Consider the following 46,472-nt stretch of genomic DNA (forward strand, 5'->3'; position numbering starts at 1 on the left):
ACCCACTGCCGGCGCTGGCCCTCGCCGCGGCGCTGCGGGCCGGCGTCCCGGCCGCGCTGCACGTGCCGGTACGGGCCGACACGATCACGTTTCCCGCGCTCGGCAGCCTGGTGCTGCCCGGTCTGGGGGAGAGCGCCGAGGTGACCGTCCGACCCGGCGAGTTCCGGGTCCGGGGTGGGTCGGTCGAGCAGACGGTGCTCCTCGATCCGCTCGCGCCGCCGTCGACCGGATGGTTCCCGACCCGGGACGTGGCGGTGCCCGGTGGCCGGCTGCTCATCGAGGACGGTGATCCGTACCGCGACTGTTACGGCCAGCCGGTCCAGTCCCGCCTGGACGGTCCGGCGGCGCGGGCGTTGGGCCGTACCCTGGCCGAAGCCTGGCGGGTCGTGCACCGGGACGTGCCGGCGCACGCGGCGGCGCTCGACGGCGGCCTACGTTCCGTCGTGCCATTGGCGCCCGACCCGGCGCGACCCCTGCGAAGCGCCACCGCCCGGCACGCGTTCGGTGCGGTCGCCGTCACACCCCACCCCGACCCGGAGACGATGGCGGTGCTGCTCGTGCACGAGTGGCAGCACGCGAAGCTGGGTGCGGCGCTCGACCTGTACGACCTGGTCGAACCTGGCCAGGGCGCCCAGATCCGGGTGCCGTGGCGCCCCGACCCGCGGCCACCGGAGGGCGTCCTCCAGGGCGTCTACGCCCACCTCGCCGTCACCCAGGTCTGGCAGTCCCGGGCGGGCTCCGACGGCGGCGACGCGTCGGCGCACGCTGCCCACTTCCGGGCGTGGACCCGGGACGGTGCGGACGCGCTGCTGGCCAGCCGGTCGCTCACCGCGGCGGGTGAGCGGTTCGTCGGCCGGCTGCGCCACACCCTGGAGGAAACCCGTGCCGGGGCCGGCTGAGCGTCTGCCGTCCACACTGGGCCGTCTCCGCCTCGCCGACGACCTGCGGGCGCTGGGCGTCAACCCAGGTACCTGCCTGCTGGTGCACTGCGGCCTCCGTCGGGTGGGTCCGCTGGAGCAGGGCCCGGCGACCCTCGCCGGCGCGCTGCGCGACGTCCTCGGCCCGGCCGGCACGCTGCTGGTGCCCACCCACACCGATGGCAACTCGACCACCTCCCGGGCCCACCTGGCGGCCGTCGCCGGGATGGACCGCGCGCAACGCGAACGGTACGAGGCGGCGCTACCGGGCTGGGACCGCCGCACCACTCCGTCGCAGCGGATGGGGGCGCTCGCCGAGTACATCCGGCGTGCCCCCGGTGCCGTGCGCAGCGACCATCCGCAGACCTCATTCGCCGCGCTCGGCCCGCAGGCCCGGCAGCTCACCGACGGCCACGACCTCACCTGCCACCTCGGGGAGCGCTCACCCATGGGCGAGCTCTACGCAACCGACGGGCAGATCCTGCTGCTCGGCCTCGGCTACGAGGCGTGCAGCGCACTGCACCTGGCCGAGTACCGGCTGCCGGTGCCGCCGCCCGAGCGTGACTACCACTGCTTCCGGCTTGTCGGCGGGCGGCGGGTCCGCCTCGACTTCCGGGCTCTCGACCTGGACGACCGGGACTTCCCAGCGGTTGGTGCCGCGCTCGACGGGACGCCGCTGGTGCGGCATGGTCGGATCGGCCGGGCAGACGCACGCCTGCTGTCAGTGCGCGCCGCTGTGGACTTCGCGATCAACTGGTTCAACGTGCACCGTCTGGCGGTGGGCCGGTAAACCGCCAATTGGTCGGATGTACGACACCGGCGGTCTCGTCTGATTCCTCGGGCTTTGCAAAGACCCGTGCGGCGCGCTGCCGATACCCGCCACAGTGGCCTTCGTCGTAGAGTGACGAGGCGGCAACCGGGTCTGCCCTCGGCATTGACGAACGCCTTAGGCTGAAACTCCGGTCGCTTTCCGGACGGCGGAGGAACGACGGTGAGCGAAGCGGTAGCAGTCGCTGATACGCGAACCCCGCTGTTCTTCGTGAGCTATTCACGTCCGCAGATCCGGCGCGCCGGTAACACCCCCCAGGAATATCTCTCGCGGTTCTTCGACGACCTCTCCACCCACGTCAGCGAGCTGGTCGGTCTGCCGACCGGGGTCGACCCCGGATTCATGGACAGCTCACTGGGCGGCGGTGAGCGGTGGACCCCCGAGTTGTTGCGCGCAGCCGGAACCTGCCAGGTGTTCATTCCGCTGGTGTCCAGCTCGTTCATCAGCAGCACGTGGTGCGCCATGGAATGGCACGCCTTCGCACGGCGTCAGATCGAACCACGCGTCCCGGGCAGCTCCGCGCACGAGACGGCGATCGTGCCCGTCAACTGGTCACCGACCACCGAGTCGTCGCTGCCGCCGAGCATTCGTGCCATCCAACGGTTCTCGCCGACCGCGTTACCCGATGACAACACCGTCGCGCGCCAGTACGAGCAGGAAGGGGTCTACGGCTTGCTGACCATGCAACGGGAGCAGGCGTACCGCGCGGTGGTGTGGCGTCTCGCCCAGCGGGTGGTGGCGATCCATCGGGCCTATCACGTCCACCCGCTGGTGCCCGCGGGCATCGATGAGCTGCGCACGCTCTTCACCGAGGAGGCAGCCGCATGACGCCGCTCACCGCCGAGGGACGGGCGCCGACTCGCCAGACCTACTTCTTCCTGAGTTACGCGCATTCCGCGCCGCTGCTGGGTGCCCGCACCGACACCGACGTCTGGGTCGACCGGTTCTTCGCGGATCTGTCGGGTGAGGTGGGTCGGCTGGTGTCCCCCCGACCGGGCGTGGAGATCGGTTTCATCGACCAGTCCATCCCACCGGGCGCCGACGTGAAGGCGGCCCTGGCAGACGCTCTCGGCGCGGCCCAGGTGTTCGTGCCGCTCTACTCGCCGGGCTACTTCAGCCGATCATGGGCGCTGGGCGAGCAGGAGTCCTTCCTCACCCGGCTGCTCCGCGCGGCCGGCGAGCCGGCGTCCCAGATCGTGCCGGCCGACCACGTGGCGCCGGTCCTCTGGATTCCGGTTCCCAGCTGGGAGGAGCATCCTCAACTCGACGCGGCACTGGATCTGGGTCGGGACGTGCCCGAGTACGCCGAGAACGGCATGCGTGCGCTCTGCATGCTCGGCGCGTACCAGCAGCCGTACCAGATCCTGCTCGGGCGGCTGGCCCGGCGGATCGTGGAGCCCACCCAACGCATCTGGCTGCGCCCATCCCGGGCGCCCACTCTCGATGTGTCGCGGCGGATCGCGGCCAACCCGGACTTCGTGGTGACGGTGCTGGCACCCACCCAAGACCGGCCGCCCGAGGGGCGGGAGGCGTCCTGGTACGCGGAGCGCAGCCGGCTCTGGCGTCCCTTCGGGGCGCGGCAGGAGCTTCCGGTGGCCGAGTACGCCGCGAGCATCGCCGAGCGGCTCGGACTGTCGGTGCACACGAGTGACTTCGCCGACGCCGGGGACCTGCTCGAGATCCGCCCCGGCGCGCTTCTGATCGACCCGTGGTTCACCGAGCTTCCCGGCGGCGTACCCGCTCTGCGGGCCGCCGCGCGGGCGCTGCCGCCATGGGTGGTCCCGCTCGTGGTGACCGACGCCGACGACCCGCGCGACGCGCACCGCGGCGCCGACCTGGCGCGGCTGGTCCTGGGTGTGTTGCAGGACGCGGGCGCGACGCGAGCGCGGTGGGTCGGGCGGACGGACGAGTTCGCCGGTCTGATGCCGACAGTGGTGACCGAGGCCCGGCGGCTCTACCTGAAGCACGGCGCGGTGTTCCCGGCACCGGGGCCTGTTACCCGGCCGCCCAGCCTTCGCAACCCGGCCCCGTCATCGTTCGAAGCCCCGGAGATGCCCGATGAGCACTGAGCGCGACGGTCAGATAGTCACCTTCTACTCGTTCAAGGGCGGAACGGGCCGGACGATGGCGCTGGCCAACGTCGCGTGGATTCTCGCTGCCAACGGCAAACGGGTGCTGGTCACCGACTGGGACCTGGAATCGCCCGGGCTGCACCGCTTCTTCCACCCCTTCCTGGACGTGTCGACGATCGGCGGCACGGCCGGGGTCGTCGACCTGATCCGGGACTACGAGTCGGAGACCATCCGCGAGGCGGTACGGCCGGAGGGCTGGGTGGAGCAGTTCGCCAGGGTCAACCGGTACGCCTTCTCGCTGGCCTGGGAGTTTCCCGGCGGCGGCGGGTTGAACTTCCTCTCCGCCGGCCGGCAGAACAGCGATTACGCCGTTTCGGTGAACGGGCTGGACTGGGACACCTTCTACCACCGGTTGGGCGGTTCGCAGTTCTTCGAGGCCCTCCGCGAGGACATGAAGCGCGAGTACGACTACACCTTGATCGACAGCCGGACGGGGCTCAGCGACGTCGCCGACATCTGCACCCTGCACCTGCCGGACACCCTGGTCGACTGCTTCACCCTCAGCGACCAGGGCATCGAGGGTGCCGCTCAGGTCGCCAGAACCGTCGCCGTGCACCCCTCGCGCCGCGGCATTCGGATCCTGCCCGTGCCGATGCGGGTCGACCAGGCGGAGAAGGAGAAAGCCGACGCCGGGCGTGCGCTCGCGATGCACCGCTTCGCCGGTCTGCCCACCGGAATGACGGAGGAGGATCGGCGCCGTTACTGGGCGGCGGTGGAGGTGCCGTACCGGCCCTTCTACGCGTACGAGGAGACGTTGGCGACCTTCGGCGACACGCCGGGCTCGCCCACGTCGCTGCTGGCGGCGTTCGAGACGCTGACCGCGCAGTTGACCAACGGCGAGGTGCACGCGATGCCGCCGATGGACGAGTCGGTGCGCGAGCGGGAGAAGGCCCGCTTCCGGCGTCGCCACAAGCTCCCCGGCGACGACCTCATGCTCCGCTACGCACCGGAGGACGCGGTCTGGGCGGAGTGGATCGAGCGGGTGCTCAGCTCGGCGCAGATTCGCGTCGTCGACGGAACCCAGCCGATCGAAAGCGGCGCCCGCCTGCCGGCCCGCACACTGACCATTCTCTCCCCGGCCTACGTGGCCCTGCCTCCCGCCGCGTTGCCTCCGCGGGACCCGACCGTCGACACCACTCCGCTCGCGGTCTACGTGAGCGATCTACGGCCACTCGCGGAGTTCGCGGTGGCCTCCTCCACCCAGCTGGCCAACATCACCGCGGCGACCGCCGCCGAGCGGCTACTGCGGCTGGTGGGGGGCCCGTTGCCGCTCCGCCTCGAGGGCCAGGCGGACGGCGGCCTGCGTTTCCCGGCCGCCGAGCCGGCCGTCTTCGAGGCCCCGAACCGCAACGCGCGGTTCACCGGACGGGAAAATGAGCTGGCCCTCCTGCGCCGACACCTGACCGGACCGGTTGCCGTGCCGGTCGCGTTGCAGGGGATGGGCGGGGTCGGCAAGACCGAGCTCGCCCTGGAATACGCGCATCGGTTCAAGTCCGCCTACGACGCGGTGCTGTGGATTTCCGCTGGCGCGACGGAGTCGATCGGCGCCGACGTGGAGAAGTCGCTGGCGGCCTTCGCCGACCGGCTCGGCGTCGGTGGCAACCCGGGCCAGGCGGACAACGCACGCGCGGTGCTGGAGGCGTTGGGGCGGGGGGAGCCCGGGCGGTGGCTGTTGGTGATCGACAACGCCGAGGAGGTCGACCCGTTCAAGCGATTCCTGCCGCGCGGCGGGCACGTGTTGCTCACCTCGCGCAACCAGGGTTGGGGGGAGCGGGCCACGCTGATCCAGGTCGACGTCTTCGCCCGTAAGGAAAGCGTCGCCCACCTGCAACGTCGGGTGCCGACCCTCATCGAGCAGGAGGCGGACCGGATCGCCGACGCGCTCGGGGACCTCGCGGTCGCGGTGGCCACCGCCGGCGCCTACCTGGCCGACACCGGTACCTCGGTCGACGCGTACCTGGAGCAGATCGAGCGGCAAGGTCCCAGCGCCCTCTCCGTGGAAGCCACCTGGGATCTTTCGTTGGCGCGGCTGCGCGCCCAGTTCCCGGCGGCCTACCGGCTGTTGCAGCTCTGCTCGGTGCTGGCCCCCGAGATAGACCTGGGTCTGCTCTACAACGACGAGATGGTGAAGACGTTGGCGCCGTTCGATCCCGCGGTGTCGGAGCCCATGATGATCGGGCGGCTGGTCCAGCGGATCAACCGGTCGGCGCTCCTCACGATGAACATGTCCGAGCAACGGATCCTGGTGCACCGATTGCTCCAGGCGGTGGTACGGGGCGGAATGACCCCGGACGAGATCGCCGACACCCGACACCGGGCGCACCTGGTGCTGGGCAAGGCGTGGCCCGGCGGTGACGCCGACGATCCGCGTACCTGGGACAGGTTCCGCAGGCTCTGGCCGCACATTGAGGCCTCCGGCGCGATGGGCAGCAAGGACGAGTCGGTCCGGGAGCTGATGATCGACCGGGTGCGGTATCTCTGGCGTCAGGGCGAACTCGACGCGGCGAACGCGTTCGCCAAGGAGGTCGACGCGGTCTGGTCAAAGCGGCGGGACCGCCTCTACGGCACCGAGGAACTCGCCACGCTGCGTCGGCAGCTGCTGCACCTGCGCTTCAACCGTGCGAACGTGCTGCGGGCGCTTGCCCACTACGTTGAGGCCTACGACCTGGACCAGGAGACTCACGAAGCGCAACGGGCGCTGCTGGGTGACAGGCATTCGCACACTCTGATGACCGCCGGCAGCCTGGGTGCGGATCTGCGGGCCCTCGGCCGCTACACCGACGCGATCGAGCGTGATCAGGAGACCTACGACGCGTGGAGTGAGGAGTTCGGCGAATACCATCCGCGCACGCTCTTCGCGGCCAACAACCTCGCACACTCCTACCGCCTGGTGGGCGACTTCCGCTCGGCACGCAGTCGGGACGAGGCGGTGTTCCAGCTCCGCCGGCAGGTGCTCGGCCCGGAACATCCGTACACAGTGCACTCGGCCGCTCAGCTGGCACGCGACCTGCGGGAGGCCGGTGAGTACGCCAACTCGGCCAAGATGCTGCGCACTGTGCACGATCAACTCGCCAGCCTGAAGGAGATCGGCAGCGAGGCGGGGGACACGCTGAACGCTCAGGTAAGTCTCGCGGTGTCGCTGCGGAGCGCGGGCCAGTTGGCGGAGGCGGCCGGACTGCTCGACGCGGCGTACCCGGTGCTTGAGGAGAAGTTCGGGCGGGACAATCCCGAGACACTGATCTGTCAGGCGGCGCTGGTCGCGAATCTGTTGGCACTCGGCGATACCGAACGCGCGGTGGCCGAGGCGACGCAGGTGGCAAGGATCTACGAGCAGCGGCTCGGGGCCACCCATCCGCACACCCTTGGCGCCCTCAGCAACCTCGCCGTGGCGCAGCGGGCCGTGGGCCGGGTTGCCGAGGCCCGCGCGACGGCCGAACGGGCGGCCGGTGCCCTGCGCGAGGCGCTCGGTCCGGACCACCCGCACACCCTCGCCGCTGAGGAGAACCTCGGCATCTGCCTCGCCGAGGAGGGGGACCGGGACGCCGCACTCGACCACCTCCGCGCAACCGCCGAGCGTTGGCTGGCCGCGTCCGGGTCGCGCCATCCGGACGCCCTGCGTTGCCAGGCGAACCTGGCACTCGTCGTGCGGGAGAACGTGGGCGACGGGCCGCCGACGGCCGCCCCGGTCGTCTCGTTGGGCGAGGTCGTCGGGGCCGACCACCCGGGCGTGCGGGCGCTGCGGGACGGGCGCCTGGTCGCCCGAATCATCGACCCTCACCCGTTCTGAGTTCGTACGACACCAGGCCGGGCCCACCGCGTCCCCACGGAGCATGCCGATGAAGAACGATCGCGAAGGCCAGATCGTCACCTTCTACTCGTTCAAGGGTGGAACGGGTCGGACGATGGCGCTGGCCAACGTGGCCTGGATCCTGGCGGCCAGCGGCCGGCGGGTGCTCGTCGCGGACTGGGACCTCGAGTCGCCCGGTCTGCACCGCTTCTTCCACCCGTTTCTCGACGCCGAGGCGATCCAGGGCACCAGCGGTGTGATCGACATGATCCGTGACTACGAGTGGGAGACCACCCGGGTCGACGACCGACCGGACCGCTGGATGGAGCAGTACGCCCGGGTCGGGCGGCACGCGTTCTCGCTGCGTTGGAACTTTCCCGACGGCGGTGGTCTCGACTTCCTTTCCGCCGGCCGGCAGAACAGCGACTACGCCGTCTCGGTGAGCGGGCTGGACTGGGACAACTTCTACAACCGGCTGGGTGGGGCGCAGTTCTTCGAGGCGCTGCGGGCGGACATGAAGCGCCAGTACGACTTCACCCTGATCGACAGCCGGACGGGGCTCAGCGACGTCGCCGACATCTGCACCCTGCACCTACCGGACACCCTCGTCGACTGCTTCAGCCTGAGCGACCAGGGCATCGACGGCGCGGCCCGGGTGGCGCACTCGGTCCGGGACCGGTACCGGCGGCGCGACATCCGGGTCCTGCCGGTGCCGATGCGGGTCGACCAGGCCGAAAAGGAGCGGGCCGAGGCGGGTCGCCTGCTGGCCATGCGGCGGTTCGCCGGGTTGCCGGCCGGCATGACCGAAGCGGAACGGCGGCGTTACTGGGCCGCGGTGGAGGTGCCGTACCGACCGTTCTACGCGTACGAGGAGACACTTGCGACGTTCGGTGACCCGCCGGGCTCTCCGACGTCACTGCTGGCCGCGTACGAGACGTTGACCGGGATCCTCACCGACGGCGCGGTGACCGCGCTGCCGGTGATGGACGAGTCGGTGCGGGAGCGGGGCAAGGCCCGCTTCCGCCGCCGCACCGAGGCGATCGACGACCAGATTGTGCTCCGGTGCGCACCGGAGGACGCCATCTGGGCCGAGTGGCTGGAGCGCGTGCTCAGCTCGGCCGGGCTGCGGGTGGTGGAGCCCACGGCCGTCGCCAGCGTCCCCGCCCCGCGCACGCTGACAGTGGTCTCGCCGGCGTACGTGGCGACGCCGTCCGGCGGTCTGCCCGACCGGGACCTGAGCACCGGCTCCACGGCCCTCGCCGTGTACGTCGCCGACCTGCGTCCGCTTGCGGAGTTCCCGTCGCAGAGTTCGACCAACCTCGTGAACGTGAGCGCCGCGACCGCCGTGGAACGGGTGTTGCGGCTGGTCGGCCGGCCGGTGCCGTCGTCAGCGGACGGCCCGGCGGGCGGGAGTGCCCGCTTCCCCGGCACCGAGCCGTTGGTCTTCAACGCCCCCAACCGGAACGCTCGGTTCACCGGCCGGGAGGACGACCTGGCGGGGCTGCGCGCGCAGTTGCAGAGCGGGGGTAGCGCAGTGGTGCTGCCGGTCGCTCTCCAGGGCATGGGCGGCGTCGGCAAGACGCAGGTGGCTTTGGAATACGTCCACCGGTTCAAGGCCGCGTACGACGTGGTCTGGTGGATCGTGGCGGACCCGCCGCAGTTCGTCGACACCGCCCTCGCTGACCTCGCCGGCCGTCTCGGCATCCTCGCCGGCCCCACCCTGCCCGACACGGTCCGGTCGGTGCTCCAGGTGCTTGGGCGCGGCGAGCCGTACGAGCGGTGGCTCGTCGTGTTCGACAATGCCGAAGAGCTCGACCAGATTGAGCCCTTCCTGCCGCAGGGCCCCGGGCACGTCCTGCTGACCTCCCGTAACCGGGCCTGGGGTGACCGGGCGAACCCGATCCAGGTGGACGTCTTCGACCGCACCGAGAGCGTGGCGCACCTCGCCCAGCGGGTGCCCACTATCAGTGCCGACGAGGCCGACCGGGTCGCCGAGGCGCTCGGCGACCTGCCGATCGCGGTGGCCGCGGCGGGCGCCTGGCTCGCCGACACCGGCACGTCCGTCGCCGACTACCTGCGGCAGATCGAGCGTCACGGCCCCAGCGCGCTCTCCGTGGAAGCGACCTGGGACCTGTCGCTGAACCGGCTGCTCGAGCAGGCGCCGGCCGCGTACCGGCTGTTGCAGCTCTGCTCGGTGCTGGCCCCGGAGATCGCCCTCGAACTCATCTACAGCGACGAGATGGCGGCTGCTCTCGTGCCGTTCGACCCGTCCGTTTCCGAGCGGCTCGTGCGCGGCGCCCTGGTCCAGCAGATCAACCGCCTGGCACTGCTGAAACTGGACGCTCAGGGCGGTCGGGTCCAGGTGCACCGGCTGTTGCAGGCGGTGGTCCGCGACCGGATGACCGACGACGAGATCGACGCCGCCCGACACCAGGTGCACCTGGTGCTCGCCGCGTCCCGGCCCTTCGGCGACGTGGACGACCCGAGCACCTGGGCCCGGCTGCGCATGCTCTGGCCGCACCTGGAGGTCTCCGAGGCGCTGACCTGTCCGGACGAGTCGGTGTGCCAGCTGTTGATCGACCGGGTCCGCTATCTGTGGCAGCGCGGCGGTCTGGACCAGGCCGACGTGTTCAGCCAGGAGGTGGACGACACCTGGAGCGCCAGGCTCGGCGACACGCACGACGAGGTCGAGGCGTCTGCGCTGGGCCGCCAACTGTTGCACCTGCGGTTCAACCGGGCGAATATCCTGCGCAGCCTGGGCCGGTTCAACGAGGCCCGAGACCTGGACGAGGCGGTGCTGGCCGAGCAACGCCGGCTGCTGGGCCCGCTGCACCCGCACAGTCTGATGACCGCCGGCAGCCTCGGCGCTGACCTGCGGGCGCTCGGCCGCTACGCCGAGGCTCTGGAACGGGACCGGTCCACCTACGCCTCCTGGCTCCAGGTGTTCGGCGAGGACCACCCTCGGACGTTGAGCGCGGCAAGCGACCTCGCCGTCTCGTACCGGCTGGTCGGCGACTACCGGTCGGCCCGTCGCTGGGACGACGAGGTGCACCGGCGGCGGCGGCTGGTGCTCGGCCCCAACCACCCCCACACCCTCGTCTCCGCCATGCGCCTCGGCATGGACCTTCGGGATGCGGGCGAGTACGAGAGGTCGTACACCCTGCTACGCACGGTGTACGACACGTACTGCGAGGTGCTCGGGCCGGATGACGGCCAGACTCTCGTCGCCCAGATCAACCTGGCGGTGTCCCTGCGCAGCTCCGGGCGGGGCAGCGAGGCCGCGCCGATGTTCGAGACGGCCTACCGCGAACTCGATGAACGCTTCGGGCCGGACAACCCGAACACGGTGGCGTGCCGGGCGAGCAGGGCGGCGAACCTGTTGGCGGTCGGCGACGCGGCACAGGCGCTGACCGAGATGAACGCAGTGCGCCAGGCGTTCGAGGAGCAGCTCCAGCTCGGCCCGGAGCACCCGCACGTCCTGGCGACGGTGAGCAACATCTCGGCGGCAGAGCGGGCCCTCGGACGCAGATCGGACGCGCTCGCGTCGGCGGCCCGGGCGGTCGGTGACTTGCGCAAGGTACTCGGCCCCGACCACCCGCACACGCTCGCGGCTGAGGTCAACCAGGCGGTGTGCCTCGCCGAGGAGGGTGACTGGGAGTTGGCGCGGGACCGGCTACGGGAGACCGCCCGCCGGCTGGCCACGGTGATCGGTGCGGACCATCCCGACACGCTGCGCTGCCTCGGCGATCTCGCCCTGGTGGCCAAGCGGGCCGGCGACGGCAGCGCCGAGGACGTCGGCGTCGTGGCGGACCGACTGGCGGAGGTGATCAGCCCGGAGTACCCCAGCGTGCAGACCCTGCGCGAACGGCGGTTCGTGGTCCGGGTGATCGACCCGCACCTGTTCTGATCGGAGGCGTCAGCCCGGGGGCGGGTCCTCGCCGGCCTGGGCCGTAAACCCTCACCATGGGCCGCCGGGTCAACGCCGCAGGACCGGACAAAGCCGGTCGGAGGTCCCTCCGGAGCGGGCCGCTACCCTGGTATCCCGAGGGGAAGGGGCACCAACAGGGTGGCTAGGACCTACAACGTCGTCACGTACGGCTGCCAGATGAACGTGCACGACTCCGAACGCATCTCCGGCCTGCTCGAGCAGGCGGGATACGAGCGTGCACCCGCTGGCGACGACACCCCGGACATCGTGGTCTTCAACACCTGCGCGGTGCGGGAGAACGCGGACAACCGGCTCTACGGCAACCTCGGTCGCCTGCGCCCGGTGAAGGACAAGCACCCCGGGATGCAGATCGCCGTCGGCGGCTGCCTCGCCCAGAAGGATCGGGGCGACATCGTCCGCAAGGCCCCCTGGGTGGACGTCGTCTTCGGCACCCACAACATCGGCGCGCTGCCGGTGCTGTTGGAGCGGGCCCGGCACAACGCCGCCGCCGAGGTGGAAATCCTGGAGTCCCTCGACGTCTTCCCGTCCACGCTGCCCACCCGCCGCGAGTCCACGTACGCCGGCTGGGTGTCGATCTCGGTGGGGTGCAACAACACCTGCACGTTCTGCATCGTGCCGGCGCTGCGCGGCAAGGAGAAGGACCGGCGCCCCGGCGACATCCTCTCCGAGGTGCGCGCCCTTGTCGACGAGGGCGTGCTGGAGGTGACCCTGCTCGGGCAGAACGTCAACTCGTACGGCGTGGAGTTCGGCGACCGGTACGCGTTCGGCAAGCTGCTGCGGGCCTGCGGCGACATCGACGGGTTGGAGCGGGTGCGGTTCACCAGCCCGCACCCGAAGGATTTCACCGACGACGTGATCGCCGCGATGGCCGAGACGCCGAACGTCTGCCACTCGCTGCACATGCCGTTGCAGTCCGGCTCCGACGACGTGCTCCGGGCGATGCGCCGGTCCTACCGCTCCGAGCGCTACCTGGGGATCATCGAGAAGGTCCGCGCGGCGATGCCGGACGCGGCGATCACCACCGACATCATCGTCGGCTTCCCCGGTGAGACCGAGGCCGACTTCCAGCGCACCCTGGACGTGGTCCGGGAGGCCCGGTTCTCCTCGGCCTTCACCTTCCAGTACTCGAAGCGGCCCGGCACGCCCGCCGCGACGATGGACGACCAGCTACCCAAGCAGGTGGTGCAGGAACGCTACGAGCGGTTGATCGCATGCGTCGAGGAAATCACCTGGGCGGAGAACAAGCGCCTTGTCGGTGAGACCGTCGAGGTGCTGGTCGCGGTCGGCGAGGGCCGCAAGGACGAGCGGACTGGCCGGATGTCCGGTCGGGCCCGCGACGGTCGACTTGTGCACTTCGCGACCGAGACCGCCGACGGGAAGTCCCTCGCCGGTCAGATCCGGCCGGGCGACATCGTGCACACCACTGTCACGTACGCCGCGCCGCACCACCTGAACGCCGACGCCGCGCCGGTGGCACACCGTCGCACCCGGGCCGGTGACGCGGCCGAGGCGGGGCGCTCCCCGCGTACCCCTGGGGTGTTGCTCGGTCTGCCGACGATCGGCGCACCGCCGGTCGCGGTTGCCCCCGCCGCTGGCTGCGCCACCCACTGACCGCCCGGAAGGGGCCCCTCGTCGAGGGGCCCCTTCGTGGTCAGACGGTGATCTTGCCGGCGCCGGCGCCCGCCGTCACGATGGACTTGACGTTGCTCGCGGTGTCCAGCTGGTACGAGTACGGGATGCCAGCCACGCTGCCGCCGGTCTGGCCGGTGGGCGAGTTGACGAAGTGGTTGTTGCGGGCGACCAGGCTGCCGGGCCCCGAGTCCCCCTCGCCGAGGTGGTACGGGTCGTCGACGTTCTCGAAGTAGTTGCCCTCGACGAGCACGCCGGCGTTTTCGGTCGACGCCACGCCGTAGCCGCCGTTGGCCCGGTAGTAGTTGTTGTAGACGTGCACCGGGTTGCCGAAGCGCACCCGGGGATTGCGCTGGTTGCTGCCGTCGAACCAGTTGTGGTGGTAGCTCACCCGCAGGTGACCGACGTCCTGGCTGGCGTTGTCGTCGCTGTGACCGAGCAGCATGGTCTTGTCGTGGCTGAAGACCCGGTTCCACGAGACGGTGACGAAGTCCGAGCCGCGCTTGATGTCGACGGCGCCGTCGTACCCGTTGCTGAAGCTGTTGTGGTCGATCCAGATGTTGGTGGCCGACTCCTGCACGTTTATCGCGTCGTCGTTCCAGTTGCGGAAGGTCAGGTTGCGAATGATCACGTTGCGGTCACCGTTGATGTTGAGCCCGCAACCGACGATCGTCGCCCCGTAGTTGCCGATGATGGTCTTGTTGGACCGGACCCGCAGCATCCCCGAGCAGGTGATCGTCCCGGTTACCCGGATGACAGCGGCGCCTGTGGCGTTCAGCGCGCTGGTCAGGCCCGAGGCGTTGCTGACGGTGGTCGTGGCGGCGTTGCCGCCACCCGTGGTGCCGCCGTTCTGGGTGGCCCAGCCGGCCAGCGCCGACGGCTGCTGGCCGGGCGGGGGAGTGCTCGACGGTGGCGGGGTGGTCGGCGGTGGGGTGGTCGGTGTGGTGCTGCCGGTGCAGGCGACGTTGTTCAGGCTGAAGCTGCTCGGAGCCGGGTTGCTGGAGTTGTTCCAACTCGCGTTGAAGCCGAACGAGGCGCTGGCGTTCGTCGCCAGGTTGCCGTTGTAGTCGACGTTCGTCGCGGAGACCTGGCTGCCGCTCTGCGTGACTGTGGCGCCCCACGCCTGGCTGGTCTGCTGACCGGCCCCGTACGACCAGCGCAGCGTCCACCCGGAGACCGGGTCGCCGAGGTTGGTGACTGTGACGTTGCCGGTGAATCCGCCCGGCCACTGGCTGGCGACCGAGTAGGCCACCTGGCAGCCGGCGGCCGCCTGGGCCGACACGGAGGTCAAGAGCCCGGCGGTGACCAGGGTGGCGGTGGCTGCGGCAGTGGTGGCGATCAGCGTCATTCGACGCCGTCCTGTGCGCATGCTGCTTCCTTTCGGTGAGGCGGACGGAGGTGTCGCGACGCCCATGCCCGTGGGCGGCGAATCTCGGCCGGGACCAGTGGTCCTCGGGCCCGCCGGTGCAGGTTCGTGAAGGAGAGCGGCTCCCGCGCTCGCACCCACCAACGAAGAGGCAAGCGCTTTCCCGATAAGAACATAGAAGAATCTGAATGTAAATGGCCGGGACGGCCGATGCGCTGCGCACCGGCCGTCCCGGCAGCAATGCACCGGCCGCCCCGGCAAGCAGCACACCGGCCGTCCCGGCAGTGGCGCACCGGCCGTCCTGGTGGATCAGCAGGCGGTGCCGTTGAGTTTCACAGTGCCCGGCGCGCTCGCCGTGCCGTTGGCGGTGAAGCCCACCGTGATCGACCCGCCCGCCGGCAGGGACGGAGCGTGGCTCGGAGCCGCCGCGGTCACCGTCGTACCGGACTGCGTGACAGTGGCGTTCCAACCACTGCCCAACGTCACCCCGGACGGCCAACTCCAGGTGACCGACCACGGGTTCACCGCGCCCGAGCCGGTGTTCTTCACCGTCAACTCGCCCTGGAAGCCGCCCTGCCAGGCGTTGACCTGCCGGTAGGTGGCCGTGCAGGCGCCGGTCGGCGGGTCCGTCGGCCCGCCGGTCGGCGGCCCGCCGGTCGGCGGCCCGCTGGTGCCGCCACCGGACGGCGCGATCAGGTACGGCTGGAGGATCGCCTGCTTGACGGTGTTGACATTGGTCCAGTCGTCCAACGCGATGCCGCCGGTGTCACCCGAGTTGGGGTTCCACGACCAGTAGGTGAAGGACATCCCGGTCACCCCGGTCCCGGTGTACGCCATCAACTTCTCCAGCCACACCTTGTCCTTCGGGTCGACCAGGGTGCTGCCGAACTCGCCCATCATGATCGGGGCGATGTTCTGCTTGTAGAGGTAACCGAAGTACTTGTCCCAGATGGCCGGCATGTTCGCCGGGTAGTCCGGGGCGTCGAACCAGGTCTGCCGGTACACCGAGGTGGCGTACTCGTGCGGCGAGTAGACCAACCGGTTCGCCACACTCAGCCGGACCGGGAACTGACCCGCCTTCGACAGGTTGCCACCCCACCAACCGCAGTCCTCGTCGTTGCTGGTGTCGCCGTCCCAGACGTTGGAGAGGCCACCACTCGGGCAGCTCACACCCTCCACGAAGATCAACCAGTTGGGCTGGACACCGAGGACGGCGTTCCCGGCCCGCTCGGCGGCGAGCCGCCAGTCCCGGGTCGTATCGCCACAGCCCCAGCACGCGCCGGTGGCCGCCGGGTTGGTGCCCTCCGCGTGCGGCTCGTTGTGCAGGTCGGCGCCGATCACCGTCGGGTTGCCCGCGTACCGCTGAGCGAGCATCTTCCAGTCGTTGATCCAGGTCGCCTCGGAAACAGTCGACGTGTACCAGAGCGGCGACTGCCCGGCCGCCGTCGGCCGGTGCCGGTCCAGGATGATCCGCATGCCCTTGCTGCCGGCGTAGTCGATCACCTTGTCCAGGATCTGCAACGGCGACAGCCCGATCAGGTCCGGGTTGACGAAGTCGTTGATCCCACTGGCGGTCGCACCCGGCTTCAGCGCGTCGTTCGAGTACGGCACCCGCAACGTGTTGTAACCCAACCGGGCCATCGTGTCGAGCTGCCCCCGCCACGGGTTGTTCGACCACAGCCCGTGGAAGGTCTTGTTGTCGGTCTCCATGCCGAACCAGTTAATGCCGGTCAACCGGACCGTCGCACCTGTGCTGTCCACGATCTGGTTGCCACTGGTATGCAGATAGCCCGTACCGGTGCCGGCGGCGACGGCCGGGCTGGTGCTGACAGCGGTGGCGAGGAAGACGCCAGCCGCGACGGTGACGAGCGCGGTGAGCGCGCCGCCGAGAGCCTTCGGACGGAACAATTCAAGCTCCACTTCGGAGATCCGACGCCGTCCAGAAACGACGCCGGCGGGCGGCCGTCCGCACGTCACGCTCCCTCAGGGGTACGCGGACAGCACGCGACGGACCATGTCACGCGGACGTGGTCACTCGCGGAAGCTCACCGGCGACCCTCGACGGCGGATGCTCCGCCTTCGTCGCCCTCGTGCCGGTGGCCCTACCTGGCTCCGTCGCTCATTCTGATCAGCCCGCGTCAATGCGTCAACCTGCCCGTCGGCACCGGCCTGCCCCGCCCGTCCCGCCGCGCCGCGCCCCCCGCCCGCGCCCCGGAGGCGTGGCGTGGCACTGCCCGCGCCGAGCGTCCGCCACAACGCACTCCCCAGCGCATGATCGTGCTCCAACAGGGATGTAGTGGTCTCCCGGCGCTAGGTGGCCACTACATCCTGGATCGAGCATGACCGTGACGGGCGCGGATGCCCCAAACCCCGCTCCCGGTCTCCCAGGACCCTGTTGGTCGTCAAGATCCGCGCAACATCAGGGATGCTGCTGTCTCCGGCCTGTCCGAGGCAGCAACATCCGGGAAACTGCGCGGATCTTGACGCGGTAGCGGCGACGCGGGCCCGGGTGTTCGGAGCGCGGAGCGCGGGGCGCGGGGGATGCGGGCCCGTGTGGGCGCGGATGCCGGAGGCCGGACACGCGGGAGCCCCCGGTCCCGTTAAGGGCCGAGGGCTCCGGACGTCGTCAGCTCAGCCGGCCTGCTCGGCGAGTTGGAGGAACTGCCGCTTGGAGGCGAGGGCCTGCTCGGCCTCCTTGATCCGGCGTGCGTCCCCGGCGCTCTGCGCCCGGGCCAGCCGGTCCTCGGCCTCCGCAACCTGCGCCCGCATCTGGGCGAGCAGCGGGTTGTCCTCCTTGGTGGTGCGGCGCCACGCCGAGTCCATCACGTCACGGACCTTGTCGTCGATGACGCGCAGTCGACGCTCCAGCCCGGCGGCCGCCTCGCGGGGCACCCGGCCGGCCTCGTGCCACTGGGCCTGGATCTCCCGCAGCTTGGCCTGGGCGCCCTTCGGGTCGGCGTCGATGTCCAACGCCTCGGCCTCGGCGAGCAGGGCCTGCTTGCGCTCCAGGTTGCCGCGCTGCTCGTTGTCCCGGGCGGAGAAGACCTCGCTACGCCGGCTGAAGAAGGCGTCCTGCGCACCCCGGAACCGTTCCCAGAGCTTCTGCTCGGCCTCCTTGGAGGCGCGCGGGGCGGCCTTCCACTGGGTCATCAGATCCTTGAGCTGGTTGGCGGTGGCGGCCCAGTCGGTGGAGTCCGCGAGCTTCTCCGCTTCGGCGACCAACTCTTCCTTGGCGGTCTGGGCCTGCTTGCGCTGCGAGTCGAGGGAGGCGAAGTGGGCGCCCCGGCGGCGGGTGAAGCCGTCCCGAGCGGCGGCGAACCGCTTCCACAGCTCGCCGTCGGCCTTCTTGTCGACCCCGCGGATGGTCTTCCACTCGTCGAGGATCTCCTTGAGCCGGTCGCCGGCGGTCTTCCACCCGGTGGATTCGGCGGCCAGCTTTTCGGCTTCCTCGACCAGCGCGGTCTTGCGGGCCAGGGCTTCACCTCGAGCGGCGTCCCGGGCGGCGCGCGCTTCGCCGGCCTTCTCCTCGGCGAGGGTCGCCAGCTTGTCCAGGCGGGTGGCCAATGCGTCGATGTCGCCGACCACGTTTGCCTCGGGCAGCGTGGTCCGGATCCGCCGGATCGTGCTCAGCGAGTGCCCGGCGTCCGCCGCACCCGACTTGAGTCGCGCCTCGGTCAGGTCCACCTCGGTCACCAGGTCGGCGAAGCGTCGTGCGAAGTGTGCCAGGCCCTCCTCCGGTGCTCCCGCCTGCCAGGATCCGACCACCCGCTCTCCCTCGGTGGTCTTGACGTACACGGTGCCGTCCGCGTCCACCCGTCCGAAGGCAGTCCAGTCGCTCATGTGCCCATCCTCGTTCTCCCGGCGTCGAGGGATCGATCCCCCGTCGCCGCCACGGCGCAGCCAAGTTGCTTCCGGCATTGTCACAGGTCCGACCCGGTCCGCGTCGAGCGCCTATCGCCGACCGTGACCATACGGTGTCCTAGGGGCCGAATGACCGGATCGGCGCGGAGACGCACCGGGGATTCCCGCTACGGTGGACGGGTGCCACTGGTCGCCGCCGCCGTCTGCCCGCATCCGCCCCTGCTCGTGCCCGAGGTGGCCGGCTCCGCAGCCAGGGAGTTGGACGATCTGCGGGCGGCCTGTGACACCGCCGTACGCCGGCTGTTGACCACCGATCCGGACATTGTGGTCCTGGTGGGCACCGGCCCGGTGACCGGCCCGATCCGCACCCCGGCGACCGGTTCCCTTCAGCCGTGGGGTGTCGACCTGGACGTGCCGTTGGTGCCGGGCCAACCGGACCGGGGCGCGGTGCTGCCGTTGAGCCTGACCATCGGCGCGTGGTTGCTGGCCCGGCACGAAACCCGACCGCCGGTGACGGCCGTGCAGGTGGCCGCCGACGCCGGCCCGGCCGAGCTGGCCGTGCTCGCCGACGAGGTCGGTGCCGCCGGTGACCGGGTGGCGTCGCTGGTGCTCGGGGACGGGTCGGCCTGCCGCGGGGAGAAAGCACCCGGGTACGACGACGCGCGTGCCCTCCCGTACGACCAGAGGGTTGCCGAAGCGCTGGCCGACGCGGACCTGGACGCCCTGCTCGACCTCGACCCGGTGGTGTCGACGGAGCTGAAGGCCGCCGGTCGCGCCCCCTGGCAGGTGCTCGCGGGCGCGGCCCGCGCTGCCGGTGGTGGGTGGCGCGGCGAGTTGCTGCACGACTCCGCTCCCTACGGGGTTGCGTACTTCGTGGCGTCCTGGGAGCGGGCGTGACAGGCATGGTGGTCGCTGTGGTCGGCCCGACCGCGGCCGGCAAGTCCGCGCTGAGCATCGCGTTGGCGCATGCCCTGGACGGGGAGGTGGTCAACGCCGACTCGATGCAGCTCTACCGGGGCATGGACATCGGCACGGCGAAGCTGACCCTCGCCGAGCGGGACGGGGTGCCGCATCACCTGCTGGATGTCTGGGAGGTCACCGAGGCGGCGAGCGTCGCGGAGTACCAGCGGTTGGCCCGCGCGGCGGTGGACGACATCCTGTCGCGGGGGCGGGTGCCGCTGCTGGTCGGTGGCTCCGGGCTGTACGTGCGGGCGGTGCTGGAGCGCTTCGAGTTCCCCGGCACGGACGCGGCGCTGCGGGAGCGGCTGGAACGGGAGTTGGCCGAGGTCGGCCCGGCCCCTCTGTACGCGCGGCTGCGCGCCGCCGACCCGGTCGCCGCCGAGAGCATCCTGCCGGCCAACGGCCGGCGGATCGTCCGGGCCCTGGAGGTGATCGAGCTGACCGGCGCGCCGTTCGCCGCCTCGTTGCCACAGCCCACGCCGTACTACCCGTCGGTGCAGCTCGGCGTCGACCTGGACACCGGTCTGCTGGACGAGCGGATCGCGCTGCGGGTGGACCGGATGTGGGCCGACGGCCTGGTGCCGGAGACCCGTGAGCTGGTCGGGCGCGGGCTGCCCGAGGGGCGGACGGCGAGTCGGGCGCTCGGCTACCAGCAGGTGCTGCGCCTGCTCGCCGGTGAGCTGACCGAGGCGCAGGCGCACGACGAGACGGTCCGGGCGACCCGGCGGTTCGTCCGTCGGCAGCGGTCCTGGTTCCGCCGCGACCCGCGGATCCACTGGCTGGACTCGGCGACCCCGGACCTGATCGGGGCCGCCCTGCGTCTGGTGCCGGCCGCTGCGCGATGATGGGGGCGTGGAGTTCACCAAGGGCCACGGCACCGGCAACGACTTCGTCCTCCTTCCCGACCCGGACGGTCAGCTCGACCTGACCCCGGAGCTGGTCGCGGCGCTCTGCGACAGGCGTCGGGGCATCGGCGCGGACGGCGTCCTGCGGGTGGTCCGCGCGGCCAAGCATCCGGACGGCGCGGGTCTGGCCGGCGAGGCCGAGTGGTTCATGGACTACTGGAACGCTGACGGCTCGTTCGCCGAGATGTGCGGCAACGGCGCTCGGGTCTTCGTGCGCTACCTGCTCGACAGCGGGTTGGCCACGCCCGCCGGCGCGGCGTTGCCGGTGGCAACCCGGGCCGGCGTCGTGCGCGCGCTGGTCGAGGGCGACGCCGTGTCCGTCGAGATGCGCCGACCCCAGGTGTACGACAGTTCTGCCGCCACACTCGGCGGGCTGACCCTGACCGGTGCGGTGGTGGACGTCGGCAACCCGCACCTGGTCTGCGTCCTGCCGGCCGGCGTGGAGCTGTCGGCGCTGGACCTGACCGTCGCGCCCGGGTTCGACCCGGCGGTCTTCCCGAGCGGGGTGAACGTCGAGTTCATCGTGGCGGGCGACCCGGTCGACGGCACCGACGAGCACAGCCTGATGCGGGTGTACGAGCGCGGCAGCGCCGAGACCCTGTCCTGCGGCACCGGCGCCTGCGCGGTGGGCGCGGTGGCACTGCGCGACGCCGGCCGCGACACCGGAGTGGTCGCCGTCGACGTGCCCGGCGGTCGCCTGACGGTGACCGTCACCGAGACCTCCTGCTGGCTCTCCGGCCCCGCCGTCCTGGTGGCGAGCGGCGAGGTAACCCTCCCCGCCTGACCACCCCCGGGTTCGCCCCTCGGGGTCGCCCCGTCGATCATGAAGTTATTGCCACGCTGCTCGGCGTGTCGAAGCAATAACTTCATGATCAACGGACGGTTCGGGGCTGGGCGCGGGCAGGGCCGGGCGGGGTTGGGGTTACGGCGTGGCGCTGGCGGTGGCGGCGATCTCGGGGAGGTCGGCGGGGCCGGGGTCGGCGGCCGGGAGCGGGCTGGGGTTGTGCGCGGCGGCGCGGACGGCGGCGGCGACCGCCGGGGCGACCCGGGAGTCGAACACGCTCGGCACGATCACCGTCGGGTTGATCTTGTCTTCGCCGACCACGTCCGCGATGGCCCGGGCGGCCGCGATGGCCATCTCCTCGGTGAACTCCTCGGCGTGCGCGTCCAGCATGCCGCGGAACACCCCGGGGAACGCGAGCACGTTGTTGATCTGGTTCGGCTGGTCCGAACGGCCGGTGGCGACCACCGCGGCGTGCTTACGCGCCTCCCGCGGGTCGACCTCCGGGTCGGGGTTGGCCAGCGCGAAGACGATCGAGTTCTTCGCCATCTGCGCGATGTCGTCGCCGGTGAGCAGGTTCGGCGCGCTGACCCCGATGAACACGTCGGCGCCCCGGATCGCTCCGGGCAGGTCGCCGGAGTAGTTCTCCTTGTTGGTGTTCTCCGCCAGCCACTGCCACGCCGAGTTGAGCCCGGTCAGCCCGCGGTGCAGGGCGCCCTCCCGGTCGTACGCGATGATGTCGCCGACGCCCTGGCGCAGTAGCAGCTTCATGATCGCGGTGCCGGCCGCGCCGGCTCCGGAGACGACCACCCGGACGTCCGCGAGCTGCTTGCCCACCACCCGCAGCGCGTTGGTGAGCGCGGCCAGCACGCAGATCGCGGTGCCGTGCTGATCGTCGTGGAAGACCGGAATGTCCAGCGCCTCGCGCAGCCGGGCCTCGATCTCGAAGCAGCGCGGCGCGGCGATGTCCTCCAGGTTGATGCCGCCGTAGGCCGGAGCGATCGCCTTGACGATCTGCACGATCTCGTCGGTGTCCTGGGTGTCCAGCACCACCGGCCAGGCGTCCACCCCGCCGAAGCGCTTGAACAGCGCGGCCTTGCCCTCCATCACCGGCAGCGACGCGGCCGGGCCGAGGTTGCCGAGCCCGAGCACCGCCGAGCCGTCGCTGACCACAGCGACGGTGTTGCGCTTGATGGTCAGTCGCCGGGCGTCGGCCGGGTTCTCGGCGATCGCCATGCAGACCCGGGCAACCCCGGGGGTGTACGCGCGGGACAGCTCGTCGCGGTTGCGCAGCGCGACCTTCGAGGTCACCTCGATCTTGCCGCCCAGGTGCAGCAGGAACGTCCGGTCCGACACCTTGCGCACGTCCACGCCGTCCAGCGCGGTCAGCGCGTCGACCACCTGGTCGGCGTGGCCGGCGTCGGCGGTGTCGCAGGTCAGGTCGACGATCACGTTGGTCGGGTCCGAGTCCACCACGTCCAGCGCCGTGACGATCGCCCCGGCCTCGCCGACGGAGGTGGTGAGCCGGCCGATCGAGGAGGCGTCCGCGGTCACGGCGATCCGGATGGTGATCGAAAATCCGGCGCTGGGCAGTCGGGTGATGGCCACGGGATCCCTCCGTAACGGCTGTGCGGCCGTTCGGCCGCCGCCCGCATTTCTACCGGGTTGTCGCGGCCGACCAGCATTCGCCCCCACTTTTGGCGACCTTCACCATGGGCATATAGCAGGTGCGTTCGGCGTTGTGTCATGTCAGGATTACGTTCTACTTATCAAAACGGACAGGAGAACCGCTTGCGAGACCAGGAGAGCTTTGTCCCCGTCGAGGACGAGCTCGACGACGTCACCACCGGCGAGATGGATCTGTCGGAGCGGCAGTCCCTCCGACGCGTCCCGGGCCTGTCAACCGAGCTCACCGACGTCACCGAGGTGGAATACCGCCAGCTGCGGCTGGAGCGGGTCGTCCTGGTGGGCGTCTGGACCGAAGGCACTGTCACCGACGCGGAAAACTCGCTGACCGAGCTCGCCGCGCTGGCCGAAACCGCCGGTTCGCAGGTGCTCGAAGGGCTCATCCAACGTCGTACCCGACCTGACCCGGCCACGTACATCGGCCGTGGCAAGGTCGACGATCTTGGCGCGGTGGTGCTCTCCACCGGCGCCGACACGGTCATCTGTGACGGTGAGCTGTCCCCGTCGCAGCTGCGCAACCTGGAGCAGCGCACCAAGGTAAAGGTCGTCGACCGCACCGCGCTGATCCTCGACATCTTCGCCCAGCACGCCAAGAGCAAGGAAGGTAAGGCGCAGGTCGAGCTGGCCCAGCTCGAATACCTGCTGCCCCGACTGCGCGGTTGGGGTGAGACGCTCTCCCGGCAGACCGGTGGTTCCGGCCGGGGTGGCGGCGCCGGCGGCGGTGTGGGTGTCCGTGGTCCCGGTGAGACCAAGCTGGAGACCGACCGGCGGCGCATCCGCCACCGCATCTCCCGGCTGCGTCGCGAGATCAAGAGCATGAAGACGGTACGCGTGACGAAGCGTTCCCGCCGTTCCCGCAACTCCGTCCCCGCGGTGGCCATCGCCGGCTACACCAACGCCGGCAAGTCCAGCCTGCTCAACCGCCTGACCGGCGCGGGCGTGCTGGTGGAGAACGCGCTGTTCGCCACGCTGGACCCGACGACCCGCAAGGCCACCACCTCGGACGGGCGGCTCTACACCCTCTCCGACACCGTCGGCTTCGTCCGACACCTCCCGCACCAGATCGTCGAGGCGTTCCGCTCGACGCTGGAGGAGGTCGCGCAGGCGGATCTGGTGGTGCACGTCGTGGACGGCACCCACCCGGATCCGGAGGAGCAGGTCCGGGCGGTCCACACGGTGCTTGCCGAGGTCAGCGCGGACCGGCTCCCCGAGCTGTTGGTGGTCAACAAGACCGACGCCGCTGACGAGGACACTCTGCTGCGGCTCAAGCGGCTCTGGCCAGACGCGATCTTCGTGTCCGCGCACTCCGGGCGGGGCATGGACGAGCTGCGCGCGGCGATCGAGGAGCGGCTGCCGAGTCCGGCCGTCGAGGTCCGGGCCGTGCTGCCGTACGACCGGGGCGACCTGGTGGCTCGGGCGCACCGTACGGGTGAGGTGCTCAGCACGTCGCACCTGCCGGAGGGCACTCTGCTGCACGTCCGGGTCGGCGCGGAGCTGGCGGCGGAGCTGACGGCCTTCGACGTGGAACGGCAGGGGCAGGCGGCCGGCAGCCGATCCTGAGCGGCCACGGCGTCATCCCCCGGAAACGCGCGGCATGCGACACTGGCCGAATGCGCCGCGTTGTTTCCTCGGTCACGGTTGCCCTCGGCCTGCTCGGGGCAACCGTGGCGCTCGCCGGATCCGCCGCGGCGGCTCCCGCCCCTGGGGCGTCCGGGCCGCCCGCCGCGAACCCTGGCCAGAAGCGATGCACGATCACCGACGAGCGCCTACGGGAGCTGTCCGGGCTGGTTGCCACCAAGAGTGGCTACATCGTCATCAACGACGGCACCGACGTCGCCGAGCGCAAGCGGGTCTTCTTCCTCGACAGCAAGTGCAAGATCTCGAAGGAGCCGGTCCGCTACTCGGGGCAGGGTCCGTTCGACACCGAGGATCTCGCCCTGTCCAAGGACGGCCGCACCCTCTGGATCGCCGACACCGGTGACAACCCCGACTCGAAGGAGCGCCGCAGCCGCGTCGCGCTCTGGTCGATGCCGGTCACCGGCGCCAAGCAGCCGACGCTGCACCGGCTCTCCTACCCCGAGGCCAAACCGCACGACGCTGAGGCGTTGCTCATCGGCGACGACGGAAAACCGCTCATCATCACCAAGGTGACCAGCGGCAAGGCCGAGATCTACACGCCGTCGGCGGCCCTCAAGAGCGGCGACACCGAGCCGGTGCCGATGCGTAAGGCCGGCGAGCTCACGCTGCCGAAGACCCAGACGGAGAACACCCTCAACACGTTCGGCCGGATCGCCATCACCGGCGCGTCCCGGGCACCGGACGGCTCCCGGGTGGTTCTGCGCACGTACGCGGACGCCTTCGAGTTCGACGTGACCGGTGGCGACATCGTGGGTGCGCTCACCACCGGCAAGCCGCGGGTCACGCCGCTGGCCGACCCGTTCGGCGAGGCCATCAGCTACACCCCGGACGGAAAGTCGTTCCTCACCGTCTCCGACGCGGGCCGGTTCAGCGAGGACGAGCCGATCGACATCCTCGGCTACACCCCGTCCACGTCGACGGCCGCGCCACTGGCCGCCGAGGACGGTGCCAAACCGGCCGCCTCGAAGTCCTGGACCGACGGGCTGAGCCTCGACGACATCACGTACCTGGTGGGGGCCGTCGGGCTGATCGGCCTGCTGTTGGTCGCCGCCGGAATCTTCGGCATCGTTCGCGCTCGCCGTCGGCCGCCGACAGCTGACGCGTCCGACCCGTCGGAGCCGGACGATGAGCCGTTCGGCCCGCGTGCCGGCCGTGCCGTTGACGGGTTCCCTGCCGACGATGACCGCAGGGGTGGTGTGTACGGGGGCGGCGCACCGGCCGGCGGCGCTGTCTACGGCGGTGGTGCGGGTCGCGGCGGCCCGGCCCCGGCGGGTGGCGCGGGTCGCGGTGGCCCGGCCCCGGCGGGCGGTGGGGTGTACGGCGGTGGCGGCCGGCCGGCCTCGGCTGACGGCGGCTACGGTGCGCCGCGACCCGACGGCGGCGGTGCCGGCGTTTACGGCGGTGGTGGTCGTCCCCCCGCTGGTGGCGGTGGTCGTCCCCCGGTCGGGGGTGGTGGTCGTCCCCCCGCCAGCGGCGGTGGCCGTCCCCAGGGTGGCGGTGGTCGTCCGCAGGGCGGCGGTGGCCGTCCTGGCGGTGGCGTGTACGGCGGTGGTGACGGCGGTCAGCCCGGTCGCGCGGAGCCGCCCCGGCGCGGTGGGCAGGAGCCCGACTACCGGGGTCAGCGGCCCAGCCGGCGACGTGACGAGGACGCGCCCGTCGATCCGTACGGGCAGTATCCCGGGGGCGGTCGCGGCCCACGGGGCGACCGTTACTGATCGGACGCTGTAGCGCTCACCCGATCTGACGAGCGGTGCGGGTGAGCGCTGGTGGCACCCACCCGCCGATCGGTCAGATCCGGCGTAGCACCGCCACGACCCGGCCCATGATGGTGGCGTCGTCGCCGGGGATCGGGTCGAAGGCCGGGTTCTGTGGCATCAGCCAGACGTGCCCGTCGCGCCGCCGGTAGGTCTTCACCGTCGCCTCGCCGTCGAGCATGGCGGCCACGATCTCGCCGGAGTCGGCGGTCGGCTGCTGCCGGACGACCACCCAGTCGCCGTCGCAGATCGCCGCGTCGAGCATCGAGTCGCCCTTGACCTGGAGCATGAAGACCTCGCCCTCACCCACCAGCTCGCGGGGGAGCGGGAAGATGTCCTCCACGGCCTGCTCGGCGAGGATCGGCCCACCGGCGGCGATCCGACCGAGCATCGGCACGTACGCCGGGGTGGGCCGCTGTGCCCTCGACAACTCGTCGTCGATCGCCTCGCTGGGGGCGCGGACGTCCACCGCGCGCGGCCGGTTCGGGTCGCGGCGCAGGAAGCCCTTCTTCTCCAGCTCCTTGAGCTGGTAGGCGACGCTGGACGGCGACACCAGGCCGACCGCCTCGCCGATCTCGCGGACGCTCGGCGGGTAGCCGTGCCGTTCCACCCAGGTGCGGATGAACTCCAGGATGCGCCGTTGGCGGGCGGTCAGGTCGACCGTCGCCGGGTCGGGGAAGGCGCTGACCACCGGGGTGACCGGACGCACGGCGGGCTGACCCGTCCGGCTGCGCGCGGCGCTGCGGCGTCGGGTGGCCGGGGGGCCCGCCTCGGTGATCTGCTGCGGGCTCTTCGGCCGGCTGGCCCGGTCCTCGGTCACGTCCGTCCTCCCTGGTCGGCGCTGGGTGCCTCGTCGGCTCGTGGTGCGTGCGGTGGTGCCACGTTGTTCATGACCGTATAGGTGAGATCAGTCATTTTCAAACATCTGTACGACCTCTCACCGGCGTGTCGGGGTGAAAAAGCGCTCCGCTCGTACGGATGTTCTGATAAATGGTACGTCAGGTAGCACTGGTGTTCGATCCTGCATCATTTTCCGGCTGGGTCCGGCCCGCTGGCCGGTAACCCGGGCGGCATCGTGACGTTGGGTCTTCGGGCGTTGTGCGGTGCGTTGATGACCGGATGGTCCGTGACGCGCCGGACACGCCGACCAACTTGACCCGGCTTCCGCAGCGACATACCGTCGACCCCTAGATGTAGTAGTGACACGGGCGTAAGTTGCCTACAGGTTGGGTCTGACTACCGACCGCACTCCCGTAAGGTTCACCACGGCGGGCGCTGTGAGCGCATCACATCGCCGTGGTGAGTCGTGCCCGGGTGTGCCCGGTACGACGCGGTTGATCACGATTAGGAGGTAGGCGATGCGGTGTCCGTACTGCCGGCACGCTGACTCCCGGGTGGTCGACTCGCGGGAGGCCGACGACGGCCAGCTCATCCGACGGCGGCGATCCTGCCCGGAGTGCGGCAAGCGGTTCACCACCGTCGAGGAGGCGGTCCTCGCTGTCGTCAAGCGCAGCGGGGTGACCGAGCCGTTCAGTCGCACGAAGATCATCGGCGGGGTGCGTAAGGCGTGCCAGGGCCGGCCCGTGGACGACGACTCCCTCGCGCTGCTCGCGCAGCGGGTGGAGGAGTCGGTCCGGGCCAAGGGGGCCGCCGAGATCCCCAGCCACGACGTGGGCCTGGCGATCCTGGGTCCGCTACGCGACCTGGACGAGATCGCCTACCTGCGGTTCGCCAGCGTCTACCGCTCGTTCGACTCGCTCGCCGACTTCGAGCGCGAGATCGAGACGTTGCGGGCCGCGGCGCGAGCCCGGGAGCAGGGCCGGGCCGATGCGGTGGAAACCGCCGGCCGTACCAGCTGAGTCTTCACGGTTTTTCAAAGAGATTGGGACGCGCGGTGGGGCACCGCGCAGACGAGGGGGGCGACGGCGTGACAACTAGCCGTTCACGAAACAAGGCAGGCGCGGGGCTGAAGATCGAGCGGGTGTGGACGACCGAGGGGGTCCACCCGTACGACGAGCTCTCCTGGGAGCGCCGTGACGTCGTGATGACGAACTGGCGGGACGGCTCGATCAACTTCGAGCAGCGTGGGGTGGAGTTCCCGGAGTCGTGGAGCGTCAACGCCGCGAACATCGTCACCACCAAGTACTTCCGGGGAGCGGTGGGGACCCCGGAGCGCGAGTGGTCGCTCCGGCAGCTGATCGACCGGGTGGTCACCACCTACCGCACCGCTGGTGAGGAGTACGGCTACTTCGCGAGCCCGGCCGACGCCGAGGTCTTCGCGCACGAGCTGACCTGGATGCTGCTGAACCAGGTGTTCAGCTTCAACTCGCCGGTCTGGTTCAACGTCGGCACGCCGTCGCCGCAGCAGGTCAGCGCCTGCTTCATCCTGGCCGTCGACGACTCGATGGACTCGATCCTCGACTGGTACAAGGAGGAGGGGCTGATCTTCAAGGGCGGCTCCGGCTCCGGGGTCAACCTGTCGCGCATCCGTTCGTCCCGTGAGCTGCTCTCCTCCGGCGGCAACGCCTCCGGCCCGGTCAGCTTCATGCGCGGCGCGGACGCCTCCGCCGGCACCATCAAGTCCGGCGGCGCGACCCGCCGGGCGGCCAAGATGGTCATCATCGACGTGGACCACCCGGACATCCAGGAGTTCGTGGTCACGAAGGCGCGCGAGGAGGACAAGATCCGCGCGCTGCGTGACGCCGGGTTCGACATGGACCTCGGTGGCTCCGACATCGTCAGCGTGCAGTACCAGAACGCCAACAACTCGGTCCGGGTCTCCGACGAGTTCATGTCGGCGGTCGAGAACGGCAAGGGCTTCGACCTGCGCGGCCGGCTGGACGGCTCGGTGATCGAGACCGTCGACGCCAAGAACCTGTTCCGCTCCATCTCCCAGGCAGCCTGGGAGTGCGCCGACCCCGGTCTGCAGTACGACGACACGATCAACGACTGGCACACCTGCCCGGAGACCGGGCGGATCACCGCGTCGAACCCGTGCTCGGAGTACCTGCACCTGGACAACTCGTCGTGCAACCTGGCGTCGCTCAACCTGATGAAGTTCCTCCGCGCCGACGGTGGCTTCGAGGTGGAGAAGTTCGTCAAGTCCGTCGAGTTCGTCATCACCGCGATGGACATCTCGATCTGCTTCGCGGACTTCCCGACCGAGAAGATCGGCGAGACGTCCCGCGCCTACCGGCAGCTGGGCATCGGCTACGCCAACCTGGGCGCCCTGCTGATGGCCTCCGGCCTGCCGTACGACTCGGAGCAGGGCCGCTCGGTCGCCGCGTCGATCACGTCGCTGATGACCGGCACCGCCTACCGCCGTTCCGCCGAGCTGGCCGGCGTCGTCGGCCCGTACGACGGCTACGCCCGCAACGCTGAGCCGCACAAGCGGGTCATGCGCAAGCACGCCGCGGCGAACGACGAGATCAAGCCGACCAGCCCGGTGGCCACCGCGATCGTCCGTGAGGCGACCAAGCAGTGGACCCAGGGCAACAAGATCGGCGACAAGAACGGGTGGCGTAACGCGCAGGCCAGCGTGCTCGCCCCGACCGGCACCATCGGCTTCATGATGGACTGCGACACGACCGGCGTGGAGCCGGACCTGGCGCTCGTCAAGTTCAAGAAGCTCGTCGGCGGCGGCTCGATGCAGATCGTCAACCAGACGGTGCCGCGCGCCCTGCGCAGCCTCGGCTACCCCGAGGAGCAGGTCGAGGCGATCGTCGAGCACATCGCCGACCACGGCCACGTGGTGGACGCCCCCGGCCTCAAGCCGGAGCACTACCCGGTCTTCGACTGCGCCATGGGGGAGCGGACGATCGCCCCGATGGGTCACGTGCGGATGATGGCGGCCATCCAGCCGTTCGTCTCCGGCGCGATCTCCAAGACGGTCAACATGCCGGAGGCGGCCACCGTCGAGGACGTCGAGAAGATCTACTTCGAGGGCTGGAAGCTCGGCCTCAAGGCGCTGGCGATCTACCGGGACAACTGCAAGGTCGGCCAGCCGCTGTCGGTGGCCAAGTCCAACAAGACCACCGAGCCGGCCGCCGTCGAGACCGCAACGGCCGCGCCGGCCGCGGTCGAGAAGGTCATCGAGTACCGGCCGGTGCGTAAGCGCCTGCCGAAGAAGCGCCCGTCCGAGACGGTCAGCTTCTCCGTCGGTGGCGCCGAGGGCTACCTGACCGCGTCGTCCTACCCGGACGACGGCCTCGGTGAGGTCTTCCTGAAGATGTCCAAGCAGGGCTCGACCCTGGCCGGCGTGATGGACGCCTTCTCGGTGGCCATCAGCATCGGCCTCCAGTACGGCGTGCCCCTGGAGACGTTCGTCAGCAAGTTCACCAACATGCGCTTCGAGCCGGCCGGCATGACCGACGACCCGGACGTGCGGATGGCAGCCTCGGTGATGGACTACATCTTCCGTCGCCTGGCACTGGACTTCCTGCCCTACGAGCGTCGCGCCGAGCTGGGCATCTTCACCGCGTCGGAGCGGGCCGCGCAGCTGCGGGCCGAGGCCGACGCGGAGGCCGCCGCCGTCACCGGTGCCGACCTCACCGCGATGGCGTCGTCCGCGCCGGTGGAGACCCCGGCCAAGCCGGAGGCTGTCGCCCAGCCGGCCCAGGAGATGGCCGACGTGGCCGCCGCCAAGCCGGCTCCGAGCGTGGGCTCCAGCACCGAACTGCTGGAGGCCGTGATCGGCAAGGCCGCCGACGCGCCGCTCTGCTTCACCTGCGGTACGAAGATGCGCCCCGCCGGTAGCTGCTACGTCTGCGAGGGCTGCGGCTCCACCAGCGGCTGCAGCTGACACAAGCAACGAGCCCCGGGCGTTGGCGCGCCTGGGGCTCGTGAGCCGGGATGGAGCCCGACTGGTGTGCACCACGGATCCTCGCTCCTCCCGGCTCGATCGTGCAAGTCGATCGAGTGCGGAGAGGGGGTGTTTTGCATCATGGCGAAGAAGGCCGCTGGCACGTATCGCAGTGCCGTGACTGGTCGTTTCGTGACGGCTAAGTACGGCAAGTCGCATCCGGCTACGACCGTCAAGGAGAGCCGGAAGTAGTAAGCATCCAGGTGGGCGCCGAAGTTGATTGCCGCCCGTCTGGTTACATGCGAACACCCAGCCCGCCGTGACTCTGAGTCGCAGGCGGACCAACCCGCTGCCCCTGCTTCCCAATCTTGGGAATGGGAAGCAGGGGCAGTTGAGGTTGGAGTCTCAGACTTCACTCGAGGAGCCATGATGGCGATTAGCCCTAGCGAGTTCAGGCGCCGTATGCGCGCAGCTCAAAGGCAGGTAGAGCAGCAGTTCAAGCAGGTCGAAACGCAGCTTAAGCGGGACGTCGCCGCTCACAACCGAAAGATTGAAGCTCAAAATCGTAAGGCGTTGGCCGAGCGCAGCCGCCTTGTCGACCAGCACAACAGGCGAGCCCAGGCGCATAACAAGAAGTTGATCGATGACATAAATCATCGGCTTGCTGCAGCGGGCCGGTCCAGCACCGCCTACAGTCAAGACGAACGGGTGTTGGTAGAGCGTGTCCAGCATGCTATACCCCAAGATTCGCGTGAGTACGACATCTTCCTGAGCTACGCAAGGATCGATGGAAGTCGTGTCGCGAATGAGCTCTGCAGCAGCCTTGTTGACTTGGGGCTCAGCGTCTGGTTTGACGAGCTGATCATCCGCCCAGGTAAGAGCCTCTCCCTACAGATGGATCAAGGCCTGCGGAAGGCTCGGGCTGGAGTGGTAGTGCTTACCCCTGCTTATCTAACTGGGCGGTTTTGGACCGAACGTGAACTCGGTGCTCTGCTGCACAAGGAGACGTTGATACCTGTGTTGAGCGGCGTCACTTTCGAGGACGTCAAGCAATACAGCGGGATACTTCCAGATTTGGCTGGATTCACGACCGAGATCGATAGCGTTCCTGACATTGCGGCTAAGATTGCCGGAGCATTTACCGTCGATGCTTAGTTGCACTTCTAGATGCGTGGACGTATCGCATTAGTTCGGCTGGAGGTTCCGGCTTGCGCAGTAAGCCGGAACCTCGCTAATCAGCGCTCTAGTGCTGAGATGAAGTTCTGCCAACACTGAGCTTCGAAGCGAAGGGTCTGGCGGTTGCAGTCCTTGCTGTCTCGGACCTCGACAGCGTGCTCGACCTGCCGGACCTCGACGCAGGCGCCGTTGCTGCCGCTGCGGGTGCTCTTGCGCCACTGCGAATCCACTGCGCGTCTCCTACGCCTCGCGCCTCGCGCTCCGGATCTCCTCGATCATGGTGGCCGAGTCAGTCGGTGACATGGCTGCGGCGCGCAGGCTGTTGAACACCACCGTACAACGCCTCACGTCTTCGCCTTCCGCGTAGAGGTCGCCCGTGAGGCCCTCGATGTAGACCACGCCGGGTCCGTCCGCGAAGTTGAGGATGTGGAAGCTCGTCAACATCGAGGCGTAGGCGCCCTCGCGGAACGGGATCACCTGGAGGGTCACGTTCCAGCGCTTGCCAGCGTCGAGCAGTGCGGTGAGTTGTTCGGCCATGATGGCCGCTCCACCGATCTGGCGGTGAAGGACTGCTTCGTCGAGTACCGCGACGAGTCGCAGCTTGCCCGATGCGATCAGTTCTTGACGCTGCATCCGCACTGCGACACGTCGCTCTACGGCCTCGGGCGATGGCTCGAAGGCGTCCTCGCTGGTCATCGCTCGGGCGTAATCCGCAGTCTGGAGCAACCCGGGGACCACCAACGTCTCGAAGTTCTGCACCTCCTCGGCTGCGGACTCCAAGCCGATGTACTGGCGGTACGAAGACGGTAGATCGCCGTACTTGGCCCACCAGCCGCGCTGCTTGCCTGTCTTCGCCATCGACAGGAGCGTGTCGCGCAGCTCGAGATCGGCGACGCCGTACCGGTCGAGCAGGGCGTTGAGCGCCGGTGCCTTGATGCCAACGCGTCCGGCTTCGATCCGCCGGAGCGTGCTCGCCGAGACCTCGATGACGTCGGCAGCCTGTTCGGCCGTGACGCTGGCCTCTTCGCGGACCCGGCGGAGCTGTGCACCGAGCTGGAAGCGAACGAAGGTCGGACTCTCCATGGCGGTCATTGTGCCGCCACGGCAGCCGCGTCGGCTGACCGGACACGCGCACGCCTTTTGAGTGGATAGCGTTGACCGTATGAAAATGCGCGCGCAAAATGAGCGCGCAGTTCGATGTGTCTGACGCGAACCATCGGAGGGTCGATGCCAGACCGGGTGCCGTACGACGACTACCTGCTGGCGGTGGCGCTGACCTTGGCTCGGCGGCATCGGCCGGTCTGGTCGTGGCGACGGTGGCGGTGGGTCTGCCGGTGTGGAGCTGATCTGCCGTGTCGGGCCAGGCACCGCATCCCGATCCGACGAGGCCACTGGCCGGGGGAGGAGCAGGAGTGACTGAGGATCAGGCCGGACGAATCTTGTCCGTGCACCTTCCCGGCGTCGACGGGCTCTGCGCAGGCTGTCGCTGGTGGTGGGCACGGCTGTCTCCGTACCCCTGTTATCAGGCGGAATGGGCGGCCCGCTGGCACGCCCGGTCGGTCACCTGGCGCTTCATGGATGGTCTGTCGTGACCACCCACGGCCCGGTCCTTCCGGTGTGGACCTGCGGCGGCTGCGCCGCGCCCTGGCCCTGCCGGACCCGGCGCACGGAGTTGCACGCCGAGTTCGAGGGCGCACCCGTGTCGTTGGCCCTCTACATGGGGTCCTACCTGGTCTGGGCGGCCGAGGATCTGACCTGGGTGCCTGCCGGGATGCTGCACCGACGTTTCCTGGGTTGGGTCCGGTGAGTCTGATCCGGCGAGGCGATGAGCGGTTCCACTACAGCGACAACTCGCACAAGTGGATCCCGCCGAACCCGGACTACGACCAGGAGGTCTGGGACGAGATGGTCCGCCAGCACCAGCTCCAGCACCTGGAGGAGATCTCCAACCGCAGGAGGCCGCCTCGATCAAGTGATGAAAAGTAGGTCTGAAGATGGCCCTGGGACCTACTTTTCATCACTTGATCTTGGAGTCGGGCGGACCGGGCTACTGGTTTGCTCGTTCGGCGGCGCGGACGGCGTTGCGGAACAGCATCGCGACGGTGGTCGGGCCGACTCCGCCGACCCGCGGGGTGATGGCGCCGGCCACCTCGGCGCACACTTCGTCCACGTCCGGCAGGAGGCGCCGCCCGTCGTAGCGGACGCCGGCGCCGATGACGACCGCGCCGGGCTTGACGTGCTCAGGCTTCACGATCCCGGGTACGCCAGCGGCGGCCACGAGGATGTCGGCGCGGCGGGTGTAGCGGTCCCAGTCGGGCACGCCGGTGTGGACGACGGTGACGGCGGCGTTGGCTGTCGGGCGCTTCTGGGCGAGCAGCATGGCCAGGGGGCGGCCCAGGGTGGCGCCGCGGCCGAGGATGACGACCTCACGGCCGGCGACGGGGATCTCGTAGTACGCCAGGAGGGCTTCGATGCCCGCAGGGGTGCACGGCAGCGGGCCGGGCAGGCCGACGGCGAGACGCCCCATGTTCAGTGGGTGCATGCCGTCGACGTCCTTGTCCGGGTCGATGGTCTGCAACGCCGCGTCGTAGTCCAGATGCCCCGGCACGGGGTACTGCACGAGCAGCCCGTGTACGTCCGGATCGGTGTTGAATCGGGCAATGGCCTGGTGCAGCTCGGCCTGGGTGGCGGTGGCCGGCAGATGCACGTGCGGGGAGGCGAACCCGAGCGCGGCGGCCTGACGCTGCTTGATGGCGATGTAACCGGCGCTGGCGTCGTCGTCGCCGACGAGGATGGTGGCGAGGCTCGGTGTGATCCCGCGGCTGCGCAGCCGGGCGGCTGCGGCGGCGGTCTCGGCCAGGACGGCTTCGGCGACGGGTGCACCCGGCAGGAGTCGGGCCGCGCCCGATGGGGTGTGGTGCTCGGCGGATGGGCTGGTCGTGGTCATGACGGTTCCTCGACGCAGGCGCCCAGGCGGTCGACGCCCGCGAGAGGCTCCCCGATGGTTTTGACCATCCCCGTGCCGCCAGTCGCCGGTGCCTCGATCATGCCCCATCACCAGGGCAACTGCCCAGTTGGACCAGCAGCGAACGCTTCGATCTGCGCGGGATCGATGGTGTAGTGCACGACGCAGGTGATCACGCCGTCACCCTACGGCCGGATGTTCGGTAACACTCGCGCTCCGCCTGACGAAGAAGAGGTGTGAAGGCTACGAGGGAGGACGGCCTGTGAATGAGCCGAGCCGAGCCGATGGTGATATTTCCGGCATCGGAGCCGATCCGGTGGCTTTCGAGGTCTTCTACCGTCGGCACCTGGAGGCGGTGGGCCGGTTCGTGGCGCGGCGGGTCGACGACCCGCATCTCGCCGCTGACCTCACCGCCGACGTGTTCCTGGCGGTGATCGAATCGGCGGCGGGCTACCGGCCGGAGCGGGGCAGCCAGATCGGCTGGCTGTACGGGGTGGCCCGCAACGTCATCGGCGACGAGCGACGTCGGGCTGCCCAACGGCTGCGGGTGACCGGCCGACTGGCCGGACGACGGGACCTCGGCCCCGATGACATCGCGCGCATCGAGGAGCGGATCGACGCCGAGTCGGCGGCCCGCCGCACCCACAGGGCGCTGAGCGAGCTGCCCGAGGGCACCCGGACGCTTGTCGAACTCGTCGCCGTGGACGGCCTCAGCGTCGCGGAGGCGGCGACAGTGCTGGGGATGTCACCGGTGGCCGCTCGGGTCCGCCTGCATCGTGCCCGCCGCATCGTCCGCGCCGTGCTCGCCCGCCCGGTCACCACCCTCGCCTGAGAGACGGAGATGACGATGAACGAGACCGCACGGTCGCCGCAGGGGTTCGAGGAGCAGCTTCTCAGGGATCTGACCGCACACGTCGCCCAACGGGCCGAGGAGGCGTCGGCGGTCCGTCCCGCCGGACGCCATACCCAGTTCCTGCGCGGTTGGCGTCTCGTCGGAGCGCTCGGACTGGTGGTGACGTTGACCGTCGGTGCGCTGGCGGTCCAGACCGTGAGGTTGGGCGATCAGCCGCCGCCGACTGCCAGCGCGTCGGAGATCTTCCACCTGGCGGCCGACGCGGCTCGACAACAGCCGGAACTCACCGCCCGACCCGACCAGTACGTCTTCACCGAAACCCTGGCGACGATCCGGGACCTGCCGGACAGCGGGCCCTACCAGACCATCCGGAACCAGCTGTGGCAGTCGGCTGGCGGAGTCGCGTACACGAAGGGACGCTACCGACCGGAGAGCGACCCCAACGGGTGGGGCGAGCTGAGGGAGCTCCGGATGGACGATGCCGCCGATCCCACGAAGGAGCTCGACGCGTTCCAGCCGCCGGCGTACCACGGCGACCTGCCCACCGACCCGGACGAGCTGCTTCGCTACCTTCGGGAACACCCGGTCGACCTGCATCTCCCCGAAGGGGCCGACGAGGAGGCCCTCTACGCGGACGAGAGCATGGCGTACACCACCGCGCGGTCGATGCTTGACGGCTACGTGCCGCCCCGCGCGCTCGCGGCGCTGTATGAAGTGCTGGCCCGGGAGCCCGGCGCGACAGTCATCTCCGCCGACGTGGTGGACGCCGCAGGCCGGCACGGGGTGGCGATCCGGATGCCCGGCGTGATCGCTGGCAACGTGGACCTGCTCTTCGACCGCGACACCCACGTCTTCCTCGGGCGCCGCCACTCGGTGATACGCAACGGCAAGGAGTCACTGGAGTCGGCTGCCGCGCTCCTGCGGGTCGCCATCGTCGACCGGCCGGGCCAGGTGCCGTGAGCGAGCCGGTCACGGCCGGTCGGTCAGGGCTGGGCGAACAGGGGGCTGTAGTTCGAGCGGAACATCTGCTCGCCGAGGCGGCGCATCACCAGGTCGCGCAGCGCGGGTGGGAGCCCGGTGGCCTTGTCGCGGCGATGGGTCTGGCTGAGCACCCAGTCGGTACGCGGGCGGCGCCGCGCCTCGTACCCGCGCAGGGCCTCGGCAACGGACCCGGCGGTGGCCAACGAGGAGGCGAGCACGAAAGCGTCCTCCAGGGCCATCGCCGCGCCCTGGGCCATGTTCGGTGAGGTGGCGTGGGCGGCGTCGCCGATCAGCAGCACCGGCCCCCGGGACCAGGAGTCGAGCACGACCTCCTGGTTCGGCCCGGAGTGCAGGGTGCTGTCGTCGTAGTCGAGGGCCTTGAGCATGGTGGCCACCGGCTCGGTGAACGTCTCGGCCAGCTCGTCGCGCCAGCCGGGCCGGTCGGCCACCGGACCGTCGTTGTAGTAGCAGTACGTCTGCTCGGCGCTGATCGGGATGGTCAGGAACTGCCTGCCGCGCCCCAACTGCACCGACCAGACCGGCTCGTCGTCGACGCGGGGAGCGACCCACCGATACGCGTACTGGCCGAGGTCGCGGGCGGCCTGCCCGTCGAAGGCGAGCCGGCGGACCGTCGAGTTGACCCCGTCCGCGCCGAGCACCAGGTCGTACCGTTCGGTGGCGCCGTCGTCGAACTCGACGGCGACCTGGTCGCCCTCCGCGAGGAGCGCGACCGGTTGGCGACCCCAGCGGACCGGGGTGTCGCCGACGCCGGCGAGCAGCGCCCGGTGCAGTTGTGCCCGCGGCAGCGACACGCACGGCCCGACGCCCCGCCACAGCGCGGCCACATCGATGTCGAAGAGGCGACGCCCGCGCTGGTTGGCGCTGCGCTGCCGGGTGATCTCCACGGAGACGTCGGCGACCGGCTCCCGCAGACCGAGTACGTCGAGCATCCGGGTGGCGTTGCCGGTCAGGTAGATCCCGGTGCCGGAGTCGGTCGGCCCGGATGCCCGCTCGACCACGTCGACAGTGGCACCCCACTCGCGCAGCGCGGCAACCGCCGCAAGCCCGGCGACACCTCCGCCGACGATCAGTACCCGGACGCCGTCACCCCGCACGACACATTCCTCCCCGTTGCCCCTGCGCGACCCCGCTGAGCTGCTGCTCAATGGTCCAGCCGCGGCAGCACTCTACGAGGCGGGTGAGCCGGCGCACGGGAACGGGGGCTGAAATACCGAGGAATGGGCTGCGACGATGAGGCCATGACGACCGCTGAGACGTACGCCGAGTTCGGCAGCCGCGAGGCGCGCGGTGTGTCGCCCACGTATGAACGCCTGTCGCAGGCGGTCGCCCGCGACGATGACCTGCTCACCCTGCTCGACGGGCTGCCGCCGGCCAAGCGGCAGCCGAATCTGCTGTTCGGCGTCGTCCGTTGGCTCGGTGGCCCGGTCGACGACCCGGCCGCGTTCCACGACTACGTGGTGACGCACTGGCCGGCCATCGAGACGCAGATGCTCACCCGGGCGACCCAGACGAACGAGGCGGGCCGATGCGCGGTCCTGCTGCCGGTGCTCGCCGCGCTACCGCAGCCCCTCGCCCTGCTGGAGGTCGGTGCGTCGGCCGGGCTCTGCCTCTACCCCGACCGGTACGCGTACCGCTACGGCGACCATCAGGTCGGCTCGGGTGAGCCGCTTCTCGACTGCTCGGCCAGCGGGTTGGTGCCGCCGGCAGGCGTACCCCGGGTGGTGTGGCGGGCCGGGCTCGACCTCAACCCGCTCGACGTGACCGACAGCGACGACGTGTCCTGGTTGGACGCGCTGATCTGGCCGGAACAGGCCCATCGGCGGGCCCGGCTGCGCGCCGCGGCGGCGGTGGCCGCGGCCGACCCGCCGTTGTTGGTCCGCGGTGACCTGGTGGACGATCTGCCGGCGCTGGCCGCGCGGGCGCCGACCGATGCGACGCTGGTGGTCTTCCACACGTCCGTGCTCTATCAGGTGCCGTCCCCGCGCCGGGACGCGTTCGTCCGGTTGGTCGGCGAGCTGCCGGGGCACTGGGTGGCGAACGAGGCGCCAACGGTGCTCCGGTACGACGGGCTGCCCGCCCCGCCGAGCGACGCGCTGCACAACGTCCTCGCGCTCGACGGAAGGCCGCTGGCCTGGACCAGAGGCCACGGTCAGTCGCTCACCTGGTTCGGCTGACGTCACCGGGCCGACCGGCGGCCAGGCCGTTGGTTCGACCCGGTCAGCTCAGCGGGCCGGCTCGGACATCCGGTGGCGAAGGGCCCGGATGAACCAGTCCACCGCAGGCGTCGTCGCATCGCCTGTCGACCAGCCGTTGAGCACCGCCAACAGGTCGAGGTAGCGGTCCCGGCGGGGGTCGTTGGCAGGCACCAGCCGGTCGAGCAACCGCTGACGCAGGTCGGCCTCGTCGGAGTGACCGTGCAGGTTCGCGTACCGGTTGGTGACGGCCGCGACCACCGGACCGGCGTCCGGGCTGGTCGGGTCGAGACCGGCCGCGAGGGCGGGTGCCACCGCGTTCCGGACCAGCGCGACGGCGTCCGGGCGGGGCAGCCCCGGGATGTCGTGGTCGGCGGCGTGCTGCCGCGCGAGCCGTCGCATCCGGGCCCGGAACTCCCGGTCCCGGCACAACTCGGCCAGCTCCAGCCACGCCTCGACCTGCTCAGTGCTCGGGTCGTCGGGAAGCTCCGGTGTCATGGAGACGATCACACCCTGGTACGCGGTCTGGTCGCCGAGGCCGGCGAATACGCCGTCCAGGAACTCCGCCACCAACTGCCCGCGTTCGCGGGTGCTGAGCTGGGCCAGCCGGTGCAGCTCATCCACCTCGGTCGGGCCCGACCCGCGTTTCGCCGCGACGGTGAGCACCGCCTGGCGCAGCCGCAGCACCCGGATCTGCACGGCCAACGCCTCGGCGTGCGCGGCGGCCACCTCGTGCAGGGGCACCTCGTCATTGACCACCCGCCGGATGGTGGCCAGGTCCAGGCCCAGGTCACGCAACGTCCGGACCAGCTCCAACCGGGCCACGGCCGCCGGGCCGTACCGCCGGTAGCCGGCCGGGCTCCGATCGGTCGGCGGCACGATCCCGCTGTCGGCGTAGTACCGGATGGTCTTGACGCTCAGGCCGGTCCGTCGGGCCAGCTCGCCGATCGTGTGACGCGTCTCCCCGCTCATGCCCCCACCCTCGCGCCTCCCCCCGGTGGAGACTCAAGCACCATCCGAGCCGGCGAGGAATGCCGCGACCGTCGCGGTGAACACCTCGGCGTCGTCGAGCCACGGGTAGTGCCCGGCGCCCGGCTGGACGACCAGCGTGGCGCGCGGACTCAGCTCGGCGAACCGGGCCACCAGTCCCGGCGGCGCGGCCAGGTCGACCGCACCGGCGAGCAGCAGCACCGGGCCTCGATGCGCGGCGAGCGCCGTACGACTGGCCGGCGGATCGAAGGCGCCTTCGGAGCTGAAGACCCCTGCCGCCTCGTCGTTGCGCTGACCATCCTCGGCCGCTTGATGCGCCCGTGCCGTCTCGTCCCACCGCCCGTAGAGGAACGGCGCGATTGCCTGCCGGGCGTCCGGGTCGGCCTGACCTGAGAGGACCGACTCCAACGCCGCTGCCGCCGCTGGAAACCACGGCTCGTCGGCCCGGGGCTGGATGACCTCCTGGCGCTGGGCAGCGGTCACCTCCAGCCCGACCGCTCGGATGCTCGGGTTGATGAGCGCGAGTCGGCCCACCCGATCGGGGTGCCGGGTCAGGTATCGCAGAGCCAGGTTGGCGCCGGCGGAGTGCCCGAGCAGATCCAGCCGGTCGAGGCCCAGGTGTCCGCGTAGCGCCTCCACATCGTCGACCATGCGGTCGCAGCGGTAGGTCGAGACGTCCGCTGGGGCCCCCGAGCGGCCGGTGCCCCGCGGATCGAGGATGACAAGCGTCCGGTGTGCGCCCAGACCGCCGAGGTCACCGAGGTACGCGGCGTCGCGCATCGGCCCGCCCGGCAGGCAGACGAGCGGGTCTCCAACCCCGACCGTCCGGTACGCGAGGGTGGTTCCGTCGATCCCGGCGAAGGTGCTGATCATCGGTCAGCGGACCCGCTGGTGGCGGAGCAGGACCACGCCGTTGCCGAAGACGCGGCTCTCCACCAGCCGCAGACCAGTCGGGGTCTCGGCGTCGGGGAAGAGTCGGCGGCCCCGACCGACAAGCACCGGGTGAACGTAGATCCGGTACTCGTCGATCAGGTCGTGTCGGGCGAACGTCGCGGCCAGGTCGGCCCCACCGAGCGCCAGGTCGCCGCCCGGTTCGGCGGTGAGTTTGCGGACCTGCTCCACGTCGACCTCGCGCACGACTGTGGAGTTCCAGTCGGCGTGGTCGAGGGTGCGCGAATAGACGATCTTTGGCATGTCCCGCCAGATCCGGGCGAACTCGCGCTCCGGGCCGCTGGCGGTCGGGTCCTGATCGGCGGTCGGCCAGTAGGCGGCCATCAGCTCGTAGCTGACCCGGCCGTTGAGGAACCCGCCCATCGGGGCGATCACGTCGTTGAAGTGCTGGTGCAACTCCTCGTCGACCTGGTGCCAACTGATGTCGCCACCCGGGCCTTCGAAGAACCCGTCCAACGACAGGCTCATCTGCACAACGATCTTCCGCATCGCGTCTCCTCCGTAGGATCCGATGGTTGTCGACCTCGATCGTCGTCGGACCGTACGACGAAACGCGACCACGCCGGGGGCATGTCGCCGGATTCCAGGCAGCGGGAGGCCGACACCGCACCGTCCCTAGACTGCTGCGGTGAGCGAAGAGCGGAAACCCCTGGCCGGCCGGCCGCTCACCGAGCCGCACCCCTCCCGGCTGTCCCCGGAGCACCCCGACCGGGCCCGGATCCTCGCCGCGCACACCGCCGCGTTGGCCGCCGGTGAGGCTGGTTACCTCGACCCGGCGAGCGGGCTGTTCGTGCTCAGCGCCGGCTTCCTGGCCCGTCGTGGCACGTGCTGCGGGCGCGGCTGCCGGCACTGTCCGTACGTGGACGATCCACCGTCGGAATAGGCGTCAGCGGGGGCTTTCGCCCGACACCGACACCCCGTACGGTGTCCGACGGACACCTGGCGGGCGCCTTCCGCCGTCGGTCGGCGAGAGGGTGGAACGTGCGCGGGCGGATCATGGTCGCCGGGCTGGCCGGGCTGCTGGTGAGCGGGTGCGCCGACGAGGCGGAACCGGTGGCGGTGCCGCCGCCGGTGCCGATCGCGGTGGACGTGGCGGCGGCCTCCTCGGGCGGCGCCTGCCGTCTGCTGGACTTCGCGGTGATCGAGCAGGCGGTGAAGGTCCGCTTCGACGTGGCGGCGGCCAGCGAGCAGGGCGACACCCACACCTGTGTGGTCCGGGCCGCGGGTGCCACCCTGCCGGAGTTGGCGCTCAGCGTGACCGAGACCACGATCGACAAGACCACCTTCGGCACGGACGTGGTGCCGGACAAGGCGGCGAAGGTCACCGGGCTGGGTCAACAGGCGTACAAGCGGACCACCGCGGCGGCGAGCGGGCACGGGCCGGTCGCCGAAGTCGGCTGGCTGGCCGGCGACGGAAGGCTGGCCACGGTGAGTTGGACCACGGCCCGTGGCAGTGAGCGCTCGGCGGCGGAGAAGCTGACCGGTGACCTGACCGCGTTGGCGAAAAAGGTGGACACCCGGGCGTTGTGACGCCCGGATGCCCGGTTGATCAGTTGGCGGCGACGAAGACCCGGGAGGCGACCTCGCGGGGCAGCCGCACCCGGTCACCGGAGCGGTCGATCGACACCCCGTCGCGCTCCTGGGCCACTGTCACAGTGGCGCCCGGGTCGACACCGGCGGCGTGCAGCTGACGCAGCACGTCGCCGTCGGTCTGCACGCTCTCGCAGATCCGGCGGACCACCACCGGCCCGGAGAGGCCGGGGAAGGCCAGGTTGCGCTCACCCTCGGCGGCCTCGGTCGCTTCCGCCTCGGGGGAGCCCAGCTCCTCCAGACCCGGGATCGGGTTGCCGTACGGGGAGCGGGTCGGCCGGTTGAGCAGGTCGTAGACCCGCTTCTCCACCGCGTCGCTCATCACGTGCTCCCAGCGGCAGGCCTCCTCGTGGGCCTCCTCGTAGGGCATCCCGATGACGTTGACCAGCAGCAACTCGGCGAGACGGTGCTTGCGCATCACGGAAACGGCCGAGCCGCGACCCAGCGCGGTGAGCGTGAGGTGTCGGTCACCCTCGACGGTGAGCAGGCCGTCGCGCTCCATCCGGGCGACGGTCTGGCTCACTGTGGGGCCGCTCTGTCGTAGCCGCTCGGCGATCCTGGCACGCAGCGGCGGCACCCCCTCCTCTTCGAGTTCGAGGATGGTGCGCAGGTACATTTCGGTCGTGTCGACCAGGTCGTGAGACTTCATAACGTCAGCGGCCCTCCGGTGCACGATGGTACCTCGGGTAAACGGCCGACGACCGTCGCCGAACCGCATGCCGTCCCGCCGAATGGTGTTGGATGTCGCCATGTCCGGTACCCAGGAGCCGTTGGTCGAGGTCGACCGGCTCGCCGCCGAGCTCGACCAGGTCGACCCGCCCACCCTGCTCGACGTCCGCTGGCGGCTCATCGGCCCGCCCGGGCACGACGACTACCTCGCCGGCCACCTGCCGGGGGCCGTCTTCGTCGACCTGGACACCGCGCTCTGTGGGGTGCCGGGCGTCGGCGGCCGGCACCCGTTGCCCGACCCGGCAGCGTTGCAGGCGGCTCTGCGGGCCGCCGGCGTCCGCGCCGGTCACCCCGTGGTGGTGTACGACGGCGGCGACGGCATGGCCGCCTCGCGGGCCTGGTGGACGCTGCGCTGGGCCGGCCACCGGCCGGTGCGCCTGCTGCACGGTGGCTATCCGGCCTGGGTCGCCGCCGGCCGACCCGTCTCCACCGACGCGCCCGCCTCACCGCCCGGTGACATCGTGGTGCGCCCCGGGGATCTCCCGGTGCTCGACGTCGGGCAGGCCGCCGCGTTGGCCGCCGCGGACGATGCCGTGCTGCTCGACGTACGGGCGGCGCCCCGCTACCGGGGCGAGGTCGAGCCGATCGACCCGGTGGCCGGGCACGTGCCGGGAGCGGCGAACCTGCCCGCCGGGGAGTACGTCGGGCCGGACGGCCGCTTCCTGGCCGCCGACGTGCTGAGTGAGCGGTTCGCCGCCGCCGGGGTGACCGAGGGGCGGGCCGTCGCGGCGTACTGCGGCTCGGGGGTGACCGCCGCCCAGGCGGTGCTGGCGCTGCACCTGGCCGGCCGGACGGACGCCGCGCTCTACGTTGGATCGTGGAGCAACTGGGTGGCGGACCCGGCCCGACCGGTCGCCTCGGGGTCGACACCCGGCCGCTGACCAGCGCGTGCGGTGGGCCCGCGCCGATCCTCGTGCGACGATGGGCTCATGTCCGACGACACTGTGGTGGTGTGGGACGAGTCGCTGCTCGCCTACGACATGGGTGACCATCCACTCGACCCGGTCCGGGTGGAGCTGACCATCGCGCTCGCCCGCGATCTGGGCATCCTGAATCGGCCAGGGGTGCGGATGGTCAAGCCGGAGCCCGCAGACGACGCCCTGCTCACCCGGGTGCACGCGCCGGCCTACCTCGCCGCCGTGCGCAACGCGCCGCGCGACCCGCTCTTCGCCGGGTACGGGCTGGGCACCTCCGACAACCCGGTCTTCGAGGGCATGCACGAGTCCAGCGCGCTCATCGCCGGCGCGACGGTTGCCGCCGCCGAGGCGGTCTGGCGCGGCGACGCCCGGCGGGCGGTGAACGTGGCCGGTGGGCTGCACCACGCGATGTCCGCCCGAGCCTCCGGCTTCTGTGTCTACAACGACCCCGCGGTGGCCATCGCCCGTCTGCTCGACCTGGGCGCCGAGCGGGTCGCGTACGTGGACGTCGACGTGCACCACGGCGACGGCGTGCAGGACATCTTCTGGAACGACCCACGGGTGCTGACGGTCAGCCTGCACGAGACCCCGCTGGCGCTCTTCCCGGGCACGGGTTTCCCGGACGAGACGGGTGGGCCGGGTGCGCAGGGCACCGCGGTCAACATGCCGTTGCCGCCGGGTGTCGACGACAGCGGCTGGCAGCGCGCGTTCCACGCGACAGTGCCGTCGGTGCTGCGCGCGTTCAAGCCGCAGATACTGGTCAGCCAGTGTGGCGCCGACGGCCACCGGCTGGATCCGCTCGCCGATCTCAACCTGACGGTGGACGGGCAGCGGGCCACCTACCTGGCGCTGCGGGCGCTCGCCGACGAGCTGTGCGACGGCCGGTGGGTGGCCACCGGCGGCGGCGGGTACGCGCTCGTCGAGGTGGTGCCCCGGGCCTGGAGTCACCTGCTGGCGGTGGCCACCGGTGACCCGATCGACCCGGCCACGCTCACCCCACCCGCGTGGCGGGACCTGGTCACCTCCCGAGGTCTGGGCCGGGAGGTGCCGCTGCGGATGACCGACGACGCCGACCCGTCGTACGAGCCGTGGCAGCCGACCGGCGAGCCGAACGCGGTGGACCGGGCGATCGCGGCCACCCGCAAGACGGTCTTCCCGCTGCTCGGGCTCGACCCGCACGATCCGCGGGACTGAGCCGGGCCGTTCGGTGACGAGTCTGGACCAGCCGGTCGACGTGCTGCTCAGCGATGGCAGCACTGTCCAGTTGCGACCGATCGACCCGGCCGACGCGCCGGGCATCGTGGCGATGCACAGCCGGTTCTCCGAGCGCACCCGCTACCTGCGGTACTTCTCGCCGTACCCACGCATCCCGGAACGGGATCTGATCCGTTTCGTCACGGTGGACCACCACGACCGGGAGGCGTTCGTGGTGCTGGCCGCCGACCAGATCGTCGCTGTCGGCCGGTACGAGCGGCTCGGCCCGCAGGCCCCCGAGGCGGAGGTGGCCTTCGTGGTGGAGGACGCCTACCAGGGGCGGGGGATCGGCTCGGTGCTGATGGAGCACCTGGCCGACGCGGCCCGGCGCAACGACATCATGAGCTTCGTCGCGGAGGTGCTGCCGGCCAACGGGACGATGCTGCGGGTCTTCGCCGACTTCGGCTACCAGGTCCAGCGCGAGTACGCCGACGGCGTGGTCCACCTGAGCTTCCCCATCGCGCCCACCGAGGCCAGCCTGGAGGTGCAGCGCGGCCGGGAGCACCGCACCGAGGCCCGCTCGATCGCCCGGCTGCTCGCCCCGCGCGGCATCGTCGTCTACGGTGCCAGCGCCACCGGCCAGGGCGTCGGCGCGGCGGTGCTCGGGCACCTGCGCGACGGCGGGTTCACCGGTGCGGTGGTGCCGGTGCATCCGAGCGCGTCGACAGTGGCGGGCCTCCCCGCGTACCCGTCGGCTGTTGCTGCCGGAGCGCCGGTGGACCTGGCGGTGGTGGCGGTCCCACCGGAAGCGGCGACCGCTGTGGTCGCCGACGCCGCCGCCGCGGGGGTGCACGGCCTGGTGGTCATCTCGGCCGGCTTCGCCGAGGCCGGCGGCGAGGGCGCGGCCACCCAGCGGGC

Annotated in this window: 38 protein-coding genes; 25 read left to right on the plus strand and 13 right to left on the minus strand. The window is 70.6% G+C overall.

Annotated features, from left to right (window positions below):
• The 7 genes from AB0B48_RS06910 to miaB form a co-directional block, all read left to right on the plus strand.
• On the plus strand, positions 1-899 hold an 899-nt coding region (locus tag AB0B48_RS06910), incomplete at its 5' end, for an HEXXH motif-containing putative peptide modification protein (RefSeq protein ID WP_357197034.1).
• Positions 883-1,707 (plus strand): AAC(3) family N-acetyltransferase, encoded by an 825-nt coding sequence (locus AB0B48_RS06915; protein WP_357197037.1) that lies wholly within the window; start codon positions 883-885, stop codon positions 1,705-1,707. The genes AB0B48_RS06910 and AB0B48_RS06915, both read left to right, overlap by 17 nt.
• Before the next feature lie 201 nt (positions 1,708-1,908).
• Entirely contained in the window at positions 1,909-2,574 is a 666-nt protein-coding gene (locus AB0B48_RS06920) for a TIR-like protein FxsC (protein ID WP_357197040.1), read from the plus strand.
• Entirely contained in the window at positions 2,571-3,815 is a 1,245-nt protein-coding gene (locus tag AB0B48_RS06925; RefSeq protein WP_357197043.1) for a TIR-like protein FxsC, read from the plus strand. The genes AB0B48_RS06920 and AB0B48_RS06925 overlap by 4 nt, the downstream gene beginning before the upstream one ends.
• Positions 3,805-7,665, plus strand: coding sequence for an FxSxx-COOH system tetratricopeptide repeat protein (gene fxsT, locus AB0B48_RS06930; protein WP_357197046.1), 3,861 nt, complete (start codon positions 3,805-3,807; stop codon positions 7,663-7,665). Before AB0B48_RS06925 ends, fxsT (AB0B48_RS06930) begins: the two co-directional genes overlap by 11 nt.
• A 49-nt stretch (positions 7,666-7,714) precedes the next feature.
• Positions 7,715-11,572 (plus strand): FxSxx-COOH system tetratricopeptide repeat protein, encoded by a 3,858-nt coding sequence (gene fxsT / locus AB0B48_RS06935; protein ID WP_357197049.1) that lies wholly within the window; start codon positions 7,715-7,717, stop codon positions 11,570-11,572.
• A 159-nt stretch (positions 11,573-11,731) separates the two neighbouring features.
• Positions 11,732-13,225, plus strand: coding sequence for a tRNA (N6-isopentenyl adenosine(37)-C2)-methylthiotransferase MiaB (gene miaB / locus AB0B48_RS06940; RefSeq protein ID WP_357197052.1), 1,494 nt, complete (start codon positions 11,732-11,734; stop codon positions 13,223-13,225).
• Positions 13,226-13,265: 40 nt separating this feature from the next.
• On the opposite strand, the gene AB0B48_RS06945 is transcribed toward miaB, so the two are convergent.
• The 3 genes from AB0B48_RS06945 to AB0B48_RS06955 all read right to left on the minus strand — a co-directional run bounded on the left by AB0B48_RS06945 (position 13,266) and on the right by AB0B48_RS06955 (position 18,449).
• A complete protein-coding gene (locus tag AB0B48_RS06945) occupies positions 13,266-14,612 on the minus strand; it encodes a cellulose binding domain-containing protein (RefSeq protein WP_357197055.1) in 1,347 nt (448 codons plus the stop codon).
• A 306-nt stretch (positions 14,613-14,918) separates the two neighbouring features.
• Positions 14,919-16,517 carry a cellulase family glycosylhydrolase gene (locus AB0B48_RS06950; RefSeq protein WP_357197130.1) on the minus strand — a complete coding sequence of 533 codons (1,599 nt, stop codon included), beginning with the start codon at positions 16,515-16,517 and terminating at the stop codon, positions 14,919-14,921.
• A gap of 723 nt (positions 16,518-17,240) precedes the next feature.
• Positions 17,241-18,449: a DUF349 domain-containing protein gene (locus AB0B48_RS06955; protein WP_355009914.1), complete on the minus strand. Its 1,209-nt coding sequence runs from the start codon at positions 18,447-18,449 to the stop codon at positions 17,241-17,243.
• Positions 18,450-18,599: 150 nt separating this feature from the next.
• Here AB0B48_RS06955 and AB0B48_RS06960 point away from each other — a divergent pair, with 150 nt between their 5' ends.
• Genes AB0B48_RS06960 through dapF form a run of 3 tightly spaced genes read left to right on the plus strand, consistent with a single transcriptional unit; the run spans position 18,600 to position 21,119 of the window.
• Positions 18,600-19,367: a hypothetical protein gene (locus AB0B48_RS06960; RefSeq protein ID WP_357197059.1), complete on the plus strand. Its 768-nt coding sequence runs from the start codon at positions 18,600-18,602 to the stop codon at positions 19,365-19,367.
• A 5-nt stretch (positions 19,368-19,372) separates the two neighbouring features.
• Positions 19,373-20,275, plus strand: coding sequence for a tRNA (adenosine(37)-N6)-dimethylallyltransferase MiaA (miaA, locus tag AB0B48_RS06965; RefSeq protein WP_357197133.1), 903 nt, complete (start codon positions 19,373-19,375; stop codon positions 20,273-20,275).
• A 7-nt stretch (positions 20,276-20,282) separates the two neighbouring features.
• A complete protein-coding gene (gene dapF, locus AB0B48_RS06970) occupies positions 20,283-21,119 on the plus strand; it encodes a diaminopimelate epimerase (RefSeq protein ID WP_357197062.1) in 837 nt (278 codons plus the stop codon).
• Between the two features lie 138 nt (positions 21,120-21,257).
• Here the strand turns inward: dapF and AB0B48_RS06975 are convergent, their stop codons facing one another.
• On the minus strand, positions 21,258-22,724 hold the full coding sequence (locus AB0B48_RS06975; protein WP_357197065.1) for an NAD-dependent malic enzyme: 1,467 nt from the start codon (positions 22,722-22,724) through the stop codon (positions 21,258-21,260).
• 183 nt (positions 22,725-22,907) lie between these two features.
• Between AB0B48_RS06975 and hflX the strand changes: the two genes are divergently transcribed.
• Positions 22,908-24,362 carry a GTPase HflX gene (gene hflX, locus AB0B48_RS06980; RefSeq protein WP_357197068.1) on the plus strand — a complete coding sequence of 485 codons (1,455 nt, stop codon included), beginning with the start codon at positions 22,908-22,910 and terminating at the stop codon, positions 24,360-24,362.
• Positions 24,363-24,412: 50 nt separating this feature from the next.
• A complete protein-coding gene (locus AB0B48_RS06985) occupies positions 24,413-26,155 on the plus strand; it encodes a hypothetical protein (RefSeq protein WP_357197071.1) in 1,743 nt (580 codons plus the stop codon).
• A 73-nt stretch (positions 26,156-26,228) separates the two neighbouring features.
• On the opposite strand, the gene lexA is transcribed toward AB0B48_RS06985, so the two are convergent.
• Entirely contained in the window at positions 26,229-27,014 is a 786-nt protein-coding gene (gene lexA / locus AB0B48_RS06990; protein WP_091400540.1) for a transcriptional repressor LexA, read from the minus strand.
• 538 nt (positions 27,015-27,552) lie between these two features.
• On the opposite strand from lexA, the gene nrdR reads away from it, so the two are divergent.
• From nrdR to AB0B48_RS07005, 3 genes are all read left to right on the plus strand, one after another.
• Positions 27,553-28,053 (plus strand): transcriptional regulator NrdR, encoded by a 501-nt coding sequence (gene nrdR / locus AB0B48_RS06995; protein WP_124854399.1) that lies wholly within the window; start codon positions 27,553-27,555, stop codon positions 28,051-28,053.
• Between the two features lie 35 nt (positions 28,054-28,088).
• On the plus strand, positions 28,089-30,995 hold the full coding sequence (locus tag AB0B48_RS07000) for a vitamin B12-dependent ribonucleotide reductase (protein WP_357197075.1): 2,907 nt from the start codon (positions 28,089-28,091) through the stop codon (positions 30,993-30,995).
• A gap of 429 nt (positions 30,996-31,424) precedes the next feature.
• Positions 31,425-32,150 carry a toll/interleukin-1 receptor domain-containing protein gene (locus AB0B48_RS07005; RefSeq protein ID WP_357197078.1) on the plus strand — a complete coding sequence of 242 codons (726 nt, stop codon included), beginning with the start codon at positions 31,425-31,427 and terminating at the stop codon, positions 32,148-32,150.
• 80 nt (positions 32,151-32,230) lie between these two features.
• Here the strand turns inward: AB0B48_RS07005 and AB0B48_RS07010 are convergent, their stop codons facing one another.
• Both AB0B48_RS07010 and AB0B48_RS07015 read right to left on the minus strand, forming a co-directional pair.
• Positions 32,231-32,401: a DUF397 domain-containing protein gene (locus tag AB0B48_RS07010; RefSeq protein WP_357197081.1), complete on the minus strand. Its 171-nt coding sequence runs from the start codon at positions 32,399-32,401 to the stop codon at positions 32,231-32,233.
• A gap of 10 nt (positions 32,402-32,411) precedes the next feature.
• Positions 32,412-33,254: a helix-turn-helix transcriptional regulator gene (locus tag AB0B48_RS07015; RefSeq protein ID WP_357197084.1), complete on the minus strand. Its 843-nt coding sequence runs from the start codon at positions 33,252-33,254 to the stop codon at positions 32,412-32,414.
• Between the two features lie 505 nt (positions 33,255-33,759).
• Between AB0B48_RS07015 and AB0B48_RS07020 the strand changes: the two genes are divergently transcribed.
• Both AB0B48_RS07020 and AB0B48_RS07025 read left to right on the plus strand, forming a co-directional pair.
• Positions 33,760-33,978, plus strand: a complete 219-nt coding sequence (locus AB0B48_RS07020) for a hypothetical protein (protein ID WP_357197087.1) — start codon at positions 33,760-33,762, stop codon at positions 33,976-33,978.
• Positions 33,975-34,157, plus strand: a complete 183-nt coding sequence (locus AB0B48_RS07025) for a hypothetical protein (protein WP_357197090.1) — start codon at positions 33,975-33,977, stop codon at positions 34,155-34,157. Before AB0B48_RS07020 ends, AB0B48_RS07025 begins: the two co-directional genes overlap by 4 nt.
• Before the next feature lie 61 nt (positions 34,158-34,218).
• Here AB0B48_RS07025 and AB0B48_RS07030 read toward each other — a convergent pair whose 3' ends face one another.
• The gene (locus tag AB0B48_RS07030) at positions 34,219-35,118 is read right to left on the minus strand and encodes a bifunctional 5,10-methylenetetrahydrofolate dehydrogenase/5,10-methenyltetrahydrofolate cyclohydrolase (protein ID WP_357197092.1); all 900 of its coding nucleotides are present in this window, start codon (positions 35,116-35,118) and stop codon (positions 34,219-34,221) included.
• A gap of 334 nt (positions 35,119-35,452) precedes the next feature.
• Here AB0B48_RS07030 and AB0B48_RS07035 point away from each other — a divergent pair, with 334 nt between their 5' ends.
• Both AB0B48_RS07035 and AB0B48_RS07040 read left to right on the plus strand, forming a co-directional pair.
• A complete protein-coding gene (locus tag AB0B48_RS07035) occupies positions 35,453-35,968 on the plus strand; it encodes a sigma-70 family RNA polymerase sigma factor (protein ID WP_357197095.1) in 516 nt (171 codons plus the stop codon).
• A 15-nt stretch (positions 35,969-35,983) separates the two neighbouring features.
• Complete coding sequence (locus AB0B48_RS07040) at positions 35,984-36,949, plus strand: CU044_5270 family protein (protein WP_357197098.1); 966 nt, start codon at positions 35,984-35,986, stop codon at positions 36,947-36,949.
• A gap of 23 nt (positions 36,950-36,972) precedes the next feature.
• Here the strand turns inward: AB0B48_RS07040 and AB0B48_RS07045 are convergent, their stop codons facing one another.
• Positions 36,973-38,085, minus strand: coding sequence for an FAD-dependent monooxygenase (locus tag AB0B48_RS07045; protein WP_357197101.1), 1,113 nt, complete (start codon positions 38,083-38,085; stop codon positions 36,973-36,975).
• A 144-nt stretch (positions 38,086-38,229) separates the two neighbouring features.
• Between AB0B48_RS07045 and AB0B48_RS07050 the strand changes: the two genes are divergently transcribed.
• Positions 38,230-39,165, plus strand: coding sequence for a DUF2332 domain-containing protein (locus tag AB0B48_RS07050; protein WP_357197104.1), 936 nt, complete (start codon positions 38,230-38,232; stop codon positions 39,163-39,165).
• A gap of 48 nt (positions 39,166-39,213) precedes the next feature.
• Here the strand turns inward: AB0B48_RS07050 and AB0B48_RS07055 are convergent, their stop codons facing one another.
• Genes AB0B48_RS07055 through AB0B48_RS07065 form a run of 3 tightly spaced genes read right to left on the minus strand, consistent with a single transcriptional unit; the run spans position 39,214 to position 41,613 of the window.
• Entirely contained in the window at positions 39,214-40,155 is a 942-nt protein-coding gene (locus AB0B48_RS07055; RefSeq protein WP_357197107.1) for a MerR family transcriptional regulator, read from the minus strand.
• Positions 40,156-40,188: 33 nt separating this feature from the next.
• A complete protein-coding gene (locus AB0B48_RS07060; protein WP_357197110.1) occupies positions 40,189-41,046 on the minus strand; it encodes an alpha/beta hydrolase in 858 nt (285 codons plus the stop codon).
• 3 nt (positions 41,047-41,049) lie between these two features.
• Positions 41,050-41,613 (minus strand): dihydrofolate reductase family protein, encoded by a 564-nt coding sequence (locus tag AB0B48_RS07065; RefSeq protein ID WP_357197113.1) that lies wholly within the window; start codon positions 41,611-41,613, stop codon positions 41,050-41,052.
• A gap of 139 nt (positions 41,614-41,752) precedes the next feature.
• Between AB0B48_RS07065 and AB0B48_RS07070 the strand changes: the two genes are divergently transcribed.
• Together AB0B48_RS07070 and AB0B48_RS07075 are read left to right on the plus strand one after the other, a co-directional pair.
• Positions 41,753-42,007 (plus strand): DUF5522 domain-containing protein, encoded by a 255-nt coding sequence (locus AB0B48_RS07070; protein ID WP_355009894.1) that lies wholly within the window; start codon positions 41,753-41,755, stop codon positions 42,005-42,007.
• 98 nt (positions 42,008-42,105) lie between these two features.
• A complete protein-coding gene (locus AB0B48_RS07075) occupies positions 42,106-42,654 on the plus strand; it encodes a hypothetical protein (RefSeq protein WP_357197117.1) in 549 nt (182 codons plus the stop codon).
• A gap of 19 nt (positions 42,655-42,673) precedes the next feature.
• Here the strand turns inward: AB0B48_RS07075 and AB0B48_RS07080 are convergent, their stop codons facing one another.
• The gene (locus tag AB0B48_RS07080) at positions 42,674-43,363 is read right to left on the minus strand and encodes a metal-dependent transcriptional regulator (RefSeq protein WP_355009892.1); all 690 of its coding nucleotides are present in this window, start codon (positions 43,361-43,363) and stop codon (positions 42,674-42,676) included.
• 100 nt (positions 43,364-43,463) lie between these two features.
• On the opposite strand from AB0B48_RS07080, the gene AB0B48_RS07085 reads away from it, so the two are divergent.
• The 3 genes from AB0B48_RS07085 to AB0B48_RS07095 all read left to right on the plus strand — a co-directional run.
• Positions 43,464-44,324, plus strand: a complete 861-nt coding sequence (locus AB0B48_RS07085; RefSeq protein WP_357197121.1) for a sulfurtransferase — start codon at positions 43,464-43,466, stop codon at positions 44,322-44,324.
• A 48-nt stretch (positions 44,325-44,372) separates the two neighbouring features.
• Entirely contained in the window at positions 44,373-45,554 is a 1,182-nt protein-coding gene (locus AB0B48_RS07090; protein WP_357197124.1) for an acetoin utilization protein AcuC, read from the plus strand.
• Between the two features lie 13 nt (positions 45,555-45,567).
• The coding region (locus AB0B48_RS07095; RefSeq protein WP_357197127.1) for a GNAT family N-acetyltransferase at positions 45,568-46,472 on the plus strand (905 nt) is incomplete at its 3' end.

This window comes from Micromonospora sp. NPDC049089, from assembly GCF_040648775.1.
In the GTDB taxonomy this organism is placed as follows: Bacteria; Actinomycetota; Actinomycetes; order Mycobacteriales; family Micromonosporaceae; genus Micromonospora.

Excerpts from the sequence above, each read along its gene's own strand:
- AB0B48_RS06925 (WP_357197043.1), top strand. The coding sequence starts at position 2,571 with ATGACGCCGCTCACCGCCGAGGGACGGGCGCCGACTCGCCAGACCTAC.
- fxsT (WP_357197046.1), top strand. The coding sequence starts at position 3,805 with ATGAGCACTGAGCGCGACGGTCAGATAGTCACCTTCTACTCGTTCAAG.
- fxsT (WP_357197049.1), top strand. The coding sequence starts at position 7,715 with ATGAAGAACGATCGCGAAGGCCAGATCGTCACCTTCTACTCGTTCAAG.
- AB0B48_RS06945 (WP_357197055.1), bottom strand. The coding sequence starts at position 14,612 with ATGCGCACAGGACGGCGTCGAATGACGCTGATCGCCACCACTGCCGCA.
- AB0B48_RS06955 (WP_355009914.1), bottom strand. The coding sequence starts at position 18,449 with ATGAGCGACTGGACTGCCTTCGGACGGGTGGACGCGGACGGCACCGTG.
- AB0B48_RS06960 (WP_357197059.1), top strand. The coding sequence starts at position 18,600 with ATGACCGGATCGGCGCGGAGACGCACCGGGGATTCCCGCTACGGTGGA.
- miaA (WP_357197133.1), top strand. The coding sequence starts at position 19,373 with ATGGTGGTCGCTGTGGTCGGCCCGACCGCGGCCGGCAAGTCCGCGCTG.
- AB0B48_RS06985 (WP_357197071.1), top strand. The coding sequence starts at position 24,413 with ATGCGCCGCGTTGTTTCCTCGGTCACGGTTGCCCTCGGCCTGCTCGGG.
- nrdR (WP_124854399.1), top strand. The coding sequence starts at position 27,553 with ATGCGGTGTCCGTACTGCCGGCACGCTGACTCCCGGGTGGTCGACTCG.
- AB0B48_RS07005 (WP_357197078.1), top strand. The coding sequence starts at position 31,425 with ATGGCGATTAGCCCTAGCGAGTTCAGGCGCCGTATGCGCGCAGCTCAA.
- AB0B48_RS07015 (WP_357197084.1), bottom strand. The coding sequence starts at position 33,254 with ATGGAGAGTCCGACCTTCGTTCGCTTCCAGCTCGGTGCACAGCTCCGC.
- AB0B48_RS07030 (WP_357197092.1), bottom strand. The coding sequence starts at position 35,118 with ATGACCACGACCAGCCCATCCGCCGAGCACCACACCCCATCGGGCGCG.
- AB0B48_RS07040 (WP_357197098.1), top strand. The coding sequence starts at position 35,984 with ATGAACGAGACCGCACGGTCGCCGCAGGGGTTCGAGGAGCAGCTTCTC.
- AB0B48_RS07050 (WP_357197104.1), top strand. The coding sequence starts at position 38,230 with ATGACGACCGCTGAGACGTACGCCGAGTTCGGCAGCCGCGAGGCGCGC.
- AB0B48_RS07055 (WP_357197107.1), bottom strand. The coding sequence starts at position 40,155 with ATGAGCGGGGAGACGCGTCACACGATCGGCGAGCTGGCCCGACGGACC.
- AB0B48_RS07060 (WP_357197110.1), bottom strand. The coding sequence starts at position 41,046 with ATGATCAGCACCTTCGCCGGGATCGACGGAACCACCCTCGCGTACCGG.
- AB0B48_RS07065 (WP_357197113.1), bottom strand. The coding sequence starts at position 41,613 with ATGCGGAAGATCGTTGTGCAGATGAGCCTGTCGTTGGACGGGTTCTTC.
- AB0B48_RS07080 (WP_355009892.1), bottom strand. The coding sequence starts at position 43,363 with ATGAAGTCTCACGACCTGGTCGACACGACCGAAATGTACCTGCGCACC.
- AB0B48_RS07085 (WP_357197121.1), top strand. The coding sequence starts at position 43,464 with ATGTCCGGTACCCAGGAGCCGTTGGTCGAGGTCGACCGGCTCGCCGCC.
- AB0B48_RS07090 (WP_357197124.1), top strand. The coding sequence starts at position 44,373 with ATGTCCGACGACACTGTGGTGGTGTGGGACGAGTCGCTGCTCGCCTAC.